Consider the following 54,774-nt stretch of genomic DNA (forward strand, 5'->3'; position numbering starts at 1 on the left):
CGGCTTTTCCTTGGCCGTGTCCGGAATGATGATGCCGCCCCTGGTCTTCTCTTCCTCCGCGACGCGCTTGACCACGACGCGGTCGTGAAGCGGACGGAACTTCATGTTCTTCCTCCAATATCCGTTGAGCCCGAAAAATCTTGCTATCAGCACTCGCGCACGACGAGTGCCAAAGGCGCACGGCATGTAGGGCCCCAGCCAATGCAAGTCAAGACGTCGGGAACCAAGTAACTTCGCATGAGCAGCAATCGCCAAGAAGCGCTGCTAATTAATTGAAATGGAACGATAATATTGATTTTTAGTTGAACGTGCCTGACTATTCGCCAAGGCGTGGGTTGTCAAGGAGCCGTTCAATGGGCCGGAGCTTTGCCGTGCAGCTTGGTGACTACCGGATCACCACTGCTGAAATCCTCTACTGGATGCCCGACCATAGCCACGTGCTGCAAAGTTTCGTATGGCAGAATCTCGATCTCGCGCCGCGGTTTCCTGCCCTGACCCGCTTCCTCGACTTCTGGCAACGCAACCTCGACGGCAGGCTGCATCGCGTGCGCATCGCCAACGCCGCCCTGATCAAGCCCGCCGAGTTCCGCTTCTCGTCAGGTCTCTACGAGCTGCATTGAGCGTCGCGCCGCGGCGTACTCCGCCGCGGTCCGCTCGATCAGCTCGGCTACGGACGGAACCCCCGAGACGCCCGACACCGCGTGGCCGGCGCTCCAGATGTCCTTCCAGCGCCTGGCGTCTGGCCTCTCGCGCGCGGCGGCATTGATGTCCTTGGCGATATCGATGGCGCCACGGCTCGGCAGGTTGGCCGGATCGAGCCCGGCCGCCTCGATCGACGGCCGCAGCATGTTGGTCTCGAGGCCGGTGAAGGCCCTGGTCAGCAGGACGTCGTCGAGCCGGCTCCGAACCAGCATGGCCTTGTAGGCGTCCTTGGCCATGCTCTCCTGCGTGGCGATGAACTTGGTTCCCATGTAGGCGAGGTCGCAGCCGAGCGCTTCGGCGGCCGCAACGGCATGGCCGTCCGCCATGCCACCCGCCATGACGACAATGCCCTTCCAGAAGGCACGCACCGCGCGGGTGAAAGCAAAGGGGTTGGCCCACCCGGTCTGCCCGCCGGCGCCGGCCGTCAGCAGCACCAACCCGTCGACCCCGGCCGCCACCGCCTTCTCGGCATGACGCACCGACGCGACATCGGCCAACACCAGGCAACCGGCATCCTTGAGCGGTTTCAATACCGGCTCGGGCGAGCCGACCGATGTGATGACGACCTCCGTCTTGTGGCGCAGCACTGAAGCGAGATCGTCGGTCAGCCGCGGGTTGGAGCGATGGACGATCAGGTTCGGGCAGAAGGGGGCCGGCGACCGGCCGGTCGCATCGGCAGTGCGTGCGAGGTCATCCTGCAGGTCATCCAGCCACGCCTCCAGCTCCTCCGACGTGCGGCAGTTGGCCGTGGGGAAGGACCCGATCACGCCGCCGCGGCAGGCTGCCTTCACGAGTGCCGGACCGGACACGAGGAACATCGGCGCGGCAATCAGGGGCAGGCGGAGACGGCTGGAGAGGCTAGCGGAAAGTGGCATGGCGGGTCGTTCGATTGAAGAGCGGCGGAAAGGAAAGGTCCCTGGCTGCGCTCAGGATGACAACGATACTGTCAACCCGAGCGCAGCGGGGGACCTTTGGTTTCTGGCCGCGGCGCAAGAGCACGCCGCGATCAACTCAAGCGGCCGCGGTCAGCCCTTCCTGCTCGAGCACGCGCTTGACCGCCGGACGGTTCTTCATGCGCTCGTAGTGTGCGGCGCAGTTCTTGGGCAGCGGCATCTTCATGCGCCCGGACGCCCAGAACTCGACGTAGAACAGCGCCGCGTCGGCAATCGAGAATGAGCCCGTGAGATACTCCTTGCCCTCGAGGGTCTTGTTCATGAGCTCGAGGCCCTTCTCCATGATCTCCTTGCCGCGCGCCTTGACCTTGTCGTGGTCGGCTTCGGTCGGCGCGTAGTTCATCGGTCGGAACATGCGCGAGAAGCCCTGCATGTGCATGGTCGACACCGCGTAGTCCATCGCCTCGATGGCGCGCGCCTCGCCGTCGGCGTCGGTCGGCAGCAGGCCCTTCTCGGGATTCTTGCGCGCGAGCCACATGGCGATCGCCGGAAACTCGGTCAGCACCGAGCCGTCGTCGCGCTGCAACGTCGGCACCTTCGACTTGGGATTGAGCTTCACGAAGTCGGGTCCGTACTGCTCCTGCTTGGCGCCGTCGATCTTCTGCAGGTCATAGGGCTTGCCGATCTCCTCAAGCAGAACATGAATGCCGATCGAGCACGCGCCGGGCATGTAATAAAGCTTCATCTCAACCCTCCTCGAGGTGGTTCTTCCTTGGGACGGGCGAGGCTAGCATCGGCACAAGAAGGGGGAAACACGATGCCAACGCAAAATCTGCGATCCCTGGTCGGCACCGGCGGGACCAAGGTCGGGACGTTCCTGTTCGAGTTCGCGACGCCCGGGATCGGCCAGATCCTCAAGGCGGCCGGCGCCGACTTCGCCGTGCTCGACATGGAGCATACCGGTTTTGGGTTCGATACCGTCCGTCAGGTCGTGCGCTACTGCCAGGCGGCCGAGCTGCCGCTGATCGTGCGCGTGCCCAGCCAGCATCGGCATCACATCTCGCGCGCGCTCGATACCGGCGCCGATGGCGTGATGGTGCCGATCGTGTCGTCGGTCGTGCAGGCCAAGGCGATCGTCGACGCGGCGAAATACTGGCCCGACGGCACGCGCGGCGTGGCGCTCGGCCTCGCCCACGAGCGCTTCGCCGTACGCAGCGAGCCGCTGGTGCCGCGCTTTGCCGAGCAGAATGCCCGCACCTGCCTGATCCTGCAGATCGAGGATGCGCATGGCGCAGCGGCGGCCGACGATATCGCCGCCATGCCCGGTGTCGACATGCTGTGGCTCGGCCACAACGATCTCTCGGTGGCGCTCGGCGAGCCAGGCGCATTCGACCATTCCGACTTTCTCAAGGCCGAGCAGGCGACCCTCGAGGCGGCGCGCAAGCACGGCAAGTCGGCCGGCCGATTGGCGGTCGATGCGCGCCAGGGCGCCCAGTTCGCCGCGATGGGTTACGACTTCGTGTCGATCGCCGGCGACGTCTGGCTGCTGCAGCAGGCTTTTGGCAGCGGAGTGGCGACGGTGAAGAGCGGGCAGTGAAAGCTCATGGCCGGGAGCGCAGCCGACGTGGCGCTCCTCTCATTCCCCTCCCCAGCTTTGCTGAGGGGTGTCGCGGTCTTACCGCGACGGAGGGGTCATGAGTCACGTGAGAGGGCCTATGACCCCTCCGTCCGCGATTACGCGGACACCTCCCCAGCAGAGCTGGGGAGGAACAAGCGCGAGAGTGGCGCGCTCCCAGCGCATGACCTTGTGCTCTATCCGCGGATCACGACCGGCAGCGATCGGATGCCGCGGATGAAGTTGGAATAGAGCCGCACCGGCGGGCCGGCGATCTCGAACGCGAGATCGCGTTTCAGGATCTCCTCCCACAGGATCTTGAGCTGCATCTCGGCCAGGCGGTCGCCGACGCAGCGATGGATGCCGGCGCCGAACGACAGATGCTGGCGCGGTCTCGGCCGGCCGACGACGAAGCGGTCCGGTTCCTCGATCGCCGCCTCGTCGCGATTGCCCGAGACGTACCACATCACCACCTTGTCGCCGCGCGCGATGCGCCGTCCGGCAAGCTCGGTGTCCCTCGTTGCGGTGCGCCGCATATGGATCACCGGCGTCTGCCAGCGGATGGTCTCTGACACCAGGTTGTCAAGCAGCTTGCCGTCCGCCCGCACTTTGGCGAGCTCGCCCGGATTGTTCTGCACGGCGATCAGGCCACCGGTCATCGAGTTGCGGGTGGTGTCGTTGCCGCCGACGATCAGCAGGCCGAAGGTGCCGATGAACTCGTTGAGCGGCATGTTCTGCGTCGCTTCCGAGTGCGCCATCATCGAGATCAGGTCGAAGGTCGGCGGTCGCGCCGCGCGCTCCTTCCACAGCGCCGCCATGATCTCAGCCATCTGGCGCAATTCGGCGAGGCGCTCGGCCTCGCTGTGCACCACGGCCTCCTTGTCCGCGACATTGGCGATCGCCACGTCCGACCAGTGCGTGAGCTTGCGCCGGTCGGCCTGCGGAAAGTCGAACAGGGTCGCCAGCATCATGGCGGTGAGCTCGGTCGAGACGCGATCGACCCAGTCGAACGGCTGGTTGCGCGGCAGATCGTCGAGCACGCCTGATGTGCGCTGGCGGATCAGCGCCTCCATGTTGGCGAGGTTGGACGGGGCCACGATCGGCGCGACCGTCTTGCGCTGCGCCGTGTGACGTGGCGGGTCCATACGGATGAAATTGGGCAGCTCCTGGCCCTTCGGCTGGTCGGCGATCTGGATGCCGCCCAGCTCCGACGCCGACGAGTAGGTCGCGTGGTCGAGCTCGACCTTCATGATGTCGGCGTAGCGGGTCACGGACCAATAGGGCCCGTAGGGACTCGTCTCGTGGTGGTGGACGGGGTCTTCCCGCCGCAGGCGTTCGAATGCGGGGCGCCAGGTATCGTCACGGTACAAGCACGGATCGCCGACGTCGGGATAGTCTTCCATGCGCCAAGGCCGCCCGGGCACCGGCCGCAAGTCAAGCGCATTCGTCGCAACGGCCCTGCAATTGGCGCGTTGACAGGTTCCGAACACAAGCGCACATCGTCGCGCCGCCGCCAACCCTGGCGGCGTTCGACATCATGGCCCCGGACAACGCGCGACCGTCGATTGCAGCCGACGCCCACGATCCCAACACCGGAGCCGTTGCCGGGTTGATCGTCGGCGCCCTGGGGGTGGTGTTCGGCGACATCGGCACCAGCCCGCTCTACGCCCTGCGTGAATCCTTCCGTCATGGGCTGGAGCCGACGCCCGAGCACGTGCTGGGCGTGCTGTCGGTGCTGTTCTGGGCGATCACGCTCACCGTCACCATCAAGTACGTGACCCTGATCATGCGGGCGGACAACCGCGGCGAGGGCGGTGTTCTGGCGCTCGCCACCCTGGCGACGCGCGGTCTCAACGGCAAGAGCCGCCGGATTCGCCGCGGCATCACCCTGATGGCCGTGATCGGGCTCGCCCTGTTCTACGGCGACGCCATCATCACCCCGGCCGTCTCCGTGATGGGCGCCGTCGAGGGCCTGTCGGCGGTCGCGCCCGGCCTGACCCCGCTGGTCGTGCCGCTCTCCCTGGCCATCCTGGTCGGGCTCTTCCTGCTCCAGGCGCGCGGCACGGCCGACGTCGGCCGGCTGTTCGGCCCGGTCATGCTGATCTGGTTCATTACGCTCGGCGTGCTCGGCGCCTGGCAGATCGCCAAGCATCCCGGGGTGCTCCACGCCGTCAACCCTGTCTACGCCGTTCGCGTCATCGCCGATCAGGGTTTGGGCATCTTCTGGGCCTTCGGCTCGATCGTGCTGGCGGTAACCGGCGCCGAAGCGCTCTACGCCGATATGGGCCATTTCGGCCGACGGCCGATCCGCATGGCCTGGCTCGGCCTGGTGATGCCGGGGCTTCTGCTGAACTATTTCGGTCAAGGGGCGCTGATCATCGCCGACCCCGGCAGCGTTCATCAGGTGTTCTTCGAGCTGGTACCGCAGGATTTCGTCATCGGGCTGGTCGTTCTGTCGACTCTGGCCGCGGTCATCGCCTCGCAAGCGGTCATCACCGGCGTGTTCTCGCTGACTCGCCAGGCCATCCAGCTGGGCTACCTGCCGCGCATGGCGATCCAACACACGTCGGAAATTGCCATCGGCCAGATCTACATTCCGCGGGTGAACTGGATTCTGATGGGTGGCGTCGTCGCCCTGGTCGTGGGCTTCGGCTCCTCGAGCGCACTGGCCGGCGCCTACGGTCTCGCAGTGACCGGCGCCATGCTGGTCGATGCGACGCTGGCGGCCGCGGTGGCAATCCTGGTGTGGCGCTGGCGCTGGCAAACAGCGATCCTCGTGTTCGGTCTGCTCGCGGTGCCCGATCTCGCCTTCTTCATCGCCAACGCACTCAAGATTCCCGACGGCGGCTGGCTGCCCCTTCTGATTGCCGGGCTGGTCTACTACACGATCACGACATGGCGGCGCGGCCGCCGTGTCGTTGCACAGGAACTGAGCGAGGGTGCCCTGCCGCTGCGTCAGTTTCTGGAGCGCATGGAACGCGTGCCCGATCGCGTCGCCGGCACGGCGGTATTCCTGACCGCCGACGCCAGCCGCACGCCGTCGGCTTTCCTGCACAATCTCAAGCACAACAAGGTGCTGCACGAGCGCATCATCATCCTCCAGGTCGAGACCATGGAGGTTCCGCGCGTCGCCGAAACCAACCGCGTCGAGGTCGAACGGCTGGGCAAGGGCTTCTATACGGTGATCGCCCGCTACGGTTTCACCGAGCAGCCCGACATTCCGGATGCCCTGCGCGCCTGCCGCCAGCACGGCATCGCTTACGACGAGATGGAGACGAGCTTCTTCCTCGGGCGCGAGACGCTGGTGGCTGGCCAGCATCCCAAAATCAGCCGGTGGCGCCGCGACTGGTTCATCTCGCTGTCGCATTCGGCGTCGGCGACGAAAACCTTCTTCCGCATCCCGCCCAACCGTGCCATCGAGCTCGGCAACCAGATCCAGATCTGAGACCCGGCCATGGCGCAATCGCCCGACTCGGTACAATCGACGGCCAAACCGACGCTGGTGCTGCTGCCCGGCCTGCTGAACACCCGGCGACTGTTCGAGCATCAGATCGAAGCGCTGTCCGACATCGTCGATTGCGTGGTCCCCGAGCTGTGGCACTACGACTCGGTCGCCGCCATGGCCCAGGCGGCAATCGATTCCGCTCCGTCGCGCTTTGCGCTCGCCGGCTTCTCGATGGGCGGTTACGTCGCCTTCGAGGTCATGCGCCGGGCGGGCGGGCGCGTCGATCGGCTTGCCCTGATCGACACCCAGGCGAGCTCCGATACGCCGGAAACGACGGCGCGTCGGCGGGGCTTCATCGAGCAGACGCGCATCGGCCGCTTTCACGGCGTGCAGCCCTCCCTGCTGCCGCGGCTCCTCCACCCCAGCCATGTTTCGAGCAAGCTCATCACCCAGCCCATCCTCGAGATGGCGGCCGAGATCGGCGCCGCCGGCTTCGTGCGCCAGCAGGAAGCGATCATGGGCCGCCCCGACAGCCGGCCGTTGCTGGTCGATATCGCCGTGCCGACGCTGGTGATCGTCGGTCGCCAGGACGCCTCCATCCCGCTGCACCGGGCCGAGGAGATGGCAGCCGACATCGCGACCTCCCGGCTCGTCGTTCTCGAGGAATGCGGACACATGAGCCCCCTGGAGCGACCGGCGGAAGTCTCGTCCGCCTTGCGCCTGTGGCTGAACGGACAACCCTGACCCGATTGGCAACCCACAATGAACACGGTCTACGCCCGCGAGGATTACCTCGGCGCCGACGAATACATTGAGGTGGTCCGCAAGTCCGGCCTCAACCGGCCGATCGCCGACCGCGGCCGCATCGAGCGCATGCTCGCGCATGCCAACCTGATCATCACCGCGCGGCAGGACGGCCGCCTGGTCGGATTTGCCCGCTCGCTAACCGATTTCTGCTTCTGCTGCTACCTGTCCGACCTTGCCGTCGACAAGGCGTGCCAGGGCCAGGGAATCGGCCGACGCCTGATCGACGAAACCCGCACCCAGGCGGGCGGCGCCCTGACGACGACGCTGCTGCTGTCGGCGCCGACCGCCGTCAGCTACTACCAGGGCCTCAAGATGCCCCAGGCGGACAATTGCTACCTCTTCCGGCGCGAGAAGTAGGCCGGTCGGGCCAGGCCAGCCGTCGCCGGGGCTCAGCGTCCCTGCTGGGCCCGCCGGGCTTGTTCATATTGCTGAGCGAAACCCGCGAGGGGCATATCGAGAGGCCCGATCATGTTGTCGCCCTGCAGCGAGACCTGGATGGTCATCAACCTGCCGCGCAAAAATTCGTCCAGCAGCTCGGCCGAGCGAAGCGGTTCCCAGCTGCAGGTGCCGCCATTGCAAATACTGGTTGAGATGAAGGGCCACTGATCTACCCTCACGCTGGCGCGCTGGCCCACGCCGTCGACCAGCACGGTGAGTGTCGCGGAGGCCACCGAGTAGCTGAGGATGACGAAGGTGCCGAGCAGGCTGTTGCCGTCGATCGTTGCGGAGACGGTGCAATCGCGGCCCATATTGCAGTTCGCAACCCATTGATTGGGCCCCTGATTCTGCCCGCCTAGCCCCTGCGCTGCGGCGCACTGGGCAAACAGGGAAAGCCCCAGGGCCACGCTAAGCATTCGATTCATTGACAATGTCACCCGCTCGTCGTTGGCCAAGCCTAAGGGCAGTCAGGCGTCAGGGCAAACCTCATACGTTGAGCAATAATCTGCATTGCACCCCTGCCATGAATTTACCATGATGTTGTCGAGGGCAAGTCCGCCCGGGGAGAGGGGATCATGTTGAGAAGACTGTTGGTCATCATGGCTGCTGCGTTCCTGCTGGGAGCGTGCGACGAGCCGAAGCCTGCTGCTTCGCCTCCGCCCCCGCCGCCGCCCGCGCCGCAGACCTTCATGGTGTTCTTCGACTGGGATAGCACCAAGCTGTCCGACGCCTCGATGAACGTCATCAGCCAGGCGGCTGACTCGTACAAGTCCAAGGGCAATGCACGCATCACTGCGACTGGCCACACCGACACGTCGGGTACGGAAGCGTACAACATGGCGCTGTCTCTGCGCCGTGCCAACGCCGTCAAGGACGCGCTGGTACGCACTGGTGTGCCCGCCACGGCGATCAGCGTGGTCGGCCGCGGCGAGCAGGGCCTGCTGGTTCCGACCGGCGACGGCGTGCGCGAGCCGCAGAACCGCCGTGTCGAGATCGCGATCATGGGGCCGGCGGCTCCGATGATGAGCGATGCCGAATACTGCCGGATCCTGGCGCAGCGTTGGCGCGACTACGACCGCACCGGCGCGCAAGGCCCGGGCCCGCAGGCGATCGCCAAGTGTGACTCCGGCAACTACGCGGAAGGTATCCCCACCCTCCAGCGCTTGCTGACGGATGCCAAGGTGCCGTACCCGCCGCGCAGCTAGTGGTCAGCTGAGCCCAAGGAAAAGGCGGCCCATGAGGCCGCCTTTTTCATGGGAGCGCACCACCAGCGAGAAGCAACCTTTTCCGCTGGGAGCGCGCTCAGCCGGCCGCGACGTCTCCGACCACGCGGACCCGCACGCGGACTGAATTGCCAGGAAGATAGGCGAGCGGCATGTCCTCGCTGTCGATGGTGGCGAGCGTCTTGCGGTCGGCGCCGGCGGCAACGGCGCGATCGTTGGCGATCGTCTGGGCAGCCTCGATGGCATCGCGCCGCGTCATGTCCTTGAAGATCTGGTCGCACTCGCCGGAGACCTGGGCGATGGCGGCGCCGACTGCGTTGGCGCAGTCGCCGTGCTCGACATGGATCACCCGCGAGACGCCCGGCAGCTGATCGGGGATCAGGAAGGCGCCGCCGCCGACCGCGATCAACGGCACGTCGCCCGCTTCGGTCTTCATGCGATCGATCGCCTCCTCGGCCATGCGCGCGGCTTCGGCGAACACCTTCCGGCAGGTCGCAGCGTCGAGATGGGCGACCTTCTTCCTGTCGCCGAGGTCGAGCACCCCCGAGGCAATGGCGATGTCCGTGGTCGTGAGCTGGCTGCCGCCGAAGGCGACGCCCTCCTTCAACAGGCGATAGCCGACCGACAGCGGCCCGACCTTGAGCGGCTCGAGCACGACATGGCTGCCGCCGCCCAGGCCGATCGACAGGAGATCGGGCATGCGAAACAGCGTGCGCACGCCGCCGACCTTGACCACCGAGTTCGCCTCGCGCGGAAAGCCGTTGCGGAGCTGGCCGACATCGGTGGTGGTGCCGCCGACATCGATCACCATGGCGTCGGCCAGCCCGGACAGGTAGGCGGCGCCGCGCATCGAATTGGTCGCGCCCGATGCGAAGGAATAGACCGGCAGGCGGCGCGCTTGGCCCGCTTCGGCGACGGTTCCGTCGTTCTGGGTGATGAACAGGGGCGCGGCGATGCCGGAGTCGCGGATCGCCTTCTCGAAAGCGGCGATGGTGTCGCGCGCCAGATCGGCCAGCGCGGCGTTCAGCAGCCCGGCGTTCTCGCGTTCCAGCAGGCCGATGCGGCCGAGGTCCGACGAGCAGGTGATCGAGGCATCGGGGATCACCTCACCCACCAGCTCAGCCGCGCGCTTCTCGTGGCTCGGGTCGAGCGGCGAGAAGATCGACGAAATGCCGACCGATTTCAGGCCTGCCGCCTTCATCTCCCGGGCGGCCTTCAGCACGGCCGCCTCGTCGAGCGGCATGAACAGGCGGCCGTCATACTCGTGACCGCCTTCGACCATCCACACGCCGCCGCGCACCAGCTCGGCGAGATCCTCCGGCCAATCGCAGAACGGCGGCAACGACGCCGAGGCGGGCATGCCGAGCCGCAGCGCCGCAACCCTCGTCAGATGGCGGCGCTGGACCACGGCATTGATGAAATGCGTGGTGCCGATCATCACGCCGTCGATGCGCCCGCTCTTCAGCACGCCGGTCGCGCCGAGCCGCTGCAGCGAGTCGAGGATGCCGCTGGTGACATCCTCGCTGGTTGGCGCCTTGACCGCGCGGACCACCTTGCCTTGTTCGATGAGGACAGCGTCGGTGTTGGTGCCGCCGACATCGATGCCAATTCGTCTCATGAGGAAAAAACACTCCTGAAGTCGAGGTCGTAGCCGAAGGCGCGTGGGCCGACATGATCGAGGCCGCGCGGCGAGAGGAAGACGGGCGGCGGCGGCAGGGCGATCACGGTGACGCGCTGGCCGTAGCGGATGGTCTCGCTGCCGACCGCCTCGCCCGACACCGAATCGAGCACGCAGATCAGATCGGGCGACATGGCGATCGGCTCCTTGTCGATGAACGCCACGATCCATTCGTTCTGGAAGTTGATGGTCATGGTGGCGTCGCGCCACGCGTCCAGTCCGTCGAGGCGGGCAACGCCGCGCAAAAAACCCTCTGTCGCGCGCCGCGCCACGTCGACCACCTTGCCCTTGTAGAGAAGCTTGCCGGGCTCGACGCCGAGGATGGCGGCAATCGGATCGTCATGGCGGCGCTGCGCCTCGCGCACCGCATGGCCGATCGCCATGGCCTTGGTGGTGGTGCCGTGGATGCCCCACTTCTTGACCTCCGCGCCGGTCCGTGGCGGCTGGCAGGTGGCGGCGACCGAGCCGTACTCGACGCAGATCTTGCGCACGACGCGCTCGGCCCATTTCCAGGTCGGCACCTTGCCGACCACCGATTCCAGCCCGCGCACGTCGACCGCGGTCAGCGGCCAGGGCGTGAGCCCGCCCACCGCCACCGAGGTCATCTGCGCTTCGGGATAGGCACGCCCCATCGTGTCGGAATCGACGATCGGACGCTTCAGATGCGCGGCCGCCATCAGGGGACGCACACCGTTGGCGCCGCCGATCTCCATGCCCATGAGGCCGGCGAAGCGATAGCCGGTGTGCTCTTCCATGAGCGACACCGCGCGCGCCAGGGTGAGGCTGTCGGTCAGGCGCTCCTGGCCAACGAGCGGCGCGCCCATGTTGGCGACCACGCCGACCCGGTCGTCGTCATCGAGGTCGGCGGCATCGATCAGCTGCACGCGATAGCCGTCGCGGTAGAGCGCTCGCATGTTGAGCAAAGGCAGATAGGGATTGCCGCCGCCGCCGGTGCCGAGGATCCAGGCGCCGACAGCGAGCGATTCGATGTCGTCGGCAGTGATGTCGCGCAGGCTCATGCAAACACGCTCTTGAACTCGATGTCGTAGCCGAAGGCGCGCGGACCGACATGCTGCAGGCCCTTGGGCGAGAGGAACACCGGGGGTGGCGGCAGGGCGATCACGGTGACGCGCTGGCCGTAGCGGATCGTCTCGGTGCCGACCGCCTCGCCGGAAACCGAGTCGAGCACGCAGATCAGGTCGGGCGACATGGCGATCGGCTCGCCGTCGCGCCAGGCGACGATCCATTCGTTCTGGAAGGCGAGCTCCAGGGCGGCGCCGCGCCACTCGTCCATGCCGTCCAGGCGCGTGCGGCCGCGCAAAAATCCCTCTGTGGCGCGCCGCTCGACGTCACTTACCTTGCCCTTGTACAGGACCCTGCCGGGTTCGACATCGAGGATGGCGGCAACCGGGTCGTCGTGCCGGCGCTGCGCTTCGCGCACCGCGTGGCCGATCGCGATCGCCTTGGTCGTCGTGCCATGAATGCCCCACTTCTTGACCTCGGCGCCGGTGCGCGGCGCCTTGCAAGTCGAGGCGATCGAGCCGTACTCAACGCAGATCTTGCGGCTCACCCGTTCCATCCACTTCCAGGTCGGCACCTTGTCGACGACCGCTTCGAGGCCGCGCACGTCCACAGTGGTGAGCGGACACGGCACGAGATCACCGACCGCGACCGAGGTCATCTGCGCCTCGGGATAGGCGCGGCCCATCATGTCCGAATCGAGCACCGGCCGCTCGAGATGGGCCGCCGCCATCAGCGGCTGTATCGAATTGCCGCCACCGATCTCGAGCGACATGATCGCGCGGAACCGGCGGCCGATATGCTCTTCCATCAGCGCCACCGCGCGGGCGATGGTGCGACTGTCGGTCAGCCGTTCCTGGCCCACCAGAGGGGCGCCCATGTTCGACACCGCCGCCACCCAATCGTCATCGGCGAGCGCTTCGCTCGACATCAGCTGGACGCGATGGCCCTCCTTGTAAAGGGCGCGCATGTTCAACAAGCCGAGATAGGGACTGCCGCCACCGCCGGTGCCCAGAATCCAGGCACCGACCGCAAGTGATTCGATGTCGTCGATCGTGATGTCACGCAAAGCCATTACGTTGCCAACTCCCCCGCCCGGACCTATGTAGCCGCCTGCCTCATCGCTGACAAAGCACCAGTAACCGGGGAGAAACCGCGCAATGTCCGACTCAATCAAGCTCGTCGCCTTCTGCGGCAGCCTGCGCAAGGCGTCGTTCAACCGCATGGCGCTCAACGCTTTCGCCGAGCGGCTGCCGGCCGGCGTCTCGTTGTCGACCATCGAGATCGACTGGCCGCTCTACGACGCCGACATCCAGGCCAAGGGCTTTCCCGACAAGGTCCAGGCGGCGCAGAAGGCGATGCTCGAGGCCGACGGCATCGTGTTCGCGACGCCTGAGTACAATTACGGGCCATCGGGCGTGCTCAAGAACGCCATCGACTGGCTGTCGCGCACGACGCCGCAGCCTTTCGCGGCCAAGCCGGTCGCCATGTTCGGCGCCTCGGGCGGCGTGCTCGGCACGGCGCGCGCGCAGTATCAGCTGCGCCAGATCCTGATCTTCCTCGACGGCCGGCCGGTCAACAAGCCCGAGGTCATGATCGGCCAGGCGCAGAACCGCTTCACCGACGGCAAGCTGAACGACGAAGCGACGGCTAAGCTGCTGGCCGATCTCGGAGCCTCGCTGATCCTGGCGATCCGCCACGCCAAGGCGGCAGCGGCGCACGTGAAGTAGGCAGGACGCGAAAGACGCTCATGGTCTTCCGGACGGCGAGCGGGACGCTCGCGGTCCGGAAGACGCATGAACTTACACCGCCCTCGTCTTCACATGCTCGGGCTGCACGCCGAGCCCGAGCAGGCGGGCGGGCAGCCGCTGCAGCCACGGCACGCGGTTCATCAAGCGCACCGGCAGGTGTGAGAAGTCGGCGCGACCTGGACGCGCTGTGGGCCGAACTGGGCACCGAACCGCACCACCGCCTGGTGCGGCAACTTCAGAAATTCATCGAGCAGGCCGAGCTCGTCCATGACGTCCAACGTGGACGGGTGGATCGTGTCGCCGCGGAAATCCCGCAGGAAGTCCTTGTGCTTCTCGAGAACGATCACCGCGACGCCGGCGCGCGCCATCAGGAAGCCCAGCATCATGCCGTCCGGCCCGCCGCCGACAATGCAGCAACGCGTCCTCACCCTACTCTCATTTGAAACCGCAGCTCATTCGAGCATCTCGCGCAGCACGCGGCCGGTCGCCGTGATGGCGAGCAACGCGGGCACGTCGAGCGTCTGCTTGATCCAGCCCTTGGTCTCCGGAGTGTAGCTCATGCAATCCATGGCGACGAGATCGGGTCGATGCGCCGCGAGCCGTTGGCCGGCGGCGGCAGCCTCGCCGGCGCCGGCGCTGGGCGCCAGCGCTTCGACCACGACCTCGAGGCCGGGCCGCGCCCATTTCGACGTGAGCTTTTCGGACTGCTCGATGAGCGGAACGAGAAGACCCAGGCGGCCGCGCGGCAGCAGGCCGGTCGCCAGGCCGTTCAGCACGCGCGACGGGAACAACACGCCTTCGTCATTCGCCATCGGCGGAAATTCGCCGGTGCAGGCATAGACCAGGACATCGCATCCGTCGTCGCGCAGCTTCGCCAGCGCCGCCGGCGAGCGCGCCGTCACCGCCTTCTTGGACAGCCGCACATCGCGCCCGCCGCGCAGGCGCGTGTAGAGGGTATCGGCGCCGTTCTCCGGCTGGAGTCGGTCGACCTCCTCGTCCGACAGGCCGTCGAGCGCACCGCGTAGCACGACCTTCGTGCCGGCAGGGGCATGGGCTGCGAACAGCGTCGCGATATCGTCGCGTGGCGCCTGACCGACTGTCACGATTCCAAGGGTGCGTGCCATGCCCCGGATGATAGCCTATTGGCCGTCCGTCGGCACGGCATCCGAATCTTCACGACCGCGGGCGCCTGCCCTGAGCTTGCCGAAGGGTCCCGCCCGCTCACGCTCTTCGTCTTCCCGACCGCGAGCGTCCCGCTCGCTCATGATTCATGAACATGGGCGAGCGGGACGCTCGCGGTCCGGAAGACCATGACCCTGATTCATGAGCACGAGCAAATGCTTCGGTCCACGCCGAAGGACGGCTGCACAGGCGGCGTGCTAGGCGATCGCGGCAATGGCATCGAGATTGCCGCTCCTCATCTTGCTGATCGCCGTCACCTGCCTCAGCCAGTTCTATCGCGTCTCCAACAGCGTGATTGCGCCGGAGCTGACGCGCGATCTCGACCTCACCGCCGCCAGCTCGGCTGGGCGGGCAGCGCCTTCTTCTTCGCCCTGTTCGCCGTCCAGGTGCCGGTCGGCATGTGGTTCGACCGCTACGGTGCACGCCGCACCGTCACCGGCTTGTCCGTCCTCGCCATGGGCGGCGCGGTGTGGATCGCCCAGGCGAGCGACGCCGCGGGCCTGATCGGCGCGCGCGCCGTGGTCGGCGTCGGCTGTGCCGCGTCATTCATGTCGGTGGTGTTCCTGTGCTCGCGCTGGTTCAAGCCGGCCAATCTCGCATCCGCCCTGTCGTGGGTGTTCGCCGCCTCGAACATCGGCACGCTGGCGGCGGCCACGCCGCTCGCCTGGATCGCGGCGACCATCGGCTGGCGCAACGGCTTCCTGGGTCTCGCCGCCCTCACCGTGCTGGTTGCCGGCTGCTTCTACGCTTTCGTGCGCGACCGTCCGCCCGGCGCGACGGTCCCCGCCGCGCGGCGCGAGAGCTTCGGAGACATCGTGAAGGGCCTGATCGAGGTCTGGACGACGCGCGACCTCGGCCCGGTGCTCGCGATGCACTTCTTCGCCTATGCCACCATGCTGACCGTGCTCGGCGTGTGGGGCGGCCCCTATCTCTACGATGTCTACAGGCTCGACGGCGTGCAGCGCGGCAACGTCCTGCTGGCCATGGGCGTGGCCCAGATCCTCGGCATCCTGGCCTACGGCCCGATGGACCGGCTGCTGCGCTCACGCAAGAAGGTGGTGCTGGGCGGTGCCGCGATCTCGGTGGCGTTGCTGCTCGCGCTCGCCGGGCTGCCGCGGCCGCCGCTTGCCGTCGCGGTCGCGCTGCTCACCGCCTTCTGCTTCTTCTGCGCCTTCGGAACGGTGATCGTGGCGCAGGGCCGCGCCCTGTTTCCCGACCGCCTGGCCGGGCGTGGCGTCACCACCGTCAACATGGCGCAGTGCCTCGGCCTCACCGTATTGCCGGCCGGCATGGGCTACATCATCGAGGGCTTCGGCAATTCGGAGCAGGCCTATCGGCTGGCCTTCGCCGCCCTCGCGGCCGGCCTGGTGCTGGGCGCCAGCACCTATCTGCGCTCGCGCGACAGCTCTACTGCGTCGCCTGCTTGAGATAGGCGACGAGATCGGCAAGCTGTTCCGTGTTCTTCACGCCGTTGAACACCATCGACGTGCCGGGCACCATGTTGCGGGGATCGGCGCAGTAGTCCGCCATCGTCTTGTCATTCCAGACGATCTGCGAGTTGATCATCGCCTCCGAGAAGGCGAAGCCCTGAACCGTGCCGGCCTTGCGGCCGAACACGCCATGAAGATTGGGACCGGTGGTGCTGGCGCCGCCCTTGTCGAGGGTATGACAGGCCCGGCACTGCTGATTGAACAGGCGCTGGCCACGGGCGGCATCTCCCGACTGAGCCAGCACGACCGAACCCGACAACCCTATCACCAGAGCGATGGCGACGCCTGCAAGTGCCCTCATCCTGCCGTCCTCCGACCATCTGCCAACTTTTGACCCGTGATCAGGTCGCACCATGCGCGACGATCGCCGGACGATGCAAGGAGCCGGCTACGCCGGGTGCAAGTGGCCGGCCATGCCCTCGCGCTCGAGCAGAGCGCGTTTGCGCCACACGCCCCAGCGATAGCCGGAGATCGAGCCGTCCTTCTTGAGGACCCGATGACACGGCACGATCACGGCCAAACGGTTGGCGGCGCACGCCTCGCCGACCTCGCGTGCAGCGCGCGGCATGCCCAGGCGGCCGGCGAGTTCGCCGTAGGTCGTCGTTGTTCCCGTGGGAACGTCGCGCAAAGCCTGCCACACCGCCAGCTCGAACTCGGAGCCCCGCAGGTCGAGCGCGAGGTCGCAAGGCGCCCACGGATCCTCGAGGCGCGCGGCGATGGTGCCGATTGTGTCCTGCAGAGCAACCGGATCCTCGACGGTCTCGGCCTCGGGGAAACGCGCGGCGAGGTCGGAGGCCGCCACCGTCGTGGCACCGAGCTCCACCAGGGCGAGGCCGCGTTCCGACAGCACCGCGACGAAGGGACCGAGGGGGCTTTGGCCTGACGCGTAACGAAGGATGGTCGTCATGTGATTCTCCTCAATTGATTGGGGTGCCCATCGCCGGGAGCGCGAACATAGGCACGGCACCGCGAATTGGCGCTCCGCCAGCGGATTGGAATTCGCACGCGGGACGCCATATTGATGCCGCGATGTTGGACCTGTTCGATCCACAGGAGCGTGTCGTCATCGGCGAGCAGGCCGTGCTGATGCGCGGCCGCGCCCTTGCCGTCGACACGGCGCTGCTGGCCGCCATCGACGCCATCGCCGGCCGCGCGTCCTTCCGCCGCATGGTGACGCCGGGTGGCTACGAGATGTCGGTGGCGATGACCAATTGCGGCCGGGTCGGCTGGGTCACCGACCGGACCGGCTATCGCTATGCGCCGCACGATCCGGCGACCGGCAGGCCATGGCCCCCGCTCCCCGATGTTTTCGCAACGTTGGCGCATGACGCGGCGACAGAGGCCGGCTTCGCCGATTTCTTTCCCGATGCCTGCCTGGTCAATTGCTACGAGCCCGGCGCCCGCCTCTCGCTGCACCAGGACAAGGACGAGCAGGACTATCGCCATCCCGTCGTCTCGGTGTCGCTCGGCCTGCCTGCCACCTTCCAGTTCGGCGGCCTGAAGCGCGGCGACCGGCCCCTGAAGGTGCCGCTGACGCATGGCGACGTCGTGGTGTGGGGCGGCGCCTCGCGCCTGGTGTTTCACGGCGTGCTGGCGCTCAAGGACGGCGACCATCCGCTGACAGCTCGCCGGCGCTTCAATCTCACCTTCAGGAAGGCCCTGTAGCCGCTCGGCAGCCGCTACCCGGCCTTGATGGCTTGCTCCTTCAGTGGCCCAAATCATTGAAAAAATGGCTGCACTTTACCACGACGAGCTCTTTAGCGGTGGCGCTTACAGCCGCAAGGAAGCCTTCCGGGCTTTCCACAACCGCTTCTCCCACGGCGTCATCATGTACTTCCACACTGTCGATCGAGCGGATGATTTGCGCGCCCGCTCAGCCGCCTTCGTCTGGGAGTGCGCCGTCAACGGCAAGAGCGCCGCCTGCCGCTGCGTCGACGACCGCGTCTTCTGCGCCACCCGCACCGCAGTCACCGAGGTCGATGTCGTCGACCTCAATGCCATCGAATCCATTCTCGGCGTCAATCTCGGCGCATAACACACCTGCGCCTCCGACGTCGCCGCTGCTACTCGGCCTTGATCCCCTGCTCCTTGATCAGCGTCACCCAGCGCTTCTCTTCCTTGTCATAGAACGCCTTGAACTCGGCCGGCGTCGAGCTGCGGATCTCGACGCCCTGCTGCTTGAAGCGCTCGATCACGTCGGGGTCGGCGGCGACCTTGGCGATCGCCTTCTGCAGCTTGTCGACGATCGCCTTGGGCGTACCCGCCGGCACCACCATGCCCTGCCAGAACACCGCTTCGAAATCCTTGAGCCCCGCTGCTTCGATCACGGTCGGGATGTCGGGGAAGGCCTGCGAGCGCTTGACGCTCGAGATGGCGATGGCGCGCGTCTTGCCCGCGGTCAGCAACGGCTTGGCCTCGAGCGAGGCCGAGAACATCATCTGGGCGTTGCCGGCCGCCACGTCCTGGCCGGCCTGCGCGCCGCCCTTGTAGGGCACGTGGATGAGATTGAGGCCGGCCTGCGCCTTGAGGAGCTCGGCCGCCAGATGGTTGGTGGCGCCGATGCCCGAGCTCGCGATGTTGAATTTGCCGGGATTGGCCTTCACGGTGGCGATCAGCTCGGCCATGTTCCTGGCCGGGAAATCGACATTGACGTGCAGGATGAAGGGCGTGAACGACATCAGCGACACGAGCTCGAAGCTCTTGTGCGGATCGTACTGCACGTTGCCGGTGAGGGTCGGGTTGATCACCAGCGAGGTGCCGCCAGCGTAAATCGTGTAGCCGTCGGGCGCCGCCTTGGCGACGAAGTTCGACGCCACCGTGGTTGCGGCACCGGCGCGGTTGTCGACGATGACCGGCTTGCCGAGCTCAGCCGACAGCTTCTCGGCATAGACGCGCGCCACCGCATCGTTCACGCCGCCCGGCGGATAGGGCACCACCATCGAGATCGGCTTGGTCGGCCAATCGGTCTGCGCCTGGGCGCCACACGAGAGCAGCGCCGCCAGCATGCCGGCGACGAAAGTCGAACGCTTCACCTTGTTCCTCCGGGAAAATCTACTCGGCGACGAAATACGGCAGGGTCACATCCTTGGTCACCGGCTCGAAGGCAAGCCGCACGCGCTTGCCGATCGCGAGGTCACCTTCGGCGACGCCGTGCATCTGCGCATTGACGCGAACGCCGGCATCCATGTCGACCAGCGCCACGATGTAGGGCGCCGCCGCCTTGAAGAAGAAGTTGAAGGGATGATGGCAGACCGTCCAGCTGTGGATGGCGCCGCCGGTCGGCATCTCCTTGTAGGTGCTCTCCATCGAGAAGCAGTGCGGGCAGAGCGGGCGCGGATAGTGTCGAACCTTGCCGCAGGCGCCGCAGTGCTGGAGCATGAACCGACCTTCGCGCAGGCCGTCCCAATAGGGCTGGCTGTCGCGCGTCGGCGTCGGCAGGGGCTGCTCGGGGGCCGGTGCCGATGCCGGTGTCGTCGCCGTGCTCATGCCGCCCTCCGCAGGATCGCGATCGACCCGTCGCCCATGTCGCCATAGCCGGTGACCAGACCCAGCTCGGCGTCCTTGACCTGTGCCTTGCCGGCCTCGCGGCGCAGCTGGCGGGTGAGCTCGACGACGTGATTGAGTCCGACGACATGAGCCTGGCTCAGCAGGCCACCGTGGGTATTGATGGGAAGCGCGCCGCCGACCCTGATCCGGCCATCCATGATGAATGGCCCGCCCTCGCCCTTCTTGCAGAAGCCGAGCAGCTCGAGCTGGTTGATAACGGTGAAGGTGAAGCAGTCGTAGATCTCGGCGAGGTCCATGTCCTGCGGGCCGACGCCCGCCATGGCATAGGCGCGCGGCGCCGCCTTGGCGAGGCCGAACTCGAGCAGGTCAGGCCGCTGGGCGATCGACGCCGGCGATTCGGGATGGCCCTCCGCCACCCCCATGACCGTCACCAGCGGTTTCTTCAGGTCGCGCGCGCGGTCCGCGGCGCTGATGATGATCGCGGCTCCGCCGTCGCTCTCCAGGCTGCAATCGAACAGGCGAAACGGATCGGAAATCATGCGCGAGGCGTGATGCTCCTCGACGGAGAGCGGCTTGTTCATCACCACGTTGCCATTGAGCATCGCATGCTCGCGCGTCACCACGGCGATCTCGGCGAAGTGCCGCGCCGTCGTGCCGTAGAGCGTCATGTGGCGCCGCGCCCCCTGGGCATAGAGCTGGGCCGGCGCGAACATGCCGATCGGCGCCTCGAACTCGGCAGCGAGGGCGAACTGCGGGAACTGCTGCAGGCGGGTGCTGACGCGGGCGCCGGAATAGCCGGTGCGGCCTACCGACAGCAGCACGTGGTTGCATACGCCGGTCGCCACCGCCATCACGGCCGTCTGCATCGCCGCCACGCAGCTGGCGCCGCCCATCGGCACGAAGACCGAGAGCTTGAGGTCGGGCAGGCCCAGATTTGCAACGAGGTCCTCGGCGATGCCGCCGCCCGGGAAATACGGGATGACCCCGTCGATGTCGCGCGGGTGCAAGCCGGCATCCTCGATCGCCGCCAGGCTGGCCTCGAGCTGCAGCGCGAGCGCGTTCTTCGGTGTCCCCCGCGCGTAAGCCGTCTCGCCGATGCCGCTCACCGCCGCCTTGTCGCGAAGCGGGTGTGTCATTGTCTTCGTCCCTCCTCCCGGTCCCTCATCTCCTCCCCAGCTTCGCTAGGGAGGAGAATGAGTGCGCGCGCGAGCAGCGTGCTCGCGGTCCAGGAGATTCACCATGCCCTTCCCCCGCAGAAACCGGAAGGGCTAAGCTCTGCATCAACCGAGGGGGATCAATGTCAAACGAAGAACTGGTCGAGCTGTCTTCCGTCGAGCTGCGGAATCGCATCGGCACCAAGGAAATTTCGCCGGTCGAATTGCTCGAGGCCTGCCTCGCCCGCATCGAGAGCCTGAACCCGGCGGTCAACGCCGTCACCGCGATGTCGGTCAAGCGGGCGCGCCAGGAGGCCAAGGCGGCCGAGGCCGCGGTGCGGCGCGGCGAGGACCTGCCGCTGCTGCACGGCCTGCCCACCGGCATCAAGGATCTCGAGGAGACCAAGGACCTGCTCACCACCTACGGCTCGCCGCTCTATCGCGACTTCGTGCCGAGCTGGGACAACGTCATGGTCGGGCGCGTGCGCGCGGCGGGCGCCGTGGTGGTCGGCAAGACCAACGTGCCCGAATTCGGCGCCGGCTCGAACAGCCGCAACCCGGTGTGGGGCGCCACCGGCAATCCGTTCAATCCGACGCTCAATGCCGGCGGCTCGTCAGGCGGCTCGGCGGCGGCGCTGGCGACCGACATGCTGCCGGTCTGCACCGGGTCGGACACCGGCGGCTCGCTGCGCAATCCCGCCGCCTATTGCGGCATCGTGGGTTTCCGGCCGTCACCCGGCATGGTCGCCGTCGAACGCCGCGCCATGGGATGGACGCCGATCTCGGTGCTGGGGCCGATGGGCCGTTCGGTGGCCGACCTCTGTCTGCTCTATGCCACGCAGATCGGCCAGCACGACACCGATCCGCTGACCTTCCCGATCGACGGCGACGCCTTCGCCGAGCCCTGGCCGGTCGATCTCGGCAGCCTCAAGGTCGCGTGGACCGAGGATTTCGGCAACGCGCCGGTCGAGAAGGGCATCCGCGCGACGATGCGCGAGAAGATCAAGGGAATGAGGTCGCTGTTCCGCTCGCTCGACAAGGTCGACATGGATCTCGGCGAGACCGATCGCTGCTTCGACGTGATCCGCGCCGTGAGCTTCGTCGCCCGCTACCGCGACGCCTATGAGAACAACCGCGAGCTGCTCGGGCCCAACATCCGCGCCAACTACGAGATCGGCGCCAACATGACCCTGGCCGACTTCGCCTGGGCGCACGCCGAGCAGACCCGCATCTTCCGCAAGTTCCAGGAGCTCTACCGCGACTACGATCTCGTCGTGGGCCCGACCGTCGGCTTCTCGCCGTTCCCCTGGAAACAGCTCTACATCGAGGAGATGGACGGCAGGAAGCTGCGCAACTACTACCACTGGATGGCCTCGGTATACGTGATCTCGCTGGCGACCAACCCGGCCGTGTCGCTGCCCTGCGGCGTCGATCACAGAAAGATGCCGTTCGGCCTGCAGGTCATCGGCCGCTTCCGCGGCGACGGCGAGGTGCTGGGCGCCGCCCATGCGATGGAGCAGGCCTTCAAGCGCATCCCCGGCCTCGCCCGGCCGAAGCCCGACCTCGGCAAGCTGCGCAAGGCGCGCCCCGATCTCAAGTCGATCGTCACCCATCCGCCGAAGCTCAACGCCAAGCCGACGAAGGGCCCGGCCCCGGGCGCGCTGTAGTTCACTCCCCTCCCCGGCTTCGCCGGGGAGGTGTCGCGTCATACGCGACGGAGGGGTCATGAGCGACAGTCGCGTTGCTCATGACCCCTCCGCCCCCGACTACGGGGGCACCTCCCCAGCTTCGCTAGGGAGGTATCATGAGAAGCCTCCCCAGCTTCGCTGGCGTGGAGTAAGAGAAGCGACGACAGGAGCAACCATCGATGCGCAAGGATCTGCACGGCCTCACCCTCTCGACCGATTCGGGCACGGCCGTCGATGCCTTCGATCGGGCGACGCAGTCCTATCTCAAGTATCGCACCGACGCCGGGCGCCATCTCGCGGCGGCGCTGAAGGCCGATCCAGGCTTCGCGCTGGGTCACGTGCTGCGCGGCTACTTCAACCTGCTGAGCTACAACACCGCCAACCTGCCGGCCGCCGCCGAGGCGCTGGCCGACGCGCGCAAGCATGCCAAGCGCACGACCACGCGCGAGGCCGCCCATATCGAAGCGCTGGCGCGCTGGATCGACGGGGACCTCGAACGCATGCTCGACGTCTGGGAGGGCATCATCGCCGAGCATCCGCACGACGTGATGGCGTTCCGCCTGCACCATTTCAACGCCTTCTGGCTTGGCCGTCCGGCTACCATGCAGGCCGAGGTCGAGCGGGTCTTCCCGCATTGGAGTCCCGAGCTGCCGGGCTGGGGCATGGTGCTGGCGTGCCGCAGCTTCGCGCATGAGGAGGCCGGCAACTACGTCCTCGCCGAAGGCGCCGGCCGCATGGCGATCGAGGTCGATCCGGGCGACCTGTGGGCCGCCCACGCCGTCGCTCACATCCTGGAGATGCAGGGGCGGCGCAGCGAAGGCATCGACTGGCTGAAGCGCCTGGAGACGAACTGGGAGGGCGCCAACAACCTGAAACACCACCTGTTCTGGCATCGCGCGATGTTCCATCTCGAGCGCGGCGAGTTCGCCGAGGTGCTGTCGCTCTACGATCACGGCTTCCGCGATCTCGGCTCGCCGCTCACACTGGCGATGCCCGACATGTACATCGATGTTCAGAACGCCGCATCGATGCTGTTCCGCCTGGAACGCCAGGGGGTCGCCGTCGGCGATCGCTGGATCGAGCTTGCCGACAAGGCGGAAGCGCGAATCGGCGATTGCCTGTCGGCCTTCACCCTGCCGCATTGGATGATGGCGCTCGCCGCCACCGGGCGGACCGAGGCGGCCCAGCGCATGGTCGAGGCGATGCGCGTCTTCTCGCGCGGCAACGGCACCATCGAGCGCCTCGTCGGCCGGGTGGCCATGCCCTTGTGCGAGGCCGTGCTGGCACATCGCCAGGGCCGGCACGCCGACATGCTGAAGCAGATGCGGCCGATCGTCGGCGACATGTTCCTGCTCGGCGGCAGCCACGCCCAGCAGGACGTGCTGGAACAGCTCTTCCTTGATTCCGCCTTGAAGGCTGAAAGCGAGGGCGACGTGCGCCTGATGCTCGAGCGGGTCGCCGGACGCTCCCCCGTGGCGCCGAGCCGACGCGTCGGCTACGCCGCCGCTGCGGCGCGCTACGCGCACTAGAGCGTGATCTTGTTTGGTCGAAGCACCAAGGAAATCACGCTCCCGGGCGCCACGAGGAACCCGTAACGCACGCAGGCGTCGACGATTGCGTATCAGTTGGGCTTGACAAAAACAGAAAATCGCCGGGCACGACGCCACTTGTCGGTGCGTATCTCGTTTCATGACCAGCCCGGATTCAGGGCGTCCCATTGGAGGTGGAGATGCGCAGTATCAAATGGCTGATCGCGGCTGGCCTGATCGTCGCGACGACAGCCGCCTGCACCGAGCAGTATGGCTATCCGACCACGGCCTACAACAGCGGCTACTACAATAGCGGCACCGGCTACTACAACAGCGGCAGCGGCTACTACAACAACAACCGCTACTACAACAACGGCGGCTACGCCTACAACAGCACGCCGCGCCGTGGCCCCCATGGCGACTATGATCGCGACGGCATCCCGAACCGGTACGACCGCGATGCCAACGGCGACGGTGTTCCGGACCGCTACCAGCGCTAATCCAGCGAACGGACGTGACTACGGACCGGTCCCCGACTCACCTTGGGGGCCGGTTTTCTTGCGCCTTCAAAAGATCACGGGCACGCCGCCCGACCGCCATCGTTGAATACGTACAGGCTGAAAGGAGCACCCCGAGAGGCCGCTCCGAGGAGGCAAAACGATGGGCAGTGTCAAAGGGCTCGGCATCGCGGCAATCGCCTTGGCAGTAACCGGCTGCGTCGAGACCAACGGCTATCCGACGAGTTCCTATGGTGGCTATGGCTACGGCAATTCGGGCTACTACAACCAGCCTGCCTACTACAGCCAACCGACGTACTACAGTCAGCCGGCCTACTACAGCCAGCCCAGCTACTCTTCGCCGCTGCCAAGGGTGGCAACCCAGACCCGATACGTGCCGGTGCCGGCCTCGAATTCCTCGCCGCCGCCGCGCCGCATGCGTGATCGCGACCACGACGGCATCCCCGACAGGTACGACCGCGACGCCAACGGCGATGGCGTTCCCGACAAGTACCAGCGGCGCAATCGCTATTAGCCCCGCCCTTACGGGTCCGGGGCCTTGCAGGCGAAGCTGGCCGCCTCGTCGACGCTGCCGGAACCCGAATAGCGGGCCACCAGGGGATAGGGGCAGAGCGGGCGAGTGCGCGCGATCTTGCCTTTGTCGGCCTGCGAAGCGGTGATCGAGGCCGGCGCCACGCCATTCTCGACCCAGTTGATCAGCGCCGTCATGGCATCGAGCCGGTCGGTGCCGACGCCGCCGCGGCAATGGAACATGCCGGGCACCATGAACAGACGGAAGAAGTCGGGCGTGTCGAGGCCGTTGGCCGCCACTGCCTTCAAGTAGTAGTCGAGACCCATCAGGGGCGGCAGCGCCGTGTCGGCCCAGCCGAAATACATCAGCAGCTTGCCGCCGCGCGCCCGGAACGTGCCGAGATTGGGATCGGTGGCGTTCAGGAGCGTGCGCGCGTCGTTGTACTTCGCGATGTCCTTGGCGAAATCGAACTTGCCGGTGTCGAGCAGCGGATCGGACTTGCCGAGGAAATAGCGGATGAAGCTCTCGCCGTAAGCATGCTGGATCGCCTTGTCGCCGGCGCGGGCGATCAGCCAGCGGTCCCACCCGCTCTCCTGCGCGCCGCTGCCCGTGAACGAGCTGCCCAGGACCTCGGCGCCCAGGGTCTGGCCGAAATGGGCGGGCTTGCCATCGACCTGCACGCCGGCATGGACTTTCTTGATTGCGACGGTCTGTTGCGGCGTCAGGCAATTATCGGCGTCCTGCCCCGCCGGGCATTGCGCCACGTCGCGCTCGAGATTGAAGTCGCAGCGCCGTGGATCGTCGATCAAGCCATCCTTGAGCCCGTCCTTGGCGTCGCAGCGGGCATAGAGGGCGTCGGCAACCAGCTTCATCTTGGCGAGCGGCACCTGCGCCTCCGCCATCACCTGCCCGTTCCACAGGCTCTGCGCCACCGTATCGACGAAGTTCAACACCGGCGCGCCGGCGACGATGCCGTCGAAATCCTGCGGGAAGCGCTGGGCGCTGATCAGCCCTTGGCGACCGCCGGTCGAGCAGCCGTCCCAATAGGAGTAGGACGCGGCGCGCCCGTAGTAGGCAGCGGCAATGCGCTTGGCCTCGACCGCCGTCAGGTGCACGGCGCGGAAGGCATAGTCGACGCGTTTCTGGTAGCTGACGGCGAAGCTCGCCAGCGGCTCGGCCGCCGCATCGTGGCCGGTGTTCGTCGTCGCCGTGGCGAAACCCTGCTTCAGGGCATTGGCCCGATAGAGCGGCCGGTTGCCGGTCTCGGGCGTCTCCCCGGCGAAGCCGCCATTGCCGTGCATGTAGAAGCGCCGGTTCCAGTTGGCCGGCAGGTTCACCTCGAAGCGGATCTCGGGCTGGATCAGGCCGGTGACGCGGCAATGCTCGGGCACGCCGTCGGCTGCCGCTACGACGCGGGCCGAGATGATCGTGGTTTCCATGGTTGCGAGACCCGCGACGGAAACGCATCCCATCGCCGACTTTGCCGGCGCCGCGCCATACCGGACTGCCGACGTCGCCGCGTCGGTGAAGCTGTAGCCGTTCTGCGCCGATGCGACGACGGGCGCCAGCCCGCCCGTCAGCGCGATTGCCGCGAGCGCGACTGTCGACCGGACCATGGTTTCTTTCCCTTGGGCTTGTTGTGCTTGATCTCGTCGTCGTGCTGGCCGAGCGCCGGCGCGGCGCGACGCACGCCGCCCGGTGTCGCCGACATCTTGATCGGCACGCCCAGGGTCTTCTGCCGACCCGCCTTGGCATGCTCGACCTCGGCCACCATGCCGCGCGCCAGGACCTGCGGATCGGCGAAGACCTCGTCGTGGTGCAGCACCGGCCCGGCCGGAATGCCTTCGGCCTCGAGCGCCGTCATCCAGTCGGCCGTGCTGCGCTTCAGTACCTCGGCCTGCAGCAGGTCGACGATCAGGTCGTTGTTCCTCACCCGGTCGGCGTTGGTCCTGAAGCGCGCATCATCGGCGAGCTCGGGCTTGCCGATCATGGCGCAGAGCTTGCGGAAGAAATTCTGCTGCGCGCCGCCGATGGTGAGCCAGCCGTCCAACGTCTGGAACACCTGGTAGGGCGAGGAGCCGCGATGCGCCTGGCCGAGCTTCTCGGGCCGCTTGCCGTTGGCGAAATAGTTGGCGGCCTCGTAAACGCCGAGCGACACCGTGGCCTCGAGCAGCGACGTCTCGACCCACTGGCCCTTGCCGGTCGCCTGGCGCGCCTGCAGCGCCGCCAGGATGCCGATGGTGAGATAGAGCCCGGCGCCGACATCGGAGATGGCGAGCGGAATGCGGTAGGGCGGACCATCCTTGGGTCCGGTCACCGACATCAGGCCGGACATCGCCTGGACCATCAGATCGAAGCCGCCGCGCCCGGCATAGGGTCCCGTCTGGCCGAAGCCCGAGATCGAACCCAGCACCAGCTGCGGGTTGCGCGCGCTCAGCGTCTCCCAGCCGAGGCCGAGCCGCTTCATCACGCCGGGGCGGAAATTCTCCAGCACCACGTCCGCGCCGTCGACCAGCTCCCAGAAGGTTTCGAGGTCGGCGGCATCCTTGAGATCGAGCCGGATGCCGCGCTTGTTGCGGTTCCACAGCATGAAGGGTGCCGACTCGCCTTCGATGAAAGGCGGTGCGCCGCGCATCGAATCGCCCTGCGGGCTTTCGATCTTGATCACGTCGGCGCCGAGGTCGGCGAGCTGCATGCCGCAGAACGGGCCCGACAAGTGCGTCGTCAGGTCGAGAACGACCAAGCCGTCGAGAGGGCCGGCCATCCTAAAGGCCCCTCTGTTGGCGCCGCGGGCAGGCCGCAAGAGGGAAGGCACGGTTGGTCATGTCGGCTACTCTAGGCGGCCATGCCCTCCGCCAACAAACCTTCTCTCGACACCCTGAGTGAAATTTTTCGCTTCGCCGTCCGCCGCTTCCGGTCCGCCCGGCTGGCCTACGGCCACGGCACGACCAATGCCCGCGACGAGGCGGCGTTCCTCCTGCTCGAAGGGCTTGGTCTGCCGATCGACCGCCTCGATCCCTACCTCGATCTCAGGCCGACCGCCGAGGAACGCGCCCGACTGCTGACGTTGATCGACGCGCGCACTGACCTGCGCCTGCCGGCGCCCTATCTCGTCGGCGCCGCCTACATGCACGGCGTGCGTTTCGCCAGCGACCGGCGCGCCCTCGTTCCACGTTCCTTCATCGGCGACATGCTGGCCGACGGTATCCTGCCGATCGGTGACCCCGGGCGCATCAAGCGCATCCTCGACCTGTGCACCGGCTCGGGCTGCCTTGCCGTGCTGGCCGCCCTCACCTTCCCGCGGGCAGAGATCGACGCCACGGATCTGTCCGCGGGCGCATTGGCGCTGGCGCGAACCAACGTGGCCAACCATCGGTTCGGCGATCGCATCACGCTGCATCGCGGCGATCTGTTCGCGCCGCTGGGCGCCAGGCGCTACGACCTCATCATCAGCAATCCACCCTATGTCGACGCGCGCGGCATGGCCCGGCTGCCGCCGGAATACCTGCACGAGCCTCGGATCGCGCTGGCTGCCGGCGACGACGGGCTCGACCTCGTGCGCCGCATCCTTGCCGAAGCCCCCCGCCACCTCACACGGCACGGCGCGCTGCTGTGCGAGGTCGGTCGCGGCCGGCGCGCCCTCGAAGCGGCCTTCCCGAATCTGCCCTTCCTGTGGCTCGACACCGAGCACAGCGAAGGCGAGGTGTTCTGGATAGCGGCGGCCGATTTGAAGGGTCGGTGACCTCGTTGTCCTTCTCATGATTCCTCCCCAGCGAAGCTGGGGAGGTGTCGCGTCATACGCGACGGAGGGGTCAGAGGCCCCACTCCCGCTGCTCATGACCCCTCCGTCCGCGGTTACGCGGACACCTCCCCACGCAAAGCGTGGGGAGGAGAACAAAGAAAGCTGGGGAGGAGATGTGCCTCACCCGGCATCCCCCAGGCAGATGCCGAGGGCGCGAGCGGTGCGGATCAGGGTGCCGTCGCGATCGACCGTGCGCGAGCGGCCGACGACCTTCGCCAGCGGCACATCGATGACCTGGCGGTTCCACCATGCCACCATGCGGTCGGACTTGCCCTCGGCCAGCAGGTCGACGGCGCGTACGCCCAGCGCCGCGGCGAGCAGGCGATCCTCGGCGGTCGGCGTCGCGCCGCGCTGGACATGGCCCAGCACGGTGGCGCGCGCCTCGGCACCGGTCGCCTGGCTCAGGCGGCGTGCCAGCCAGTCGCCGACGCCTTGCTTGGGCGCATCACTCGCGGCATCGGACGCCTTGTCGGACTGGCCAGCCGCCTCGGCCACCACGACGAGCGCCGAGCTGCGTCCGGTTGCGCGCAGGCTGGCGATGTGCGCCACCACCCGCTCGAAATGCCAGTGCACTTCCGGGATCAGCACGACGTCGGCGCCGCCGGCAATGCCGGCGGCGATGGCGATGTGGCCGGCATCGCGCCCCATCACCTCCAGCACCATGACGCGCTCGTGGCTCGCCCCGGTGGGATGCAGGCGATCGAGCGCCTCGGTGGCGACGGCAACGGCGGTCGGATAGCCGACGGCGCGCTCGGTGTTGGCGACGTCGTTGTCGATCGTCTTGGGAATGCCGACGAACGGCATGCCCGACGGCGCCACCAGGCGTCGCAGGATGTCGAGGCTGCCGTCGCCGCCCACGCCGATCAGGCCCTCGATCCCGAGCAGGAGCAGCCCCTCGACCATCTCACCCGAGCGATCCTTGCGGCTGCCGTCGGGCATGGGAAAGGCGAACGGATCGCCGCGATTGGTAGTGCCGAGGAACGTCCCGCCCTGGCGCGCCAACGCGGCATCCATCCGATCGACGTCGAGCACCTCGGCTTCGACCGGACGTTCGAGCAAGCCGAGGGTGCCGTAGCGTATTCCCACAGTCGTCCAGCCGTAGCCATGACGGGCACGCAAGGCGACGGCCCGGATCGCGGCGTTCAGGCCGGCGCAATCGCCGCCGCTCGTCAGGATGCCGATTCGCTTGGTCATACATACCCTCCGTGACTAGTGTAGCCAATGGCCAGCGCTCCGAAGAAACAACCGACATTCGTCACCAAGAGACTGCGCGTGCGGCCGTTTCGAGCCAGCGACGACGCGGCTCTGCACCTTCTCTATGGCGACGCCGACAATCTGCGCTATTGGGGCACCGACCCCAGCCCGAGTGCCCAGCGAACGCAGAAGATGATGAGTTGGCATCTCGGCTATCGTCCACGCAACTACGTGCTGTGGGCGGTCGAAGAGATCAAGAGTCGTCGTCTGATCGGCATGATCAACTATCATCGCCGAGACTTGCGCGAGAAACGCGTCGATATGGGCTGGCTGATCCTGCCGGAGATGCAGGGCAAGGGCTACATGACGGAGGCCGGCCAGGCGTTGCTGCGCCATCTGATCGACGATCTCGGCGTCCACAAGATCGAGGCGCTGATCCGCAAGGAGAACAAGCCGTCGGCGGCCCTTGCCAGGCGGCTGGGGTTCCGCCTCGAAGGCGGCCCGATCCGCGATCGCTGGCTGGTCGGGGGCCAGTGGCACAGCGTCATGCTCTACGGCCTGATCGCCGGCGAGGAACGCGTATCGCGGTGAGCATCGCAGGCGAGAGGCAGGAGTTTCCCACTCATGCTCTGAGTCTTCCGGACCACGAGCGGGACGCTCGCAGTCCAGAGACCATGAGCTCTCCGTCGAAAGCTCGGCTGTTGGAAAAGTCACGGCCTCTCGGGCTGCGCAGATGGTTGAACGAGTCAATCAATCTTGAAACAGGGGCCGGCAATCGCACAATGCCGGCATGAAGAGCCACTACGCGACCTTCGCCCGGTACAATCAATGGGCCAATCGCCGTCTCTACGACGCCGCCGCACTGCTGAGCGACGCCGAGTACCGTGCCGACCAAGGCGCCTTCTTCAAGTCGATGCATGGCACGCTGAACCATCTGCTGACCACCGATCGGATCTGGATGCAGCGATTCACCGGTTCAGGCGAGGCGCCGGAGCGTCTCGACACGATCCTGCACGAGCGTCTCGCCGATCTTGCGGCGGCGCGGCGGGCCGAAGATCGACGGATCGTCGCCTGGATGGATGGTCTGGATGAGGAAGCGCTCGCAGGCGTCATCCGCTACCGGCGCGTCTCGACACCCGAGGAATTCGTGCAGCCGTTGATGCCCGCCCTCAATCATTGGTTCAACCACCAGACCCATCATCGTGGTCAGGCACACATGGTTCTGACCAGCCTGGGCAAGAGCGCGCCCGAGCTCGACCTGCTCTACTATCAGCGCCTCGCCGACAGGGGCGAGGCCTGAGGTCACGGGCTCCCGAGGATGGCGGCTCTATTCGAGAGCGCACACCGAACGGCTGCCGCCGGCCTCGCTGGCCCAGCGCGAATCGCAGGTCGCCAGGGACTGGTTGTCAACACCGCGAAAGACCGCGGTCCACTCGCCGTTGTCGCGCGGGGTGACGACCAGCGCGCCGAAATCGCTGAGGCCGACGACATGACCGTCGAACCCGTCGAGATCGGGCACGCGGACCGGTTGCCTGGGGGCCAACGGCCGCGGCTCGGGAATGACCCGGGCGAGGTCGGTGCCGCCGGTGCCGACCGACAGCTGCGGCGGCCGCTTGCCGGCGAATCCGACTGCCTGGAAGCGATGCATGTGGCCGGAGAACACGCCTTTGACGTGACCGGGCAGCCCGTCGCGGAACACCGTGGCGATCGCGGTCTGTTGCGTCAGGTTGATGAAGCCGTAAGGCGCGTCGCTGGCCGGCGATCCCTTGATCTTCTTGACCACGCCCCACGCCGGGCGGTGCGTGACCAGCCAGGTCGGATTCCTGCTCTGCGCCAGCAGGCTCGCGACAGAGCGGTAGACGGTGATGTAGTGCTCGAGCGCGTAAAGCACGGCGTCGCCGGCATCGGAAGAGTCGATGGCGATGATGTCGAGCTCCCCGAGCCTTACCCGAAACGGCGCATGCGGCGCGGTCGGGAAGGAACGGCCTTCGAACGGCAGCACGGGCGGCGGCGGCCAGGCGCCCGGTATCCAGTGGGACGGCGTCTGCGGAGGGCATTCCGACTGGCTCCGGCCGGGACCGAGCAGGGTAGACGCTGAATCGAGCAGATAGAACCAGCCGGGCCCGGCGCGGCTGCACAGTTCATGATTGCCGCGGCTCAGCAGCCAGGGCGCCGCGACCAGCAGGCGGGTCGACGGAACGAAGAAATCGTCGCGCCAGTACGACCATTTGTCGGGCAGCGGACTGCCCTGCATGTTCTGGCTCCAGTAGCCCGGTCCGATCGGATAACGCGGCGCCTCGTCTTCATCGTCGAGGTCGCCGGTGTCGAACACGCTGACCCTGAGGTCGTGCGCATAGCCGGTGGCGCGCGTCGGAAACACGATGAAGTGCGGCGTGCCGCGATAGTTGTAGTCGCCGAGATGGACGATGAGGTCGGGACCGTCGGTGGCGCCTTCCGACGAAATCGTTCCGAACGGCCACATCCTGTCATAGCCATTGCCGATGCAGAGCTGCGGCCATATGCCGGCCGCCCCCTCGCAACCCGAATCGCCCAGCATGACGATGCGCCGCGGCGTGCCGAGCGAGACCACCGGCAGGTCGACCCGACGGCTGGCGAATTGCACGCTCGCCGAACGGCCCACCGGATAGAGCGCCTCGCACACCAACACCTGATCGAAATGCCCGCCCGCCGGCCGTCTGCGCGGACCGAGTGTCGCCAGCGCCGCGCCGTCGGCATCACGCAGGCTTGGACAGGACGTGCCGCCCTCCTCGACGCTGCGGACCATCGGCACCGGCCGGCCATTCGTGCCTTCGCCGAACAACACGAATGCCCACGCCTCGGGAGATGGAGGCTGTGCCTGCACCTCCCCGCAGACCATGAATGCCACAAGGATGCCGCAGAAAATGCGAATCATTCCGAACTCCCCGTGAGTCGTTGTAGCAGGAAATCGGGCGGAACCGCCGATGAAGTCTGGGGACCGACGCCAAAGGCCGGATGGCGCAATCGTGATACCCTGGTCACGCCCGGCGTAAGGCTTTCGACAGTGCTCTTGGGCTCTGTGGCCAGGCGTCGATGACACTTCGACATCCTGGAGGCACAACTTTCTTACGTTGCGCAGCTTGATGGGTAATCAGGTAACCAAATGACCAAGCTTCGCCTGCTGATTGTCGCACTCGACAACTGGTACGGGTCGGCGCGTCTGCCACGCAACCTGCGGAGGGCTGGCTTCGAGGTTGGGCTGCTCGCTCCGCCAAGCAGTTTTGTCGCCCAATCGTGCGATGTGGATCAGCGTTTCCCGCTCGAGGCCGATGGCGGACCGCGCACCCTCGAACGGCCGGCTTGGCAGGCCATCGAGGCTTTTGCTCCAGACTTCATCGTGCCTGGCGACGAAAAGTCGGTGCGCGTGCTGAATTTCATGGCGACGTCGCGGTCGGCGCCGACATCGCCGGGTGCCAAGTCGGCATTGCTGCGCTCGCTGCCGTCGAGGCCAAGCCTGTTGGGCCGCGCCGAGATGACGATGCTCGCCGTCGATAGCGGCCTCGTGTGCCCCGCGTCCGCTGCGGTCCGCTCGCTCGACGAAGCGCTCAGCAAAGCGGAACAGCTCGGCTGGCCGGTGTATCTCAAACGCGACAACACGGCGGGCGGCAACGGCGTGCGCTGGTGCAGCGATCGCATGTCGCTCGCCGCCAATTTCGCCCAGCTCACCAATACGGACATGTCCCTGTGGTCGGCTGAGGGGACCTTGAGGCGGGGGCGACAATGGCTTCGCAGCATCGGTCTCGCCGGCGATCCAGGGATCACCATCCAGGCGGCAGTACCGGGCGAACCCGCCTTTCACACGGCCGTTGCCCTTGATGGAAAATGGCTGGCCGGCCTCTCCGCTGACGTGGAGGAATTCTACCCGCGGCCGACCGGACCCAGCACGCGCGTGCGGCTGCATGGCGACCCCGAGATGGAGGATCTGGCGCGACGGTTGATCGCCTCGTTGGGCTACAGCGGCTTCTGTGGCCTCGATTTCATCAGGCGCCGCGACGGCGGCCTGACCTTCCTCGAATTCAATGCGCGACCGACGCCAGTCGCCCATCTCGGCGGCCTGATCGGCGCCGATCTCGGCGCCGCCCTGCATGCCACGCTGACCGGCCGGCCCATCGCCGCGACGCAGCCGATGGCGACGGAGCGGGTCGCACTGTTCCCCCAGGATTGGCTACGCGACCCTCACGGTGCGGATCGTGCGTGCTGCTACCAGGACATCCCGACCGACGATCCGGCGCTGCTTGCGGCGCTGAGCACGCTCCTGCCGAAAGGCTGGAACGATCCTGGCGAAGGCTCGCGCCTCACGCCGCCGCCTTCTTCCGGTTAGCTTCCAGCCTGGCGTCGACCAGGGCCACGCCGGCGTCGATCACCGGATGGCTCATTCCCTTCTGGCGGGCGATGAGCTGCACCAACTTGTCGGCGCGCTCGATATTGGGCAGTCCGTTGTTGAGCGCGCGCGCCGCCGAGGCGGGGCGCACCAGGCTCTGCGCCGCCTCGGCGTACTTCTCGAAGGGCACGAGGTCGCTCCGGCTCGCCCCCAGCTTGAGGCAGAGATCGATGACAAAATCGTAGACCGAGCGCGACGTCGCGATGTCGCTGTGAACCGCCTCCTGGGCGGTGCGCATGCCGTCGGCCGTGATGCAGCGATAGTTGCCGGCAAGCAGCATCGCCCACTTGGCGAGCGGCACGAAGATCGAGTCGTAGACGCGCAGCTTGACCGGCAACTCGACGCGCCCCTCGGGCGCGTCGAACCGCACCGCGTCGATTTCCTTCTCGAGCGTGCGGAGCATCGCCGTCGCCTTCTCGTCCTTGAGCCGCGCCACCTTGAAATTGGTCGGCAGGGTGACCTGCAGCACATTGACCTGCTCGTCCGGCGGACGGATCGCCTGCGGATCGGGGCTGCACAAGGTCAGGGTCTCGGGGTCGAAGCTGTCCCACACCCGGGGATCGGTGTAGGCGGGCTCGAGCAGGCGACCATCGAGGCCGGGGATGCGCTTCACGTAGGGCAACGGCGGCATGTTCATGATCGACATGCAGGGAACCCGCGATTTCGCCACCGCGTCGAGCAGCTCGCGCACACCCGGCGAACGATACTGCGGCTCCTGCATGGCAAGCCCGATGAGATCGTAGTCGGCCGGGTTTGCGCTGGTCGTGCCGCCGGCCGTCACCTTGCCGGGAAGCTTGCGCGAATCGATCTCGACCGGATCCTTGCGGCCGCGGATCGGCATGCGCACGCGGAAGCCCTCGGCATTGATCAGGTCGGCTTCCGCCGGCAGGCAGATCAGGTGCACGGAATGTCCGCCGAACAGGATCTTGGAGGCGAGCAGCGAGCCGTAGGACGCGCCCATGATCATGATTTTGAGAGGCATGCCTTCGTTTCCCCGATTATTGTGGCATGCAGTATCGAGGATGAACGCCGCCGCGCCTAGGACGATATCGCGCCAAGGCAGGCGGCCGTTGCGGAATGTCGGCCCACTATGGAATGCCGAAAAGGCGAGGTTACATGGCGACGATCGACGCGCAGGTTCATTGCTATGAACGCAATCATCCCGGCCGGCCGTGGATCGAGGCGCTGCCCGGTCCGCCGGAGATGACCGGCGATCAGATGGTGGCGGCGATGGATGCCGTCGGCGTCGACGGCGCGCTGCTGATCTCGGTGTTCGCCATGTACCGCTGGGACGCGAGCTACGCCATCGCCGCCCATGCGGGCCATCCCGATCGCTTCGCCTTGATCAAGCCGGTCGACCCGAACGATCCGGCCGTGGCCGAGACGATCGCCGACTGGGCGGCGACCAAGGGCGCGGTCGCGGTCCGGGTCATGATGCGGCCGGAGATTTCGAGCGACCCGGACGATCCCGGCTTGGGCCGCGTTCTCGCCGCGGCGGGCCATGATTCGCTGCCGGTCAACCTGATGTGCTGGGGACGGCTCGAGCAGGCAGCTGAGCTTGCCCGCCGCCATCCCGGAACGCGCCTTGTGATCGACCATCTCGGCCTGCCGCAGCCATTCACGCCGCCGCCGCCGGCCGAGCCTTTCGCCGCGCTGGCGTCCGTGCTGGCGCTCGCGGCGCACGACAACATCGTGGTCAAGATCAGCGGCGCCTGCACGCTCAGCCACGAGCCGTTTCCGTACAGGGACCTCTGGGATTCGCTTGGCCGCATCTTCGATGCCTTCGGTCTCGATCGTTGCCTGTGGGGCACCGACTGGACACGGGCCACGGCCCTCCTGACCTACCGCGAGGGCGTCGAGGCCTTTCGTGTCACCGATCGGCTGTCCGACGGCGATCGGGCCATGCTGATGGGCGAGGCCTTGCAGCGGGTCTACGGCTGGGCGCCGCGCACGCCATAGCGCCGCCGATGGCTTGACCAATCCGCCAGTGCCGGCACGACGCAATCCGGCCGGGCTCCTTGGGCCGCAGGTTGGAACCCCTCGAGCGCAAGCCTCTGGGGCACGCCTGATTTTCGATCAGTGCTCAGGCCTCCGCCTCAGCGCATCGCCACAAGCTCGAGCGCGGCCGAACCGAAGCTGATGACGGCGCCAACTCCCAGCAGGACCACGGCTCCTGCGGCAACAGCCCGCAACAACGGCCATAGGTCCGACGACCAACCGGATCGCCTCATTTTCCCCTCCGTACGCTGCCCATTCGGGGACATTGAGCCCTTATGGACTCTATTTGTTGCAAGAATGCCACAGTCTCTCTTCGCCGGCCACAGCCATCGGTAACGGCTTGTGGAAAAGAGGCAGCCGAAATATTGCAGCATCAGCGCATTCAGCTACTCAGATCCGGTCGGACGAGGCCGTCCTTCGAGCCGATCTTTGAGCGTGGCCACCGCCGAGGCGGGGCTCGTGAGGACGGGGCATGCCACCGCCTGTCGCAAGGCCCCGGCCACCGGAGCCATCGAAAACTGGGCCAGCATGATCGCGTCGCATCCGTCGAGCGTCCGTCCCGCCTCGACAATGCGCCGGGCGTGCTCGTCGGCGCGGCCAGCGTTCAGGGCTTCGAGCGCGCCGGGCGCCAGCAGGCTGCGCAGTTCGACCGCAGCCCCGGCCCTGGCGGCGTCGGCCTGGAACTCCTCCTCCATGCTGGGGATCGACGGTGCGAACGTGGCGACCATGCCGATCCGGCGGCCGCTCGTCAGGGCCACGGCGAACATCGCCTCGTTGGGCTTGAGCACCGGAATGGCGAGCCGTGACGCCACGCGCTCGATCGCCAGGCCAAACGCCGAGCAGGTGAACAGGATCGCCTCGGCGCCGAGCGACAGCGCGTAGTCCGCGAGGACATCGAAACGGCGCTCCATCGCCGTGGTCAGCCTGCCGTCGCGCGCCCGATCCTTGCTAAGCGAATCGTCGAGAACATTGACGATCTCGGCCGCCGGCCACGCCGACGCGAACTCGTCGACGATCGGGCCGACCGCGGCCGGCGTGGCGTGGATCAGGGCGATGCGTGGCACGGAGCAGGACCTCGGCGAGCGGCGACGATCGCAGCGCGGCTTGCGGTTGGCAATCGCCAACCTTTCCTTTCACACGTCGAAGTTCAGGCATGTCGTCGTGCCGTGCACGAGCAGACGTCCCTTGCCGTCTGTGATCCGGCCATCCGCCGTCCCGACCCTTCGACCGCGGCTGATCACGACGCCCTCGGCCCTGATCAGCCCCGTCTCGGGCGTGATCGGTCGCACGAACGAGATCTTGAACTCGAGCGTCGTCGAGCTGACGCCCTTCGGCAAGGTCGAGCGGACCGCGAGGCCCATGCAGCTGTCGAGCAGCGTCGCCGCAAGACCGCCATGCACGGTGCCGGCAGGATTGAGATGCGTGCTCTTCGGCTCCGCCGTGATGACGACCCGCCCATCCTCCGCTTCGACGATGTCGTATCCCAATGTCTCGGCGATCGTGTTGAGCGGCAGGGACCCATCCGCCAGGCCCTGAACGAATTCGAGGCCCGACATCGCCTTCTGCCTCTCGGCGCTGACGGTGCCGTAGGTCCGGCCGCTGCGACGCGTCGTCATCAGATCATCCTCCACACATCGAGCATGCTGAATGCCGACGGCGCACACGCTTGTCTCGCGATTTCCGGACCTCATCTGCTAGCCGACGAGACGACCGGGAGAGCGCAAGCAAAAGGCCCCGCACTCGGGGCCTCGGCGCGTTCCGGACCATGGTGGGCGCACCAGGGCTCGAACCTGGGACCCGCTGATTAAGAGTCAGCTGCTCTACCAACTGAGCTATGCGCCCGCCAGATGGCGGCATGGCCGGAAGCGGCGCGGGCTATAGCAAGCAGGGAACACCTTGTCGATAGGCCGGCGGCAAAGAAAAATTGCACCCGGTCAGCGCGTCCGCGGCAGTTGCGCATCGCGATAGACGTTGACGCCTATCAGCAGGCCGCAGGCGAACATCACCGAGACCATGGCGGTGCCGCCGTTGCTGACCAGCGGCAGGGGCACGCCGACCACCGGCAGGAGGCCCATCACCATGGCCGTGTTGATGAAGACGTAGAGGAACATCATGGCGGTGACGCCGAGCGCCACCAGGCGGCCGAAATGGTGCTGGCAGCGCAAGGCGATCGAGAAGCCCCAGACCAGCACCAGGGCGAACAGGCCGAGCAGCACCAGGGCGCCGACCAGGCCCCATTCCTCGACGAAGGTGGTGAAGATGAAGTCGGTCTGCTTCTCGGGCAGGAAGTTCAACGCTGACTGCGTGCCCTGGAGGAATCCCTTGCCGAACAGGCCGCCCGAGCCGATGGCGATCTTCGACTGGGTGATGTGGTAGCCGGCACCCAGCGGATCGCGGTCGGGATCGAGGAAGGTGAGCACCCGCTTGCGCTGGTACTCGTGCATCAGCGACCAGGCGATCGGCAGGCAGGCGACGGCGCCCACACCCGCCACCAGGAACATCCACAGCCGCACACCGGCCACGAACAGCAGCGCGCCGCCGCCCATCAGCACCATCATGGCCGTGCCGAGATCGGGCTGCACCATGACCAGCCCGACCGGCATCAGGATGAACAGAAGCGGCGGGATGACATAGAGGAAGCGCGCCGCCTCCTCCCTGCGCAGGCCATGATAGTAGCGCGCCAGAACCAGGATCACCGCAACCTTGGCAATCTCGGAGGGCTGGATCTGGAGCGGCCCGAGCACCAGCCAGCGCTGGGCGCCCATGCCGATCTTGCCGACGACGTCGACCGCCACCAGCAGCAGCAGGGCGACGATGTAGATCGGCCAGGCGAGCGCCAGCCAAACGCGCGGCGGCACCAGCGCCGTCGCCAGCATCACCCCGAACGCCGCGACATAGCGCATGGCGTGACGCGACGCCCATGGATCGAAACGTCCGCCGGCCGCCGAATAGAGCGCCAGCACCCCTATGCCCGCGATCGCCGTCAGCACCAGGACCAGGCCCCAGTTGATGCGCCAGATCTTCTCGGTGAATCCGATCGGCGCCGGCGCGTCGAGCGCGCCGCCCTGCATCGAGGCCAAGCTCATCGCGACACTCTCATGACGAGACTCTCATCGCGACGCCATCTTGCGGAAATTGTCGGTGCGGCGCGACGGATCGCGCTTCATCGTCTCGAGCAGCACGTCGCGGCCGATCGGGCCCGCCGTCGCGCCGCCCGCCATGCCGTGCTCGACGATGACGGCGCAGGCATAGCGCGGCGTGTCGACCGGCCCGAAGCAGACGAACAGGGCGTGGTGGCGCAGGTGCCAAGGCAGCTGCGCCTGGGTGATGCCGAGCTCGCGTTCGCGCTCGGTGATACGCTTGACCTGGGCGGTGCCGGTCTTGCCGGCGAACCGCATTGCCGGCTCGATCAGCTTGCCATCGGCATCGCGGCGCAGCGCGTTGGCGGTTCCGAGGCTGCCGTTCACCACCTGGTTCATGCCCTCGCGGACGATGGCGAGATGCTGTGGGTTGAAGCGCATCGACGGCGCATTGGGTTTGGTGCGCAGCGGCGGCGGCGCCAGCTCCTCGCGCGGCGTCGCCGAAGCGAGCAGCAGGTTGGGCTGCACCTCGTAGCCGCCGTTGGCGATGCGCGCGGTCATGATTGCGAGCTGCAGCGGCGTCGCCGTCATGAACCCCTGGCCGATGCCGAGATTGAACGTGTCGCCATGCTGCCACGGCTTGCCGAGCTTCTCCTGCTTCCAGGCGCGGCTCGGCTGGTTGGCTGCGGATTCGCCCGGCAGGCCGAGCTCGCTCACCCGACCGAAGCCCAGCCGGTTGGCCACGTCGGCAACGCGATCGACGCCGGCGCGGCGTGCCGCCTCGTAGAAGAAGCAGTCGCACGAGCAGGCGATCGCCTCGGTGACATTGGTCGAGCCGTGACCGGCGGTCAGCCAGCAATGGAACTTGATCTTGCCGAGCTCGAGGAAGCCCATGCAGGGCAGCCTGGTCCACGGGTCGATCGCCCGCGATTCGAGCGCCGCCAGCGCCGTCACCATCTTGTAGGTCGAGCCCGGCGGATAGACGCCGGCGATCGACTTGTTGTGCAGCGGCCGCTCCGGGCTGTCGAGCAGGTCGCGCCATTCGCTCTGGCTGATGCCGCGGGCAAAGGTGTTGGGATCGAAGCCCGGCGTCGACACCATGGCCAGGACGTCGCCGGTGACGACGTCCATCACCACCACCGAGCCGCTCTGGTGCTGCTTCATCTTCTCGGCAACGAAGCGCTGCAGGTCGAGATCGATGGTGAGCAGGGCGTTCGAGCCGGGCTGGCCCTCGGTGCGGTCAAGCTCGCGGACCACGCGGCCGACCGCATTGACCTCGACCTGGACGGCGCCGGCGCGGCCGCGCAAATCGTCCTCGAGCGAGCGCTCGACGCCCTTCTTGCCGAAGCGCAACGTGGCGAGCTGCAGCACCGGGTCGTCGCGGCCGGCCAGATCCTCGTCGGCAACGCGGCCGGTGTAGCCCACGATGTGGCTCATCAGCTCGCCTTCGGGATAGTCGCGCGACTGGCCGAGATCGATGAACACGCCGGGCAGGTCGGGGGCGTTGAACTCGACGCGCGCCACCTCCTCCCAGCCGAGATTCTCGCGCACCACGACGGGCTGGGCGTTGCGGCTGCGCCTGAGCTCGCGCAGCAGGCGCACCTTGTCGGCCTCGGCGAGGGAGAAGATCTGGTCGAGGCGGTCGATCAGCAAATCGACGCCGCGGCCGCGATCGGACGTCGCCATGCAGCGGAAATTGTTGCGGTTGACGGCGAGCGACTTGCCGGTGCGGTCGAAGATCAGGCCGCGCGACGGCGGCAGCAGCCTGAGATTGATGCGGTTCTCCTCGGCCAGCGTGGCGAAGCGCTGGGTCTCGACCACCTGGAGCTGGTAGAGCCGGCCGGCCAGCGCCGACATCAGCACCACCTGGGCGCCGCCCAGCAGCAGGGCGCGCCGCGTGAACAGGCCGGAACGCTCGCCGTCGCCCTTGCGATAGCGCATCACGGCGCGGTCCCTCCGGGCCGCGCCAGGTCGCGCGAAAGCTCGGGGACCTTCAGCGAAGAACGCATCACGGGGCGGTCCCTCCCGGCCGCGCCGTGCCGCGCGACAGCTCGGGCACGTTCAGCGGATCGCGCGGGCGGATGCGGGCGAGCAGCGGGCCGATCAGCGGATAGAGCACGACGATGACGACGTACTGGACGAACGCGGCGCGCGGATCGATCGCCGTCCAGGTCCACAGCGAGGTCAACGACCACACCAGCACGACGAAACCGAGCGCCAGCAGGCAGAAGCCCGCCCACTGGAACAGGAAAGGCACGCCGACCAGGTAGCGCCGGTTGTTCACGACGGAAGCGCGGATCAGCACGAAGCCGAGGGCGCTCACGCCGACCGGTGCACCCGGTCCGCCGAGCAGCAGGTCGAGCAGCACGCCCATCGCCAGCAAGAGCGGCCCGGGCAGCCGCTCGGGCGTGGCCAGGCTGAACTGGAAGACGGTCAGCGCCGGCAGGAGCGGCAAGGCATCGGCGAGATAGGGCACGCGCAGCGGCGCCAGGGTCAGCAGCACGAAGAACAGCAGCACCGTGCCGGGCAGCGCCGCGCGGCCCCAGCGATCGAGCGTGCCCAGCGCACCATCGACCCGCACCTCAGCGCACCCTCTGGCCAGTCGACGAGACGCCGGGCTGGGTCGTCGCCGGCGCCGCCGAGCCCGGATTGCTCACCAGGCCGGGCACGCCGTAGTCGACGACGCGGACGAACTCGAGGCGCGAGAAATCGGCGAACGGCCGCACGCGCACGCTGCCTTCGCCGGTCTCGACGACCTCGCCGATCGGGATGCCGACCGGAAAGCTCCCGCCATGGCCCGAGGTGATGATGCGATCGCCGCGCTGCACGCCGGCGACGCTCTGCAGCAGGGTGAGGCGCAGCTGCGGGGAATTGTCGCCGGCCACGATGGCGCGCTCGCGCGTGCGCTCGATCAGCACCGGCAGGCGCGAATTGACGTCGGTGACGAACAGCACGCGGGCGCTGTTCTCGCCGACCTCGGCGATGCGCCCGGCGAGGCCCTCGCCGGTCACCACGGCCTGGCCGTGGGCGGCGCCGGCGCGGCGGCCGACATTGAGCAGCGCGCCGCGCACATAGGCGCTGACGCTGTCGCCCACCAGCCGGGCGGTGATGAACGAGGCCTCCGGGCCTTCGCGAAACCTGGCCAGGCCGCGCAGGCCTTCGTTCTCGTTCTCGAGGCGGCGGGCGGCGGTCTGCCAGGCCAGCAGCCGGGCATTCTCCTCGCGCAGGCGCGCATTCTCCTCGCGCAGCGAGGCGAATTCCTGCAGGTCGGCGATCGCGCGGTTGGCCACCCCGACCGGCCGGGCGATCGCCTCGAGCATCGGGGTGGCGAGATCGAGCGCGACGACGCGGACATGCTCGACCAGCACCGTGTCGGCCTTGCCGACCAGCATGATGCCGAACGCAGCGATGATGAGCAGGCCGAGGGCAAAGCGCTGCACGGCCGAACGCACCTGGCCAGCGACTACCTCGAAGTCGTCCCGGATCGCCATGTCCCGCCCATACTACCCCTCATGTGCGAGCTCGTGCCGCTGATATTTTTCGCCGATCTTGCGCTCCTCCCCAGCTTCGCTGGGGAGGTGTCGGCGCAATCGCCTCTCATGCCCCTCCCCAGCTTCGCTGGGGAGGTGTCGCCGTCTTCGGCGACGGAGGGGTCATGAGTCCCAGTCCCGCTGCTCATGACCCCTCCGCCCCGTAAGACGGGGCACCTCCCCTCGTATGACGAGGGGAGGAGGAAAAGAGATCAATACATCGACGACAAGACGCCGCGCAGGCGGTCGATGTTCTCGACGGCGTGGCCGGTGCCGAGCGCGACGCAGAGCAACGGGTCCTCGGCCACCGAGACCGGCAGGCCGGTGGCCTGGCGCAGGACGGTGTCCATGTTGCTCAGCATGGCGCCGCCGCCGGTCAGCACGATGCCCTTGTCGACGATGTCGGCGGCGAGCTCGGGCGCGGTGTTCTCCAGCGCGACCTTGACCGCCTCGACGATGGCGCTCACCGGCTCCTGCAGGCTCTCGGCGATCTGCCGCTCGGTGATGATCAGCTCCTTCGGCACGCCGTTCATCAGATCGCGACCCTTGATCTCCATGGTCCGGCCCTCGCCGTCCTCGGGCGGGCAGGCCGAGGCGATGGTCTTCTTGATGCGCTCGGCCGAGCTCTCGCCGACCAGCAGGTTATGATTGCGGCGGATGTAGCCGATAATGGCCTCGTCCATCTTGTCGCCGCCGACGCGCACCGAGCGCGGATAGACGATGCCGCCCAGCGACAGGATGGCGACCTCGGTCGTGCCGCCGCCGATGTCGACCACCATCGAGCCGGTCGGCTCGGTGACCGGCAGGCCAGCGCCGATCGCCGCCGCCATCGGCTCCTCGATCAGCCAAACCTTGCGCGCGCCCGCGCTCTCGGCCGATTCCTGGATGGCGCGCCGTTCGACCGCGGTCGAGCCGGAGGGCACGCAGACAACGATCTGCGGATGGGCGAAGCTCCGCCGGTTGTGCACCTTCGAGATGAAGTGCTTGATCATCGCCTCGGCGACCTCGAAGTCGGCGATGACGCCATCGCGCAGCGGGCGGATCGCCTGGATGTTGCCGGGCGTGCGGCCGAGCATCATCTTGGCTTCCTCGCCGACCGCCAGGACCTGGCGCTTGCCGGTCTGCGTGGTCAGGGCGACGACAGAGGGCTCGTTCAGGACGATGCCACGGCCCTTGACGTAGACCAACGTGTTGGCCGTGCCGAGGTCGATCCCCATGTCCGCCGAAAACAGCCCGATGACACGCGAGAGCATTTAGTCAAGTCTCTGTAATTGCTGGAAAATTCTTGGATCGGCACTGTCCGCGACGCCTGCCGTCGAAGCGCGCACGGGTTTAGACCGGCCGACCGGGCCCCGCAAGGTCCTTCAAGCCGCGGCCGGCGGCCCGACATTCTCCTTCTCCTCCCCAGCGAAGCTGGGGAGGAGAAGGAAGAGGGCGCCACTGGCGGCGGAGATATCTGCGGCTCCGCGAACCTCACTGAGTCGCCGGCTTGGCCCGGCTCGCTTCCTTCGCCAGCACCTCGATATCCTGCTGCGATAGCCGCCGCAGGTCATCATAGGCCTTGCGCGTGAACTCGACCCGGCCGGTGCCCTCGCCGCTCAGCGTGTACTTGCCGTCGCGCTCGACGAACAGGAAGTAGAACGGCAAGGCGGGATTGCCGCGCGCCGTCACGATCGCGACCGAACGATCGTCGTTGCAGCCATAGACGTCCCACGCCGTGCCGCCGAACATGCGGCTGTTGCCGGTGGGGCCGCGATCACACTGAAGCCTGCGTTCCGACGGCGCCTGCGCCGCCGCTTCCGTCGCTACCAGCGCCAGGGCAAAGGCAAGGGGTAGGCGCCTGGTCATAGTCCCATCATCTTGGCGATGGTGTTGCGATGGATGTCGTTGGTGCCGCCGCCGATCGAGCCCACGCGCACGTCGCGGAACAGGCGCTGCACATCGTGCGCCATGGTATAGCCCGCGCCCCCCATGATCTCCATGGCGAGATGGGCGCAGCGGAACTCGCCGTCGGTGCCCTGGATCTTGGCGATCGCCGTCTCCTCGACCGGATTGAGCCCGGCGTCGAGCATGTCGGCCAGCCGCCAGGTCAGCGCCTGCGTCGTCTTCAGCAGGATGCGCATGTCGGCGAACTTGTGCTGGATCGCCTGGAACTTCGAGATCGGCTGGCCGAACTGGCGGCGCTCCACGGCATAGGCGCGAGCATACTCGATCGCCCAGTGCATGTTGCCGCAGGCCTGCGCCGCCAGGCACAGGCGCTCGAGGTTGAGCCCCTTCATCAGGCCGGCCCAGCCGCGATTCTCCTCGCCGATCACGTGATCGGCCGGCACGAACACGCCGTCGAAGAAGATCTCGTTGGCATGCGTGGTGCGCCGACCCAGCGTCGGCAGCGGCTGCATGGCGAGCCCGGGCGCGCGGGCATCGACCCAGAACAGGGTGACGCCCTTGTGCCGCGCCTCGCTGTCGGTCTTGGCCACCACCATCAGGTAGTCGGCGACATGGGCCGCGCTGATATAGAGCTTCTGACCCGTCAGGCGATAGCCGTTGCCGTCGCGCACGGCGCGCGTCTTGATGCCCGAGGCGTCCGAGCCGGTGTCGGGCTCCGAAAGCGCGAAGGCCGATTTCAGGCGGCCGGCGCAGATTTCCGGCAGGTAGCGGCGGCGCAGATGCTCGCCGGCGGTGAGCTGCAGATGCATGCCGCCATAGACGACCGTCGGCAGGTAGCACGACGAGGCGCCGCTGTAGTGGCGCGCCAGCGCCTCGACCAGCACCACCAGGTCCTTGCGGCTGCCGCCCATGCCGCCATAGGCCGGATCGTAGGGCAGCGCCATGTAGCCCGCCCCGGCCAGCGCATCGAACGCGGCGTGCGGGAACTCGCTCGCCGCATCGAGCCGGCGGATCTCCTCAGCCGGCAGCACGCGCGCCAGGAGCTCGGCGACGTTGCGCCGGATCAGCTTCTGCTCGTCGGTCAACCCGAAATCGTCGAGGTCTGTCATCGCCCTAGTCGAACACCACGACGCCGCGCGCCACCTCGCCGGCCATCATCTTCCTGAAGCCCTCGTTGATGTCGGCGAGCTTGTAGGTGCGGCTGATCAGGCCGTCGATGTTGAGGCGCTTGTTCATGTAGTGGTCGACCAGCACCGGGAAATCGAGGTCGGGGCGGACCGAGCCGTAGAAGGTGCCGCTCACCGTTTTCTCGGTGAACACCATGTTGAAGGGCGAGTACTGGGCGCGCTGATTCGGGGAGGATACTCCGACCGCGACGGCATGGCCGCCCGGCGCCAGGGCGTCGTAGGCCAGCGCCTGCGTCTTGTCGATCGCCACCGCATCGAAGGCGTAGTCGACGCCGAAGCCGCCGGTCATCTCCTTCACCTTCTTCGCCGCGTCCTCGTTGGTGCTGGTGTTGATCGTGTGGGTGGCGCCGAAGGTCTTCGCCATGTCGAGCTTGTTGTCCAAAAGGTCGGCCGCGATGATGATGCCGGCGCCCGACAGCACGGCGCCCTGGATGGCGTTCAGCCCGACGCCGCCGCAGCCGATCACCAGCACGGTCGAGCCGGTCGGGATCCGGGCATGGCGGGTGACCGCGCCGACTCCGGTCGCCACGCAGCAGCCGACCAGGGCGGCTTGCGCCCACGGCATATCCTTGCGGATCGGCACCACCATCTCCTCCGGCACGACGACCTCCTCGGCGAAGGTGCCGATGCGCGCCATCTGGTAGATCTCCTGGCCCTTGTGCTTGATGCGCAGGGTGCCGTCGTAGAGCCCGGCCGGCGGCGTGTTGTTGCGGCCGATGCACAGCACCGTGCGACCCTGGCTGCAGTAGCGGCAGCGCCCGCAGTGCGGCCGGAAGGAAAAGATGACGTGGTCGCCCGGCTTCACCGTCGTCACGCCGGGCCCGCACTCGGCAATCTCGCCCGCCGCCTCGTGGCCGGGCACGATCGGCAGCGGCGACGGCCAGTCGCCATTCAGGATATGCCAGTCGCTCTGGCACACGCCCGACGCCTTCATCTTGACCCGCACCTCGCCTGCCTTGGGTGGATCGAGCTCGCAGTCGAGCACCTGCAGCAGCTCGTTGGGCTTGAACAGTATGGCGGCCTTCATGTCAGTCCTCCCCTCGCAGGAGGATTACTTAGACGGTTTGGCGGACCGCCGCGAGCCTCTGCGCGGTGAGCCCCTCCCCGGTGGACTCTTGTGCCGCGCCGGTGCCGGCCCGACGTTGCGCTCGACATTGCGCGCCGTTCTGCTCAGCAGGGCCATCATGGCGGCGTGGGCGCCTTCGGCGTCGCGGCGCTGGATGGCGACGAGTACGGCGCGATGGAGCGGCACCGACGGCGCCGGTGCGCCAGCATGCCGGGACGCGGCGCGAACGAACATGCCGAGCGCTGCTTCGGTCAGCGCGCCGAACGCCACCATCACATCATTGTCCGTCGCCGCCAGGATGGCCTTGTGGAAGCGGATGTCGGGATCGGCAAACCGGATCGGATCGTGCGCCGCGCGCTCCATCTCGGTGAATGCCGCCTCGATCGCCTGCAGGGTCTCCGGCGTATGGCTGCGCGCCGCCATGGCCGCCGCCGCCGGCTCCACCACCGCGCGCACATGCAGGAGATCGAACAGGAATTTCGGCTCGGCCTCGCCATTCTTCAGGCGCCACGCCAGCACATCGGCATCCAGCATGTGCCAGGCCTCGCGCGGCCGGGCGCGCGTGCCCGACCGCTTGCGCGACGTGATCAGGCCTTTGGCGGAGAGAAGCTTGAAGGCCTCGCGCACGACCGTGCGGCTGGCGCCGAAGCGGCGACTGAGCGCGAGCTCGCCGGGAACCAGCGCGTGCGGCTGGTAGACGCCGGCGACGATCGCCGAGCCGAGCTCTTCCGCGATGCGACCGGCACCGTCGACGTTTTTCCTCCCTAGCGAAGCTGGGGAGGTGTCGGCGCCTGCCCTGAGCGAAGCCGAAGGGTCTTCGCCGACAGGCGCGCGGCTCGCGACAGCGAACGAGCGCGAGGGGTCATGAACAGCGGGACTGCGGCTCATGACCCCTCCGTCGGCGATTACGCCGACACCTCCCCACGCAAGGCGTAGGGAGGAGAATGAGAAGACGACTGCGGCGGCGGGAAGGCATGTCGGTCATTGTTGACAGAGCGGATCAGTCGCTCGACGATATGTCAGACATAACAAAGCGCCAAGACTAAAGGCCGGGAGGAAGTGCCATGGGAAATCTCAATCGTCGGACTATTCTCGGCGGCGCTCTCGGCGCCCTGGCGGCACCGGCCGTCCATGCGCAGGGCGGCAAGCCGTTCGCCGGCACGACGATCAACGGGTCGTGCTTCCAGACGACCTACTTCGAGTATCTCAAGAACTACTTCCCGCAGTTCGAGGAGAAGACCGGCATCAAGGTGAACTTCACCATGCAGGCCTTCCCGGTCTACAACCAGCGCACCGACCTCGAGCTCTCGACCAAGGGCTCGGCGCTCGACGTCATCAACGTCACCTTCATCTATTCCGGGCGCTGGATCGGCGCGGGCTGGATGACCAATCTTGATCCCTTCACCAAGGATTCGAAGCTGACGCCGGCCGACTGGGATCCCGAGGATTTCGCCGGCGGGCCGCAATCGGCGATGAAGAACGCCAAGGGCGAGACCTTCGGCTACACCTGGGAAGCCGGCGCCATGATCCTGGGCGCGGCGCGCTACGACCTGATCGACAAGGCCAACAAGGACAATGTCGCCGCCTTCACCGCCGACAAGCTGCATCACTGGAACTGGATTCCCTACCTGATGGGCGCCGGGGGCAACGTGTTCAAGGCGCCGCCCGACAACCTCACGCCGACGCTCGACACGCCACAAGCGGCCTCGTCCGCCGCCTGGTACGCCAATCTGCTGACCAAGTATGGGCCGGACGGCATCCTGTCCTATTCCGACGACCAGTCGATGCGCTCGCAGATGTCGGGCCGCGCCAACATCCGCACCCAGGCGATCACCTGGATGGTGCCGCTCGCCAAGCATGCCGAGAGCACGGTGCAGAAGACGGTGCGCTACGGCCTGATGCCGGCCGGCCCCACGGGCAATTTTCCGGGCTCGAACAGCCACGGTCTCGGCATCCCCGCCGGCTCGAAGAAGAAGGAGGCGGCCTGGGAGTTCATCAAGTGGGCGCTGTCGAAGGAGACGGTCGCCATGGTCGTGAAGAACCACGGCTATCCCAGCGTCTGCCGCATGTCGATCATCAAGAGCCCCGAGTTCAAGCAGGTGCTGACGCTCAACGGCCAGGACGTCGCCGCGCTGTTTCTCGACGTGCTGCAGCTTGGCGGCAAGACCGGCTATATGAAGTACCGCACGGTGCCGGTCTATCCGCAGGTCGGCGACAAGATCAACAAGGCGATCGAACGCATCGCCACCAAGCAGCAGGCCGCCCCCGAGGCGATGAAGCAGGCCCAGGCCGAAGCCATCCAGGACCTGCAGAAGGCGGGCATCAAGATTGATACATGAAATCTTGTCCTCCCCTCGTCATACGAGGGGAGGTGTCGCGTCATACGCGACGGAGGGGTCATGAGCAGTGGGACTGAGGCCTCTGACCCCTCCGTCCGCGATGACGCGGACACCTCCCCAGCGGAGCTGGGGAGGAGAATGAGATGATGAGCGGCTTCCGGCGCTCGCAGCAACGCTTCTTCGTCTTCTGTGTCGCGCCCTCGCTCGCAGTGCTGGCGCTGATCACGCTGCTGCCGTCGCTCTACCTGCTGGCCACCAGCTTCACGCCGCTCAACCTGACGCGGCCGGAGACGCAGTGGGATTTCTCGCAGCCTTTCGAGAGCTACGGCCAGCTCCTCTCCGACTCGCGCCTGCACAACTCGGTCTGGGTGCAGGTCAAGCTGTCGTTCTGGACGGTGGTGCTGCAGCTCCTGATCGGGCTCGGCCTTGCGCTGCTCCTGAACATGCGCACCCGCCTGCTCGAGGCGCTGCGCACCGTGTTCCTGATCCCCATGGTGCTGCCGCCGATCGTCGTCGCCATCATCTGGAAGGTGATCTACACGCCCGACATCAGCCCGATGCACGGGATCTTCCGGGCGCTTGGCTTGAACGTGCCGGCACTGATCACCGATCCCAACTGGGCGCTGACCTCGATCATCATCGCCGACACTTGGGAATGGTTCCCCTTCACCATGCTGATGGTGCTGGCCGGGCTGCAGATGATGCCGCAGGAGCTGCTCGATGCCGCCAAGGTGGACGGCGCCACGCCGTGGCAGCTCACGCGCTACATCACCTTGCCCTTCATCACCGGCGTGCTGCTGGTCGCCGGCCTGTTCCGGCTGATCGATTCGATCAAGGCCTTCCCGCTGATCTTCATCCTGACCGATGGCGGGCCGGGCAACCTCACCGAGGTGACCAACTACTATTCCTACCTGCAGGCCTTCAACTTCTCCTATCTCGGCTTCTCGAGCGCTATCACCATCGCCCTGCTGGCGGCGACCATCGCGCTGAGCTGGGTGATCGTCCGTATGGTCGGCTGGGGAGCGGCCGTTGACTAGCAGCAACCGGGTGAGGGGCGGAAGCCGGGCCGGGCGCGGAACCCGGCGCGACCGCATCGCCATGCAGGCGCTTGCTGTCGTGCTGGCGCTGCTCGCCCTGTCGCCATTCCTGTGGCTGCTTCTGATGTCGTTCAAGACCAACGCCGAGATCTTCCGCTTCCCGCCACGGCTGCTGTTCGATGCGACCCTCGCCAACTATGCCGCGCTATGGACCTCGGAGTTCCGTAACTCGTTCGCCAACAGCCTGGTGGTCAGCGTCGTCTCGACGGCGCTCTCGCTGGTGATCGGCGTGCCGGCGGCCTACGCGCTGTCGCGCTGGACGACGCGCGCCGGCAGCACCATCACCCTGTGGATCCTGGCCAGCCGCATGGCGCCGCCGATCGCCTTCACCATCCCCTACTTCCTGGTCTATCGCCATCTCGAGCTGCTCGACACGCTCACCGGCCTGATCATCATCTATCTCACCTTCAACCTGTCGCTGGTGATCTGGATGATGCGGCCATTCTACGACCAGCTCCCGCGCGCTCTCGAGGAGGCCGCCTGGATCGACGGCGCCACGATGTGGCAGGGCTTCCGCCGCATCATCCTGCCGCTGTCCGGCCCCGGCCTGGCGGCGACTGCCATCCTCTGCTTCCTGTTTGCCTGGAACGATTTCTTCTTCGCCCTGATCCTGACCCGCACCGAGGCGATGACCGCGCCGGTGGCCGTGGTCAATTTCATGAACTACGAAGGCTGGGAATGGGGCCGCATCGCCGCCGGCGGCACCATGATCATGCTGCCCGTGCTGATCTTCTCCTTCGTCGTGCGGCGCTACCTGGTCCATGGTCTCACCGGAGGCGCGTTGAAAGGATGACCCTTCTGATCACCGGCGGCGCGAGCGGCATCGGCGCCGCCACCGCGAGGCTCGCGGCGGCGCGCGGCCACAAGGTCGCCATCAACTACCGCTCGCGCGAGGCCCAGGCCAAGAAGGTCGTCGCCGATATCGTGGCGGGCGGCGGCCAGGCGGTCGCCTTGCCGGGCGACGTCGGCCACGAAGCCGACATCGAGAAACTGTTCGAGGCGGCCGAGCGCGCGCTCGGGCCGATCACCCATCTGGTCAACAGCGCCGGCATCGACGGCGGCACGATGCGCGCCGACGAGTTCGACGAGGCGGTGCTGGCGCGCCTGTTCGGCGTCAACGTCGTCGGCCTGATGCTGTGCTGCCGCGCCGCGACGCGGCGCATGTCGACGCGGCACGGCGGCAAAGGCGGGGTCATCGTCAACGTCTCGTCGATGGCCGGCACGATCGGCGGCCGGCCTGGCAAGTCGGCCTATGCCGCGAGCAAGGCCGCCGTCGATTCCTTCACCATGGGCTTTGCCAAGGAAGTGGCCATGGAGGGTATCCGCGTCATCTCGGTGCGGCCCGGCATGACCGAGACCGAGATGACCGAGCAGGCGCTCGCCGATCCGGCCAACCGCGCCGCCGTCTCGGCGACCATCGCCATGGGCCGCGTCGGCCGCGCGCCGGAAATCGCCAACGCCATCCTGTTCGCGCTGTCGGACGAGGCGAGCTTCATCTCCGGCGTCACCCTCGACTGCTCGGGCGGCGGCTTCGTGTTCTGGAATCGGTAGAGTTCGTGCGCCGGGAGCGCGCCACTTAAGGCGGAGCAACCTCCATCCACGGCGGAGTAACCTCTGCCGATAGTGGCGCTCTTCTCATTCTCCTCCCCAGCTTCGCTGGGGAGGTGTCGCGTCATACGCGACGGAGGGGTCAAGGGCACAGGAGCGGTTGCTCATGACCCCTCCGTCCGCGATTACGCGGACACCTCCCCAGCGAAGCTGGGGAGGAGAATGAGAAGACCGCCACGTCGGCGGAGGTTACTCCGCCTTAGGCGGCGCGCTCCCGGCGATTGAGTCGCTGTAGTGACTGCTGTACGGCCTCGACCGCTTTGCTACAGTGCCGGCCAACCGATGACGTGCCCAACTGACCGGAGACGGTGATCGTCATGACCAACAAGCTGACGGATGACCAGGTCGAGGCCTATCGCCGCGACGGATACCTGTTCCCGGTTCCGGCCTTCAGCGGCGATCACGTCGCCGCCCGCAGGCAGCAGCTCGAGGCAATCATGGCGGCCGAGGGTGGGGTGCTGACGCGGCGCACCAACCAGAAGCCGCACCTGCTGTTTCCCTGGCTTGCCGACATGATCCGCGATCCGGCAATCGTCGACGCCGTCGAGGACCTGCTCGGCCCCGACCTGCTGGTGTGGGGCTCGGGCTTCTTCCACAAACCGGCCGGCGATCCGGCCTTCGTGTCGTGGCACCAGGATTCGACCTATTGGGGTCTGTCCTCGCCCGACGTGGCCACGGCCTGGATTGCCTTCACGCCGTCGACGCCCTTGTCGGGGTGCATGCAGGTGGCGCCGGGCACGCATCTCGCCGACCAGCTCCCGCACCGCGACACCTTCGCCGGCAGCAACCTGCTGACGCGCGGCCAGGAGATCGCCGTCGATGTCGATCGCAGCAAGGCCGTCGACATCGTGCTGCAGCCGGGCGAGATGTCGCTGCATCACGTGCGCCTCGTGCACGGCTCGGAACCCAATCGCGCCGACCACCCGCGCACCGGCTACGCCATCCGCTACATCCCTACCCATGTTCGCCAGATCGTGGGCGATCGCGACAGCGCCACCCTGGTGCGGGGGGTCGACCGCTACGGCCACTTCGAGGCCGAGCCGCGGCCCAGGGTCGATTTCGATCCCGAGGCGCTCGCCTTCCATTCCCGCATGGTCGAGCGCACAACGGGCATCCTCTATTCCGGCGCCAGCCAGCGGCGGGACCTGGGCGACGGCAGGTCGCTCGCCGGCCGCGCCTGAGCCGCGTACCGCGACGATGCGTTTTCGCGCTGCCGTCCTGCACGAGGTCGATGCGCCGCTGAAAGTGCAGGATGTCGAGATGGCAGCACTGCGGCCCGGTGACGTGCTGGTGCGCCTGCGGGCCTCCGGGCTCTGCCACACCGATCTCGAGGTGATCCAAGGCTCGCTCGCCTATCCGCTGCCGATCGTGCTGGGCCATGAAGGCGCCGGCATCGTCGAGGCAGTCGGCAGCGATGTGCATTCGGTCAAGCCCGGCGATCACGTGATCTGCTCGTGGAACCCGAGCTGCGGCCATTGCTTCTATTGCGATCGCGATCAGCCAATCCTCTGCGAGCCCTTCACCCGGCACCAGCCGCAAGGTCACCTGCTCGATGGCGAGTCACGCCTCAGCGTCGACGGTCGCAAGCTGCATCATTTCTCGGTCGTGTCCTCGCACGCCGAGTGCTGCGTCGTCCCGGAGGCGGGCGCGATCGCCGTGCCCAAGGAAATCCCGTTCGACCGCGCCTGCCTGATCGGCTGTGGTGTCATGACCGGTGTCGGCGGAGCGGCCCGCGTCGCGCGCATCGAGGGTGGCAGCACGGTGGCGGTGATCGGCTGCGGCGCGGTCGGCCTGAATGCCGTGCAGGGCGCCATGCTGCAGCGCGCCGACACCATCATCGCCCTCGATCGCGATCCGGTGCGGCTGGCGATGGCACAGCAGTTCGGGGCGACGCACGTCATCGATGCCGGCAGCAATAACCTTGTCGACCAGGTCAAGGCCCTGACCGGCGGGCGCGGCGTCGACACCGTGATCGAATGCGCCGGTCACGAGCAGGCCTTCCGCCTGTCGCCCGAAATCCTGCGGCCCGGCGGCCAACTCGTCTGGCTCGGCAAGATCAACGTCGGCCGCGACGTCGCCTTCCGCTGGGGCGCGCTGATGGGCGAGAAGCGGATCGTGCGATCGAGCTACGGCGGCGCCCGCCCGCGCCGCGACTTTCCCTGGCTGGCGCGCCTCTATCTCGCCGGCAAGCTCAAGCTCGACGAGTTGATCACGCGGCGCATCCGCCTGGACGAGATCAACGACGGCTTCGCCGCCATGATTCGCGGCGGCGCCGTACGCACCGTCATCGTCTTCTGAGGCGCCGCTCTTGTCATTCTCCTCCCAGCGAAGCTGGGGAGGAGGATGAGATGAGCGAAGCCGCTGGTCCTCAGTTCCGCGTCTTGTCGACCAGCGCGCGTTCCTTGATCCACGGCA

General features: G+C 67.1%; 55 protein-coding genes, 1 tRNA gene and 2 pseudogenes (1 of these 58 only partly in view). 25 read left to right on the forward strand and 33 right to left on the reverse strand.

Annotation, left to right across the window (positions count from 1 at the left end; all coding sequences use genetic code 11):
- A pseudogene (locus tag ACILR9_RS27180) lies at positions 1-105 on the reverse strand (co-chaperone GroES); the annotation flags it as partial.
- Positions 106-353: 248 nt separating this feature from the next.
- Here ACILR9_RS27180 and ACILR9_RS27185 point away from each other — a divergent pair.
- The gene (locus tag ACILR9_RS27185) at positions 354-620 is read left to right on the forward strand and encodes an usg protein (RefSeq protein WP_395713111.1); all 267 of its coding nucleotides are present in this window, start codon (positions 354-356) and stop codon (positions 618-620) included.
- Here the strand turns inward: ACILR9_RS27185 and ACILR9_RS27190 are convergent.
- Positions 597-1,577: an NAD(P)H-dependent flavin oxidoreductase gene (locus ACILR9_RS27190; RefSeq protein ID WP_395713112.1), complete on the reverse strand. Its 981-nt coding sequence runs from the start codon at positions 1,575-1,577 to the stop codon at positions 597-599. The two genes, ACILR9_RS27185 and ACILR9_RS27190, sit on opposite strands and share 24 nt — an antisense overlap.
- Before the next feature lie 136 nt (positions 1,578-1,713).
- Positions 1,714-2,340, reverse strand: a complete 627-nt coding sequence (locus ACILR9_RS27195; protein ID WP_395713113.1) for a glutathione S-transferase family protein — start codon at positions 2,338-2,340, stop codon at positions 1,714-1,716.
- Between the two features lie 72 nt (positions 2,341-2,412).
- Here ACILR9_RS27195 and ACILR9_RS27200 point away from each other — a divergent pair, with 72 nt between their 5' ends.
- The gene (locus tag ACILR9_RS27200; protein WP_395713114.1) at positions 2,413-3,192 is read left to right on the forward strand and encodes an HpcH/HpaI aldolase/citrate lyase family protein; all 780 of its coding nucleotides are present in this window, start codon (positions 2,413-2,415) and stop codon (positions 3,190-3,192) included.
- A 215-nt stretch (positions 3,193-3,407) separates the two neighbouring features.
- Here the strand turns inward: ACILR9_RS27200 and ACILR9_RS27205 are convergent, their stop codons facing one another.
- On the reverse strand, positions 3,408-4,613 hold the full coding sequence (locus ACILR9_RS27205; RefSeq protein WP_395713115.1) for a cytochrome P450: 1,206 nt from the start codon (positions 4,611-4,613) through the stop codon (positions 3,408-3,410).
- Between the two features lie 134 nt (positions 4,614-4,747).
- On the opposite strand from ACILR9_RS27205, the gene ACILR9_RS27210 reads away from it, so the two are divergent.
- The 3 genes from ACILR9_RS27210 to ACILR9_RS27220 are packed head-to-tail and all read left to right on the forward strand — an operon-like array spanning position 4,748 to position 7,819.
- Positions 4,748-6,655: a potassium transporter Kup gene (locus tag ACILR9_RS27210; RefSeq protein ID WP_395713116.1), complete on the forward strand. Its 1,908-nt coding sequence runs from the start codon at positions 4,748-4,750 to the stop codon at positions 6,653-6,655.
- A 9-nt stretch (positions 6,656-6,664) separates the two neighbouring features.
- Entirely contained in the window at positions 6,665-7,399 is a 735-nt protein-coding gene (locus tag ACILR9_RS27215; protein ID WP_395713117.1) for an alpha/beta fold hydrolase, read from the forward strand.
- 18 nt (positions 7,400-7,417) lie between these two features.
- Positions 7,418-7,819, forward strand: coding sequence for a GNAT family N-acetyltransferase (locus ACILR9_RS27220; RefSeq protein WP_395713118.1), 402 nt, complete (start codon positions 7,418-7,420; stop codon positions 7,817-7,819).
- A gap of 32 nt (positions 7,820-7,851) precedes the next feature.
- Here the strand turns inward: ACILR9_RS27220 and ACILR9_RS27225 are convergent, their stop codons facing one another.
- Positions 7,852-8,355 carry a hypothetical protein gene (locus tag ACILR9_RS27225; RefSeq protein ID WP_395713119.1) on the reverse strand — a complete coding sequence of 168 codons (504 nt, stop codon included), beginning with the start codon at positions 8,353-8,355 and terminating at the stop codon, positions 7,852-7,854.
- A gap of 120 nt (positions 8,356-8,475) precedes the next feature.
- Here ACILR9_RS27225 and ACILR9_RS27230 point away from each other — a divergent pair, with 120 nt between their 5' ends.
- On the forward strand, positions 8,476-9,105 hold the full coding sequence (locus ACILR9_RS27230) for an OmpA family protein (protein WP_395713120.1): 630 nt from the start codon (positions 8,476-8,478) through the stop codon (positions 9,103-9,105).
- 97 nt (positions 9,106-9,202) lie between these two features.
- On the opposite strand, the gene ACILR9_RS27235 is transcribed toward ACILR9_RS27230, so the two are convergent.
- Genes ACILR9_RS27235 through ACILR9_RS27245 form a run of 3 tightly spaced genes read right to left on the reverse strand, consistent with a single transcriptional unit; the run spans position 9,203 to position 12,896 of the window.
- The gene (locus ACILR9_RS27235) at positions 9,203-10,741 is read right to left on the reverse strand and encodes a hydantoinase/oxoprolinase N-terminal domain-containing protein (RefSeq protein ID WP_395713121.1); all 1,539 of its coding nucleotides are present in this window, start codon (positions 10,739-10,741) and stop codon (positions 9,203-9,205) included.
- Positions 10,738-11,820: a DUF917 domain-containing protein gene (locus tag ACILR9_RS27240; RefSeq protein WP_395713122.1), complete on the reverse strand. Its 1,083-nt coding sequence runs from the start codon at positions 11,818-11,820 to the stop codon at positions 10,738-10,740. Before ACILR9_RS27240 ends, ACILR9_RS27235 begins: the two co-directional genes overlap by 4 nt.
- Positions 11,817-12,896 (reverse strand): DUF917 domain-containing protein, encoded by a 1,080-nt coding sequence (locus tag ACILR9_RS27245; RefSeq protein WP_395713123.1) that lies wholly within the window; start codon positions 12,894-12,896, stop codon positions 11,817-11,819. Before ACILR9_RS27245 ends, ACILR9_RS27240 begins: the two co-directional genes overlap by 4 nt.
- 85 nt (positions 12,897-12,981) lie before the next feature.
- On the opposite strand from ACILR9_RS27245, the gene ACILR9_RS27250 reads away from it, so the two are divergent.
- Positions 12,982-13,551 carry an NADPH-dependent FMN reductase gene (locus ACILR9_RS27250; RefSeq protein WP_395713124.1) on the forward strand — a complete coding sequence of 190 codons (570 nt, stop codon included), beginning with the start codon at positions 12,982-12,984 and terminating at the stop codon, positions 13,549-13,551.
- Positions 13,552-13,742: 191 nt separating this feature from the next.
- On the opposite strand, the pseudogene ACILR9_RS27255 reads toward ACILR9_RS27250, so the two are convergent.
- Positions 13,743-13,958, reverse strand: a pseudogene (locus ACILR9_RS27255) (FAD-dependent monooxygenase); the annotation flags it as partial.
- Between the two features lie 66 nt (positions 13,959-14,024).
- Entirely contained in the window at positions 14,025-14,696 is a 672-nt protein-coding gene (locus ACILR9_RS27260) for an AroM family protein (protein ID WP_395713125.1), read from the reverse strand.
- Between the two features lie 213 nt (positions 14,697-14,909).
- On the opposite strand from ACILR9_RS27260, the gene ACILR9_RS27265 reads away from it, so the two are divergent.
- Entirely contained in the window at positions 14,910-16,181 is a 1,272-nt protein-coding gene (locus ACILR9_RS27265; RefSeq protein WP_395713126.1) for an MFS transporter, read from the forward strand.
- Here ACILR9_RS27265 and ACILR9_RS27270 read toward each other — a convergent pair.
- Positions 16,162-16,545 (reverse strand): c-type cytochrome, encoded by a 384-nt coding sequence (locus ACILR9_RS27270; protein WP_395713127.1) that lies wholly within the window; start codon positions 16,543-16,545, stop codon positions 16,162-16,164. The two genes, ACILR9_RS27265 and ACILR9_RS27270, sit on opposite strands and share 20 nt — an antisense overlap.
- An 87-nt stretch (positions 16,546-16,632) precedes the next feature.
- Positions 16,633-17,151: a methylated-DNA--[protein]-cysteine S-methyltransferase gene (locus ACILR9_RS27275; RefSeq protein ID WP_395713128.1), complete on the reverse strand. Its 519-nt coding sequence runs from the start codon at positions 17,149-17,151 to the stop codon at positions 16,633-16,635.
- 122 nt (positions 17,152-17,273) lie between these two features.
- Between ACILR9_RS27275 and alkB the strand changes: the two genes are divergently transcribed.
- Both alkB and ACILR9_RS27285 read left to right on the forward strand, forming a co-directional pair.
- Entirely contained in the window at positions 17,274-17,909 is a 636-nt protein-coding gene (alkB, locus tag ACILR9_RS27280; protein WP_395713129.1) for a DNA oxidative demethylase AlkB, read from the forward strand.
- Between the two features lie 43 nt (positions 17,910-17,952).
- Positions 17,953-18,279 carry a hypothetical protein gene (locus ACILR9_RS27285; RefSeq protein WP_395713130.1) on the forward strand — a complete coding sequence of 109 codons (327 nt, stop codon included), beginning with the start codon at positions 17,953-17,955 and terminating at the stop codon, positions 18,277-18,279.
- A gap of 28 nt (positions 18,280-18,307) precedes the next feature.
- Here the strand turns inward: ACILR9_RS27285 and ACILR9_RS27290 are convergent, their stop codons facing one another.
- From ACILR9_RS27290 to ACILR9_RS27300, 3 genes are read right to left on the reverse strand one after another with little or no spacing between them, the layout of a single operon-like run.
- A complete protein-coding gene (locus ACILR9_RS27290; RefSeq protein WP_395713131.1) occupies positions 18,308-19,276 on the reverse strand; it encodes a Bug family tripartite tricarboxylate transporter substrate binding protein in 969 nt (322 codons plus the stop codon).
- A 19-nt stretch (positions 19,277-19,295) separates the two neighbouring features.
- Positions 19,296-19,730 carry a Zn-ribbon domain-containing OB-fold protein gene (locus ACILR9_RS27295; RefSeq protein ID WP_395713132.1) on the reverse strand — a complete coding sequence of 145 codons (435 nt, stop codon included), beginning with the start codon at positions 19,728-19,730 and terminating at the stop codon, positions 19,296-19,298.
- On the reverse strand, positions 19,727-20,887 hold the full coding sequence (locus ACILR9_RS27300) for a thiolase family protein (RefSeq protein WP_395713133.1): 1,161 nt from the start codon (positions 20,885-20,887) through the stop codon (positions 19,727-19,729). Before ACILR9_RS27300 ends, ACILR9_RS27295 begins: the two co-directional genes overlap by 4 nt.
- A gap of 161 nt (positions 20,888-21,048) precedes the next feature.
- On the opposite strand from ACILR9_RS27300, the gene ACILR9_RS27305 reads away from it, so the two are divergent.
- From ACILR9_RS27305 to ACILR9_RS27320, 4 genes are all read left to right on the forward strand, one after another.
- Entirely contained in the window at positions 21,049-22,572 is a 1,524-nt protein-coding gene (locus ACILR9_RS27305; protein WP_395713134.1) for an amidase, read from the forward strand.
- A 200-nt stretch (positions 22,573-22,772) separates the two neighbouring features.
- The gene (locus ACILR9_RS27310) at positions 22,773-24,122 is read left to right on the forward strand and encodes a tetratricopeptide repeat protein (protein ID WP_395713135.1); all 1,350 of its coding nucleotides are present in this window, start codon (positions 22,773-22,775) and stop codon (positions 24,120-24,122) included.
- A gap of 200 nt (positions 24,123-24,322) precedes the next feature.
- Positions 24,323-24,622, forward strand: a complete 300-nt coding sequence (locus ACILR9_RS27315; protein WP_395713136.1) for a hypothetical protein — start codon at positions 24,323-24,325, stop codon at positions 24,620-24,622.
- A gap of 160 nt (positions 24,623-24,782) precedes the next feature.
- Positions 24,783-25,154 (forward strand): thrombospondin type 3 repeat-containing protein, encoded by a 372-nt coding sequence (locus ACILR9_RS27320; protein ID WP_395713137.1) that lies wholly within the window; start codon positions 24,783-24,785, stop codon positions 25,152-25,154.
- Between the two features lie 8 nt (positions 25,155-25,162).
- Here the strand turns inward: ACILR9_RS27320 and ACILR9_RS27325 are convergent, their stop codons facing one another.
- A complete protein-coding gene (locus ACILR9_RS27325) occupies positions 25,163-26,767 on the reverse strand; it encodes a tannase/feruloyl esterase family alpha/beta hydrolase (protein WP_395713138.1) in 1,605 nt (534 codons plus the stop codon).
- Positions 26,728-27,915 (reverse strand): CaiB/BaiF CoA transferase family protein, encoded by a 1,188-nt coding sequence (locus tag ACILR9_RS27330; RefSeq protein WP_395713139.1) that lies wholly within the window; start codon positions 27,913-27,915, stop codon positions 26,728-26,730. Before ACILR9_RS27330 ends, ACILR9_RS27325 begins: the two co-directional genes overlap by 40 nt.
- An 81-nt stretch (positions 27,916-27,996) precedes the next feature.
- On the opposite strand from ACILR9_RS27330, the gene prmB reads away from it, so the two are divergent.
- A complete protein-coding gene (gene prmB, locus ACILR9_RS27335; protein WP_395713140.1) occupies positions 27,997-28,893 on the forward strand; it encodes a 50S ribosomal protein L3 N(5)-glutamine methyltransferase in 897 nt (298 codons plus the stop codon).
- A 180-nt stretch (positions 28,894-29,073) separates the two neighbouring features.
- Here the strand turns inward: prmB and ACILR9_RS27340 are convergent, their stop codons facing one another.
- Complete coding sequence (locus ACILR9_RS27340; protein WP_395713141.1) at positions 29,074-30,147, reverse strand: ATP-dependent 6-phosphofructokinase; 1,074 nt, start codon at positions 30,145-30,147, stop codon at positions 29,074-29,076.
- A 78-nt stretch (positions 30,148-30,225) separates the two neighbouring features.
- Between ACILR9_RS27340 and ACILR9_RS27345 the strand changes: the two genes are divergently transcribed.
- Together ACILR9_RS27345 and ACILR9_RS27350 are read left to right on the forward strand one after the other, a co-directional pair.
- Complete coding sequence (locus ACILR9_RS27345; protein ID WP_395713142.1) at positions 30,226-30,738, forward strand: GNAT family N-acetyltransferase; 513 nt, start codon at positions 30,226-30,228, stop codon at positions 30,736-30,738.
- A 199-nt stretch (positions 30,739-30,937) separates the two neighbouring features.
- Positions 30,938-31,447 carry a DinB family protein gene (locus ACILR9_RS27350; RefSeq protein ID WP_395713143.1) on the forward strand — a complete coding sequence of 170 codons (510 nt, stop codon included), beginning with the start codon at positions 30,938-30,940 and terminating at the stop codon, positions 31,445-31,447.
- A gap of 27 nt (positions 31,448-31,474) precedes the next feature.
- On the opposite strand, the gene ACILR9_RS27355 is transcribed toward ACILR9_RS27350, so the two are convergent.
- Positions 31,475-33,061 carry a hypothetical protein gene (locus ACILR9_RS27355; protein ID WP_395713144.1) on the reverse strand — a complete coding sequence of 529 codons (1,587 nt, stop codon included), beginning with the start codon at positions 33,059-33,061 and terminating at the stop codon, positions 31,475-31,477.
- 228 nt (positions 33,062-33,289) lie between these two features.
- Between ACILR9_RS27355 and ACILR9_RS27360 the strand changes: the two genes are divergently transcribed.
- Positions 33,290-34,507 carry an ATP-grasp domain-containing protein gene (locus ACILR9_RS27360; RefSeq protein ID WP_395713145.1) on the forward strand — a complete coding sequence of 406 codons (1,218 nt, stop codon included), beginning with the start codon at positions 33,290-33,292 and terminating at the stop codon, positions 34,505-34,507.
- On the opposite strand, the gene ACILR9_RS27365 is transcribed toward ACILR9_RS27360, so the two are convergent.
- Positions 34,482-35,549, reverse strand: coding sequence for a hypothetical protein (locus tag ACILR9_RS27365; RefSeq protein ID WP_395713146.1), 1,068 nt, complete (start codon positions 35,547-35,549; stop codon positions 34,482-34,484). The genes ACILR9_RS27360 and ACILR9_RS27365 overlap by 26 nt on opposite strands.
- Before the next feature lie 134 nt (positions 35,550-35,683).
- Here ACILR9_RS27365 and ACILR9_RS27370 point away from each other — a divergent pair, with 134 nt between their 5' ends.
- A complete protein-coding gene (locus ACILR9_RS27370; RefSeq protein ID WP_395713147.1) occupies positions 35,684-36,526 on the forward strand; it encodes an amidohydrolase family protein in 843 nt (280 codons plus the stop codon).
- A gap of 425 nt (positions 36,527-36,951) precedes the next feature.
- Here ACILR9_RS27370 and ACILR9_RS27375 read toward each other — a convergent pair whose 3' ends face one another.
- From ACILR9_RS27375 to ACILR9_RS27430, 12 genes are all read right to left on the reverse strand, one after another.
- Positions 36,952-37,629 carry an aspartate/glutamate racemase family protein gene (locus tag ACILR9_RS27375; protein WP_395713148.1) on the reverse strand — a complete coding sequence of 226 codons (678 nt, stop codon included), beginning with the start codon at positions 37,627-37,629 and terminating at the stop codon, positions 36,952-36,954.
- 69 nt (positions 37,630-37,698) lie between these two features.
- The gene (locus tag ACILR9_RS27380) at positions 37,699-38,181 is read right to left on the reverse strand and encodes a PaaI family thioesterase (RefSeq protein WP_395713149.1); all 483 of its coding nucleotides are present in this window, start codon (positions 38,179-38,181) and stop codon (positions 37,699-37,701) included.
- 150 nt (positions 38,182-38,331) lie between these two features.
- A tRNA-Lys gene (locus tag ACILR9_RS27385) sits at positions 38,332-38,407 on the reverse strand.
- Positions 38,408-38,499: 92 nt separating this feature from the next.
- Positions 38,500-39,651 carry a rod shape-determining protein RodA gene (gene rodA / locus ACILR9_RS27390; protein WP_395713150.1) on the reverse strand — a complete coding sequence of 384 codons (1,152 nt, stop codon included), beginning with the start codon at positions 39,649-39,651 and terminating at the stop codon, positions 38,500-38,502.
- A gap of 24 nt (positions 39,652-39,675) precedes the next feature.
- A complete protein-coding gene (mrdA, locus tag ACILR9_RS27395; RefSeq protein WP_395713151.1) occupies positions 39,676-41,586 on the reverse strand; it encodes a penicillin-binding protein 2 in 1,911 nt (636 codons plus the stop codon).
- 67 nt (positions 41,587-41,653) lie between these two features.
- Positions 41,654-42,226: a hypothetical protein gene (locus ACILR9_RS27400; RefSeq protein ID WP_395713152.1), complete on the reverse strand. Its 573-nt coding sequence runs from the start codon at positions 42,224-42,226 to the stop codon at positions 41,654-41,656.
- A gap of 1 nt (position 42,227) precedes the next feature.
- Positions 42,228-43,136, reverse strand: coding sequence for a rod shape-determining protein MreC (gene mreC / locus ACILR9_RS27405; RefSeq protein ID WP_395713153.1), 909 nt, complete (start codon positions 43,134-43,136; stop codon positions 42,228-42,230).
- 251 nt (positions 43,137-43,387) lie between these two features.
- A complete protein-coding gene (locus ACILR9_RS27410) occupies positions 43,388-44,428 on the reverse strand; it encodes a rod shape-determining protein (RefSeq protein WP_395713154.1) in 1,041 nt (346 codons plus the stop codon).
- Positions 44,429-44,648: 220 nt separating this feature from the next.
- Entirely contained in the window at positions 44,649-45,023 is a 375-nt protein-coding gene (locus ACILR9_RS27415) for a hypothetical protein (protein ID WP_395713155.1), read from the reverse strand.
- Complete coding sequence (locus ACILR9_RS27420; protein WP_395713156.1) at positions 45,020-46,171, reverse strand: acyl-CoA dehydrogenase family protein; 1,152 nt, start codon at positions 46,169-46,171, stop codon at positions 45,020-45,022. The genes ACILR9_RS27415 and ACILR9_RS27420 overlap by 4 nt, the downstream gene beginning before the upstream one ends.
- Positions 46,172-46,175: 4 nt before the next feature.
- Entirely contained in the window at positions 46,176-47,276 is a 1,101-nt protein-coding gene (locus ACILR9_RS27425) for a Zn-dependent alcohol dehydrogenase (RefSeq protein ID WP_395713157.1), read from the reverse strand.
- A gap of 24 nt (positions 47,277-47,300) precedes the next feature.
- Positions 47,301-48,203 (reverse strand): FadR/GntR family transcriptional regulator, encoded by a 903-nt coding sequence (locus ACILR9_RS27430; protein WP_395713158.1) that lies wholly within the window; start codon positions 48,201-48,203, stop codon positions 47,301-47,303.
- Between the two features lie 176 nt (positions 48,204-48,379).
- Here ACILR9_RS27430 and ACILR9_RS27435 point away from each other — a divergent pair, with 176 nt between their 5' ends.
- The 6 genes from ACILR9_RS27435 (at position 48,380) to ACILR9_RS27460 (ending at position 54,657) form a co-directional block, all read left to right on the forward strand.
- Positions 48,380-49,654 carry an extracellular solute-binding protein gene (locus ACILR9_RS27435; protein WP_395713159.1) on the forward strand — a complete coding sequence of 425 codons (1,275 nt, stop codon included), beginning with the start codon at positions 48,380-48,382 and terminating at the stop codon, positions 49,652-49,654.
- Positions 49,655-49,797: 143 nt separating this feature from the next.
- Positions 49,798-50,691: a carbohydrate ABC transporter permease gene (locus tag ACILR9_RS27440; protein ID WP_395713160.1), complete on the forward strand. Its 894-nt coding sequence runs from the start codon at positions 49,798-49,800 to the stop codon at positions 50,689-50,691.
- Complete coding sequence (locus tag ACILR9_RS27445; RefSeq protein ID WP_395713161.1) at positions 50,684-51,544, forward strand: carbohydrate ABC transporter permease; 861 nt, start codon at positions 50,684-50,686, stop codon at positions 51,542-51,544. The genes ACILR9_RS27440 and ACILR9_RS27445 overlap by 8 nt, the downstream gene beginning before the upstream one ends.
- Positions 51,541-52,302, forward strand: coding sequence for an SDR family oxidoreductase (locus tag ACILR9_RS27450; protein WP_395713162.1), 762 nt, complete (start codon positions 51,541-51,543; stop codon positions 52,300-52,302). The genes ACILR9_RS27445 and ACILR9_RS27450 overlap by 4 nt, the downstream gene beginning before the upstream one ends.
- A gap of 374 nt (positions 52,303-52,676) precedes the next feature.
- The gene (locus ACILR9_RS27455) at positions 52,677-53,540 is read left to right on the forward strand and encodes a phytanoyl-CoA dioxygenase family protein (protein WP_395713163.1); all 864 of its coding nucleotides are present in this window, start codon (positions 52,677-52,679) and stop codon (positions 53,538-53,540) included.
- A 16-nt stretch (positions 53,541-53,556) separates the two neighbouring features.
- Positions 53,557-54,657, forward strand: coding sequence for a Zn-dependent alcohol dehydrogenase (locus ACILR9_RS27460; RefSeq protein WP_395713164.1), 1,101 nt, complete (start codon positions 53,557-53,559; stop codon positions 54,655-54,657).
- A 70-nt stretch (positions 54,658-54,727) separates the two neighbouring features.
- Here the strand turns inward: ACILR9_RS27460 and ilvC are convergent, their stop codons facing one another.
- On the reverse strand, positions 54,728-54,774 hold the 3' portion of the coding sequence (gene ilvC, locus ACILR9_RS27465) for a ketol-acid reductoisomerase (protein WP_395713165.1). Its footprint extends 973 nt past the window's final position; 47 of the gene's 1,020 nt are visible here — the last part of the coding sequence; its start codon lies beyond the right edge, outside the window; it ends in the stop codon at positions 54,728-54,730.

Source organism: Reyranella sp., assembly GCF_044224635.1.
Taxonomy (GTDB): Bacteria; Pseudomonadota; Alphaproteobacteria; order Reyranellales; family Reyranellaceae; genus Reyranella.

Excerpts from the sequence above, each read along its gene's own strand:
- ACILR9_RS27210 (WP_395713116.1), top strand. The coding sequence starts at position 4,748 with ATGGCCCCGGACAACGCGCGACCGTCGATTGCAGCCGACGCCCACGAT.
- ACILR9_RS27450 (WP_395713162.1), top strand. The coding sequence starts at position 51,541 with ATGACCCTTCTGATCACCGGCGGCGCGAGCGGCATCGGCGCCGCCACC.
- ACILR9_RS27320 (WP_395713137.1), top strand. The coding sequence starts at position 24,783 with ATGGGCAGTGTCAAAGGGCTCGGCATCGCGGCAATCGCCTTGGCAGTA.
- ACILR9_RS27325 (WP_395713138.1), bottom strand. The coding sequence starts at position 26,767 with ATGGTCCGGTCGACAGTCGCGCTCGCGGCAATCGCGCTGACGGGCGGG.
- ACILR9_RS27365 (WP_395713146.1), bottom strand. The coding sequence starts at position 35,549 with ATGCCTCTCAAAATCATGATCATGGGCGCGTCCTACGGCTCGCTGCTC.
- ACILR9_RS27200 (WP_395713114.1), top strand. The coding sequence starts at position 2,413 with ATGCCAACGCAAAATCTGCGATCCCTGGTCGGCACCGGCGGGACCAAG.
- ACILR9_RS27410 (WP_395713154.1), bottom strand. The coding sequence starts at position 44,428 with ATGCTCTCGCGTGTCATCGGGCTGTTTTCGGCGGACATGGGGATCGAC.
- ACILR9_RS27270 (WP_395713127.1), bottom strand. The coding sequence starts at position 16,545 with ATGAGGGCACTTGCAGGCGTCGCCATCGCTCTGGTGATAGGGTTGTCG.
- prmB (WP_395713140.1), top strand. The coding sequence starts at position 27,997 with ATGCCCTCCGCCAACAAACCTTCTCTCGACACCCTGAGTGAAATTTTT.
- ACILR9_RS27355 (WP_395713144.1), bottom strand. The coding sequence starts at position 33,061 with ATGATTCGCATTTTCTGCGGCATCCTTGTGGCATTCATGGTCTGCGGG.
- ACILR9_RS27205 (WP_395713115.1), bottom strand. The coding sequence starts at position 4,613 with ATGGAAGACTATCCCGACGTCGGCGATCCGTGCTTGTACCGTGACGAT.
- ACILR9_RS27460 (WP_395713164.1), top strand. The coding sequence starts at position 53,557 with ATGCGTTTTCGCGCTGCCGTCCTGCACGAGGTCGATGCGCCGCTGAAA.
- ACILR9_RS27275 (WP_395713128.1), bottom strand. The coding sequence starts at position 17,151 with ATGACGACCATCCTTCGTTACGCGTCAGGCCAAAGCCCCCTCGGTCCC.
- ACILR9_RS27425 (WP_395713157.1), bottom strand. The coding sequence starts at position 47,276 with ATGAAGGCCGCCATACTGTTCAAGCCCAACGAGCTGCTGCAGGTGCTC.
- ACILR9_RS27240 (WP_395713122.1), bottom strand. The coding sequence starts at position 11,820 with ATGAGCCTGCGCGACATCACTGCCGACGACATCGAATCGCTCGCTGTC.
- ACILR9_RS27380 (WP_395713149.1), bottom strand. The coding sequence starts at position 38,181 with ATGACGACGCGTCGCAGCGGCCGGACCTACGGCACCGTCAGCGCCGAG.
- ACILR9_RS27435 (WP_395713159.1), top strand. The coding sequence starts at position 48,380 with ATGGGAAATCTCAATCGTCGGACTATTCTCGGCGGCGCTCTCGGCGCC.
- ACILR9_RS27420 (WP_395713156.1), bottom strand. The coding sequence starts at position 46,171 with ATGACAGACCTCGACGATTTCGGGTTGACCGACGAGCAGAAGCTGATC.
- ACILR9_RS27235 (WP_395713121.1), bottom strand. The coding sequence starts at position 10,741 with ATGAGACGAATTGGCATCGATGTCGGCGGCACCAACACCGACGCTGTC.
- mrdA (WP_395713151.1), bottom strand. The coding sequence starts at position 41,586 with ATGCGCTATCGCAAGGGCGACGGCGAGCGTTCCGGCCTGTTCACGCGG.
- ACILR9_RS27220 (WP_395713118.1), top strand. The coding sequence starts at position 7,418 with ATGAACACGGTCTACGCCCGCGAGGATTACCTCGGCGCCGACGAATAC.
- ACILR9_RS27350 (WP_395713143.1), top strand. The coding sequence starts at position 30,938 with ATGAAGAGCCACTACGCGACCTTCGCCCGGTACAATCAATGGGCCAAT.
- ACILR9_RS27415 (WP_395713155.1), bottom strand. The coding sequence starts at position 45,023 with ATGACCAGGCGCCTACCCCTTGCCTTTGCCCTGGCGCTGGTAGCGACG.
- ACILR9_RS27260 (WP_395713125.1), bottom strand. The coding sequence starts at position 14,696 with ATGGCACGCACCCTTGGAATCGTGACAGTCGGTCAGGCGCCACGCGAC.
- ACILR9_RS27185 (WP_395713111.1), top strand. The coding sequence starts at position 354 with ATGGGCCGGAGCTTTGCCGTGCAGCTTGGTGACTACCGGATCACCACT.
- ACILR9_RS27265 (WP_395713126.1), top strand. The coding sequence starts at position 14,910 with ATGCTTCGGTCCACGCCGAAGGACGGCTGCACAGGCGGCGTGCTAGGC.
- rodA (WP_395713150.1), bottom strand. The coding sequence starts at position 39,651 with ATGAGCTTGGCCTCGATGCAGGGCGGCGCGCTCGACGCGCCGGCGCCG.
- ACILR9_RS27195 (WP_395713113.1), bottom strand. The coding sequence starts at position 2,340 with ATGAAGCTTTATTACATGCCCGGCGCGTGCTCGATCGGCATTCATGTT.
- ACILR9_RS27305 (WP_395713134.1), top strand. The coding sequence starts at position 21,049 with ATGTCAAACGAAGAACTGGTCGAGCTGTCTTCCGTCGAGCTGCGGAAT.
- ACILR9_RS27455 (WP_395713163.1), top strand. The coding sequence starts at position 52,677 with ATGACCAACAAGCTGACGGATGACCAGGTCGAGGCCTATCGCCGCGAC.
- alkB (WP_395713129.1), top strand. The coding sequence starts at position 17,274 with ATGTTGGACCTGTTCGATCCACAGGAGCGTGTCGTCATCGGCGAGCAG.
- ACILR9_RS27215 (WP_395713117.1), top strand. The coding sequence starts at position 6,665 with ATGGCGCAATCGCCCGACTCGGTACAATCGACGGCCAAACCGACGCTG.
- ACILR9_RS27340 (WP_395713141.1), bottom strand. The coding sequence starts at position 30,147 with ATGACCAAGCGAATCGGCATCCTGACGAGCGGCGGCGATTGCGCCGGC.
- ACILR9_RS27300 (WP_395713133.1), bottom strand. The coding sequence starts at position 20,887 with ATGACACACCCGCTTCGCGACAAGGCGGCGGTGAGCGGCATCGGCGAG.
- ACILR9_RS27230 (WP_395713120.1), top strand. The coding sequence starts at position 8,476 with ATGTTGAGAAGACTGTTGGTCATCATGGCTGCTGCGTTCCTGCTGGGA.
- ACILR9_RS27245 (WP_395713123.1), bottom strand. The coding sequence starts at position 12,896 with ATGGCTTTGCGTGACATCACGATCGACGACATCGAATCACTTGCGGTC.
- ACILR9_RS27315 (WP_395713136.1), top strand. The coding sequence starts at position 24,323 with ATGCGCAGTATCAAATGGCTGATCGCGGCTGGCCTGATCGTCGCGACG.
- ACILR9_RS27295 (WP_395713132.1), bottom strand. The coding sequence starts at position 19,730 with ATGAGCACGGCGACGACACCGGCATCGGCACCGGCCCCCGAGCAGCCC.
- ACILR9_RS27190 (WP_395713112.1), bottom strand. The coding sequence starts at position 1,577 with ATGCCACTTTCCGCTAGCCTCTCCAGCCGTCTCCGCCTGCCCCTGATT.
- ACILR9_RS27430 (WP_395713158.1), bottom strand. The coding sequence starts at position 48,203 with ATGAGCCGCAGTCCCGCTGTTCATGACCCCTCGCGCTCGTTCGCTGTC.
- ACILR9_RS27360 (WP_395713145.1), top strand. The coding sequence starts at position 33,290 with ATGACCAAGCTTCGCCTGCTGATTGTCGCACTCGACAACTGGTACGGG.
- mreC (WP_395713153.1), bottom strand. The coding sequence starts at position 43,136 with ATGGCGATCCGGGACGACTTCGAGGTAGTCGCTGGCCAGGTGCGTTCG.
- ACILR9_RS27370 (WP_395713147.1), top strand. The coding sequence starts at position 35,684 with ATGGCGACGATCGACGCGCAGGTTCATTGCTATGAACGCAATCATCCC.
- ACILR9_RS27330 (WP_395713139.1), bottom strand. The coding sequence starts at position 27,915 with ATGGCCGGCCCTCTCGACGGCTTGGTCGTTCTCGACCTGACGACGCAC.
- ACILR9_RS27250 (WP_395713124.1), top strand. The coding sequence starts at position 12,982 with ATGTCCGACTCAATCAAGCTCGTCGCCTTCTGCGGCAGCCTGCGCAAG.
- ACILR9_RS27440 (WP_395713160.1), top strand. The coding sequence starts at position 49,798 with ATGATGAGCGGCTTCCGGCGCTCGCAGCAACGCTTCTTCGTCTTCTGT.
- ACILR9_RS27310 (WP_395713135.1), top strand. The coding sequence starts at position 22,773 with ATGCGCAAGGATCTGCACGGCCTCACCCTCTCGACCGATTCGGGCACG.